Below are 55,343 nucleotides of genomic sequence, written 5' to 3'. Positions count from 1 at the left end.
GCGTGATCGTCTGCCTTTCGCCGGTGCGCCGGTTCTTCACCTCGACCTTGCCTTCCGCAAGGCCCTTCGGCCCGACGATGACCTGCCAGGGCAAGCCGATCAGATCCATCTTGGCGAACTTGCCGCCCGGACGCTCGTCGGTATCGTCGAGCAGCACGTCCACGCCCTTGGCGCCAAGCTGGAGGTAGAGATCGCCGCAGGCAGCGTCCACAGCGCTGTCGCCGGGCTTGAGATTGATCAGGCCGACCTTGAAGGGAGCGATGGCCTCCGGCCAGATGATACCGGCTTCGTCATGGTTCGCTTCGATGGCGGCCGCGGCGACGCGCGTCGGCCCGATGCCGTAGGACCCACCATGCACGGGAACCAAGGAGCCGTCCGGCCCGGCCACCACCGCCTTCATCGGATTCGAATATTTGGTGCCGAAGTAGAAGATATGGCCCACCTCGATGCCGCGGGCCGAGACCCGCTTGTCGACGGGCAGCGCGTCGAAGGCAGCCGCGTCGTGTTTTTCTTCGGTGGCGGCATAGAGGGATGTCCAGCGATCGACGATCTTCTGGAGGCCGGCTCCATCATCGAAATCGGTGCCGGCCGCCGGGGGTTCCATCGAAAGATAGTCGCGATGGCAGAACACCTCGCTTTCGCCTGTCGACGCCAGGATAATGAACTCGTGGCTGAGGTTGCCGCCGATCGGCCCGGTGTCGGCCACCATGGGAATGGCCGTCAGGCCGAGACGCGCGAAGGTGCGCAGATAGGCCACGAACATCTTGTTGTAGGAATGCTGTGCGCCGGCCTGGTCGAGATCGAAGGAATACGCGTCCTTCATCAGGAATTCGCGCCCGCGCATCAGCCCGAAACGCGGACGGATCTCGTCACGGAACTTCCACTGGATGTGGTAGAGGTTTAGCGGAAGATCCTTGTAGCTGCGCACATAGGCGCGGAAGATCTCCGTGATCATCTCCTCATTGGTCGGCCCGTAGAGCATCTCGCGATCCTGGCGATCCTTGATGCGCAGCATCTCCTTGCCGTAGTCGTCATAGCGGCCGCTCTCTCGCCACAGATCGGCGGACTGGATGGTGGGCATCAGCAGTTCGACGGCGCCCGAGCGATTCTGTTCCTCGCGGATGATGGCGTTGATCTTGTTCACCACGCGCAGACCGAGTGGCAGAAGGGCATAGATGCCGGCCGATTCCTGGCGGATCATGCCCGCACGAAGCATCAGACGATGGGAAACGACCTCCGCTTCCTTGGGCGTCTCACGCAGGATGGGCAGGAAATAACGGCTCAGACGCATCGGGCAGACCTTCTCAAGAACATGCGGGCCTCAATTTCGAAAGCCCCAGTAAAACGATGTGGCAAAACGGTGACCCGGCACGCCGTCGCGATTCCGTCGGTCGCGACGCGCATCGGACAAAACGACCTGCCCACAAGCGGGCGGCAAATTGACCTGATCGGGCAGGAAAAAACAAGGGATCAGCTCGAAAAACTGACATTTTCACTGGTTTTGCGGGAGAGATAAGGCGAAAAATCCATCTGCCTAAGATTTGTCCATTCGCGTTTGGACATCCCGCCCAGGGAAGTGACGCGCACAAATTTTAAGCAAAGATATTAATTTTGTGCGGATTGATGCACAAAGACGTGACAAGCAAAAAAACTTCGTCTAGCGTCCAGTCCGTCAACGACAGGGCATCCAAAGCTCGCAAATGAGCAACAGGAAGTCAGGGTCCAAGTCTTGGGAGGAAGCCCGCAGGCGCCGCCAGTTAAACCAACTGAGTCGAGCAGCCGTCCCGCCACTTCAAACAGCACAAAGATGCGTGAAGGAAGTTCCGGGAAGATGGGTTAGGACGAGGTCTAGAATAAAGCGAGGCTCGAAAGGGCCTCGCTTTTTTTCCGTGCGCAGAGCCGGCCTCCTCTGAAAGGCCTTTCGTAGAGTTCGGACACGTTGGCATGTTCCTCGTGGCTGGCATAGGTCGAGCATCGTTGATTGTCTGCCCGTTCGAATTGCATTAGTTTTTGTCTGCTGTGTGACGTGCGGCAAGACTGAGGTCGGCAGGCAGCAGTTATCGGCGCCTTCCCCAGGAAAATGAGCACGTTGAGCCCGTGACCGATGAGTCGTAACCCTATCTCGCAACCCGCGCGCATCGCGCCCCTCGCCGTGCTGCCGGTGTTCTATCGCCTCTCCGGCAAAAAGGTTCTTGTGATCGGCGCGACGCGAAGCGCCACCTGGAAGGCCGAGCTCCTGGCCTCCACGGGAGCCCATGTCACCGTGATCGCTCCCCTCGCGGACCCCGCGCTTGCCGAAATTCGCAGCCGTGACGATATGCGGATCGCGCACCTCGCCCGCGACTGGCAGGAGGGGGATCTTGCGGACGTCGCCATCGTCGTTGCCGACGTCGCCGACGAAGCGGAGGCCGGCAGGCTATCTTCTTACGCTCGCAAGGCCGGCGTGCCGATCAACATCGTGGATCGGCCGGCGTTCTGCGACTTCCAGTTCGGTTCCATCGTCAACCGTTCGCCTCTGGTGGTCGGTATTTCCACGGACGGCGCCGTTCCCGTGTTCGGCCAGGCGATTCGGACGCGGATCGAGATGCTGCTGCCGGCAGGCTTCCAGAAATGGGCCGAGGCCGCACGCAACTGGCGTCCGCTGGTCCAGGCCCGCGATCTCTCCCTGCAAGCCCGTCGCGAGATCTGGGATCGTTTCGTCGGCGCCGCCTTCCGCAAGCCCGACCATGTCCCGGACGAGACGGACCGCGCCGCCTTCCTAGCCTCGATCGACCAGCAGGCCGAGACGCCGCCCCAAGGCAGCGTCACCCTCGTCGGCGCCGGGCCGGGCGATCCGGAACTGCTCACGCTCAAGGCCGTGCGCGCGCTCCAGTCGGCCGACGTCATCCTGCATGACGACCTCGTGTCGCAGGATGTGCTGGACTTCGCGCGGCGTGAGGCCGAGCGCATCATCACCGGCAAGCGCGGCCACCGTCCCTCCTGCAAGCAGGACGACATCAATGCGCTCATGGTCTCCCTCGCCCGCGAGGGCAAGCGTGTGGTGCGCCTGAAGGGCGGCGATCCGCTGATCTTCGGTCGCGCCGGCGAGGAAATCGCCGCCTGTCGTGCCGCCGGCATTCCCGTCGAAGTCATCCCCGGCATCACCGCGGCCTCCGGGGCGGCGGCAAGCCTCGAGGTGTCTCTCACGCATCGCGATCACGCGCGGCGCCTGCAATACATCACGGCACATGCCAGGAACGGCAAGCTGCCCGACGATCTCGACTGGAAGGCTCTCGCTGATCCCGCGGCCACCACCGCCATCTATATGGGAAAGCTCGTGGTCGGCCAGGTTTCCTCCAACCTGCTCGCTGCAGGCATGGCGCCGGACACGCCCGCCATCATCGTGGAATATGCCACGCATGCGCGCGAGAGGCGTTTTCACACGACCATAGCCGAAATGGGATCGGTCTTTGCAGCGCAGGAACTGGACGGCCCGTGCATCATCCTGCTCGGCTGGGCTATGTCGGAAGCGGCTCCCTGAGCCCTTCCGGAACACGTCGCGACGGGACGCCCCGCTCCGCGGAGAACCTTCATATTCCCTTGTGATTCCCATGCACCTTTAGGTGGCAGGTTCCTGCACCGGCAAGAACCGGACTGGAGCTTCCCAATGAAGAAAATTCTTATCGCGGCCCTGTTTGGGACCATGGGCCTGGCCGCGATGCCCGCAGCTTCCTCCGCGATGACGGCCGCTCGCGGCGCAAGCGCCGATGCAGGGCTGGTGCAGGACATCGCCTATGGTTGTCCCCGTGGGTACGCGCCCAACAAATGGGGCCGCTGCGTTGCCGTATATCGTCCCGACTACCGCTATGGCGGCGCCATCCCCGCCAACCGCAGCGGCTATGGCCGCGTGTGCCCCCGTGGCACCTATCTCGGTCCGCGCGGCGGCTATTGCCATCCCCGCTACTGAACGTTCGGGTTCTACCTGAACGAATTGAGCAGCCCGGCAGGTTCAATGCCTGCCGGGTCTTTTCCTGACATTCGAAAAAACCGGCGCATTTCGCTTCCAGACAGAATCACCCTGAATCGCAAAATGCTCCTGATTTCTGCATGTCGATCCGGATGATCGGTTCGACCTGACCGCATTTACTCCGGACAACCCGACCGAAGACAGACTGTCGGATTCGCCGGATGGCCGCGGTTTCTCGATTGCCCTACCTTCGCTGCGATCATTCCCATGCCAAGCGGCGCAGTCCGCAGGACGGCACACCGCACCAACCGGGCAGAGGTTGAGGCATCTGCCGGGACGGCCTTCGCGAGCCAAACATGTCGAACGAAACGCGCCTGGATTTCACCGCCCCCAACCGTGGACGCCTCATATCAAGGGAGGATGCCGAACGACAGTTCAGCTTCGCTATCGGCGTCGTGGGAATCCTTGCAGGGATTGCACTGGCGTCGGCGCTGATGGGATACTCCGGGCAACGGCCAGACTCCCCTATTAAAATCGCACATGCCGCCGTGGCCCCGGGGCGATGAGCCTTGGAGCTGCAAGCGATCGACGAGAATCTCACGGAGGAGACGGATGACCCTATCCACCAAGAGTGAAAACTCGCTCCTGAAGCAGGACGAACGGGAAGTCATTGCCCGCACGCATTTTCCGGCCCTGATCGACCTCGACGACAAGGGGTTGAGCGAAACTCTGCGGCGTGTCCGTGACTGGCAGGACAAGGAAAGGTCTCTGGCCCGTCAGATGCGTCGCAGCATCCGTGGGAAGGCCGAGACAAGGGGCGGTAGCTTTCCGGGCAATGTGAATCAACCGTCCAGACGAAAGCAGGTCTTCGCCGGCGCGGCCAAACGGCTGAACAGGGAAGTTGCCCGTCGCCAGGCCTTCGTCGCCCATGAGGCCCTGAAGGACGCGGCCCGGCGAGCGCTTGCCCTCAAACCGCAGGAAAGCAGTCCCCCTCCGACCGGCCAGTCACGCGTGGGCGGGATGACGCCGATCGAGAATCGAAGGCGGCGGTGGCGCGTCAGCGGAGCTCGGATCGGCAGCGTATCTCAGGCTGGCAAGCAGGCCCAGGCCGCGAGGGACTCTCCGGCCGGATAAAGCCAGACGTCACCTGTACGAATGATGAGGGGAGGCCCGGTGAGCTTGGGGGGCACTCCACGTGTTGACATGGAACCGGACCTCCGTGCGCGCTGGCTACAGCCAGGAGCGCATATGAGAATATGCCGGTCAGCGTTTCCGCTCTATTTCTGGTTGATGTCTATCTTGACACACAACCAGCAGATGGCGCCTCACCTATAGGGGCCATGGGCAAGCGGCGCCGGTTCGGCCGCTTGCCATCTGCGGCCTTACTTGTAGGAGCAAACCCGCTTGTTGAGCACGCTGCTGTAATGGCACCGAGTTCCACGGTGCCTGGGCCTGGTCGCATCCGCGACGATGGCGCCCGCTGCGGCACCGACCACGCCACCGACCACTGCTCCTCCCGCGGAGTGGCTCGCGATACCGCCGATGAGAGCACCGCCGGCGCCGCCTATGACTGCGCCCTTGGCCATGCGAGTGTCTCGTGCGTTCGCGCAAGCAGCGAGCAGAAGTGCCACGCTGCAAATTACGAGGATATTTTTGAGCATCGAAACAATTCCCCGCGGATAGCGAGACCATCAAGCTAGCCGACGGCGAACTATACATGTTCCCAAGACCTGGGATATTGTCTTTCCATCAAATTCCACCGTCGCTCCAGGAAAAGTTACCGCCGGGCGCGAAGCCAGCCACCCTCGCCACGACGATCTCCTCCCAGACGGATCGACCCGACATCGATCCGCGAACATGGATCGGGACTTTTCCGTCGCCGAGGGTCCCGCACGGAGCATGCCGCGTCTTTTATGTTCTGCGAAACTGAAATCAGTGCTTGCGCGCAAGAGCGAATTTTCCTATTGGGACAACGCTCAATGAGCGTCGGAGCGTAGCGCAGCCCGGTTAGCGCACTAGTCTGGGGGACTAGGGGTCGGAGGTTCAAATCCTCTCGCTCCGACCATTTTCAAAATCAAAATCTCAGAGTGTTCCCCCAAGCCTTGCCGATAGAGACTTGGAGTGAGTAGGCGCCTGAAATGGCGCCGTCGGGAATGGAATACCCCCGACATCGGTTCTCCTGGCGCCCCATCTCACCGGCCGCCGAATCGCCCTCGAATACGCTCAGAAATGAAAAGCCAGGCTGGTGAAGAGCCCCTGCTGGGTGGTGTCGTAGACGAAGCCACCATCCTTGTAGTCGGTATAGATCACTCGATAACCGATCGCGGTCGATACGTTCTTCGTCCACATATAACCCAGCGATACGAAGCCCTGCGAGGTCAGCTTCGACCCGACACCGAAGCCGCCGATATCGGCCAGCGCGTTCACGAACCAGCGATCATTGATGTCGTAGTGCATCGAGAGACCGATTGTGGGATCCGCCCAGTTCTTGGAGCCCTGCCGTTGGGCGCTGACCGGGATGAGCGCCGGATTTATCTCGACCTTCGCGTCGAGGTAATTGTAGCGCACTCCCACGGTGGGGCCGAGTTGCAGATTGGGAATACCAAGGGGTAACGCGTAGCCGACTGCGCCCTGGACTATGGCCTGCTTCTGCTCGAACTTGACCGAGCCACCAAATGGACCGACATCGACGCGATCGGAAAGCTTGGCGAATATGACGTCGGTGAGCACCATCCATTTGCCGTTGGAGGCGTAGAACGACCCCATCACGGCGCCATCCAGGTTCTTCAGGATGTCGGAGAAACTGACGTTGACATTGACCGGCCGCAGCCCGCGCACGCCCACCTTCCCATTCAGAGCCGTCGCCCAGCCATAGAGAGTTGCCTGGAACTTCCACTCGTTGGTGATGACCAGAGGGGGCGGCACGATGGGTTGAACGAGGTCGGCCGCGGCAACAGGCGTGACCGATATCCCGCTGTTCAGAAGGGCTACGGCTAAGAACCAGAACAAGCGCACACGAATTCTCCCCTTTTATGCAAGGCCACCAGGAAGGCCGACGGTTCGAGAGTGGCGGCCAGCCTGGGCATGGCTAGCCGCCGCCCTGCTCTTCCCTGCTAATTCCCGGGGCCCTTTGCTGCGGCTTCGGCCTCCGCCATGCGCTTTGCCATCTCGGCTTTGACGGCGTCGAGGTTGAAGCTCGCCCCCCTCTGCATCGGCGGGTACTCGATGAAGGTCTGAAGCTCCTTGCCGACGACCTGTTGGACGAAGACGAAGCGCCAGAACTGGTACTTGAACCAATCGAAATATTGCTGCGCGCCGTCCTTGGTTCCGTTGTTCGGCCAGCCTGTCCGCTCGAACGGGTCAAGCCGCAGGTTGGTTATGATGGGTATGTCCGGGTGGGTCTTCTCGCCTACCCAGCCTGCGGGCTGGTCGATGAACCGGAACTTGTAGTCATCGATGCGTACGGCGCCGACGGTACTCTCGCCGAGGTAGAAAATCTCGTGGCGCACCGATGGCCCCTTCCCGGTGATGGCATCCAACTGATTGTAGCCGTCCAGGTGGTTCTTGTACGTGCGGTCACCAATCGTCTTCCCCTTCAGCAACTCGTCCGTGACATTGGGATTGCCGGCAGCCGCCACAAAGGTCGGCAGCCAGTCGAGGCCCGAGAAAATCCCGTTCTGGATTGAGCCCGCCGGCACATGGCCCGGCCAGCGCAGGAGGGCCGGAACGCGGAAGCCACCTTCCAGAACCGTGCCCTTTGATTGGGCGAACGGCGTCTGGCCGCCGTCGGGCCAGGTAAACACTTCGGTGCCGTTGTCGGTGGTGAAGAGGACGATAGTGTTATCGTCGACACCCATATCGGTGAGCTTTTTCATGACCAGGCCGACGTCGTCGTCGAGCTGGGCCATGCCCGCTTCTTCCTCCGACCAGCCATTTTGGGAATTCCGCATCGCCTCATACTTCGGCGACAGATGCGTCACGATATGCATGCGGGTCGGATTGAGCCAAACAAAGAACGGCTTGCCGTCCTTGTGCGCCTTGTCCATGAAACTGATGGCAAAGTCGCGGATCTCATCATCGACCGTTTCCATCCGCTTGGGATAGAGCGTGCCGGCATCCTCGATCTTCTGCTTGCCCACCTTGCCCCAGCGCGGCATCTCTGTGGAATCATCGACATCCGCAGCCCAGCTGTGAACCATATTTCGCGGGCCGACCTTGTCCAGCAGATCCTGCGGGTAGTTGGGGTGCGCGGGATCCTCCATCGCGTCCAGGTGATAGAGATAGCCAAAGAACTCATCGAAGCCGTGGACCGTCGGCAGGAATTCGTTCTTGTCGCCTAGATGGTTCTTACCGAACTGGCCGGTTGCATAGCCCATCGACTTGAGGATGGTCGCAGTTGTTACCGCTTCCGCGGGCAGGCCGATAGCGGCCCCTGCCTGGCCGACTGTCGTCATGCCGGTTCGGATGGGCAGTTCGCCGGTGATGAAATTGGCCCGGCCCGCCGTGCAACTCGCCTCGGCGTAGTAGTCGGTGAACAGCATGCCTTCTTGAGCAATCCTGTCCAGGTTGGGGGTTCTGCCGGCCATCATACCGCGGCTATAGGCACCGATATTCCACATGCCGATATCGTCACCCATTATGACGACGATATTGGGTTGTGAAGGGGTCTGCGATTGAGCGGGAACCAGGGCCGTGGAGGCGAGGATGAAGCTTCCAGCTAACGCACTACCAACTCGACATATTGTTGAGCGAATGGTCATGGCAAGCTCCGTGTTGTAGTTACGAGCTTCGCACTAGCATTGCGCGTATACTCTCATAAAACGCGACCTGCAAGATAACCACTAGAATTATAAGGTATTGCTTACGTCGAGTAAAAATACTAAGAATATACATCATCTCTTATATTGCAATTTAAATTGCTCCTTACAATTCTTAACTAACCTCTTTATCGGCACCGATTCCAGCATATATATTTTTTCTCTAGAATTTCTTGTCGATTGCACCATTGCAACGACGCTCTAATCTATCTGTCAGGCTCTTCTTTCCACCGCCTGTCGATATAGATGTGACGACAAGAGCAATAGTTCCTACGGGAGGGGTCATTGTTTACTGGCCGGATCGACCTCTTCCTCCGGCCTTTCCAGCCTGTATCGCCGTGGCTGTGTTTCGATCGAGGTCAGTGCCGCTATCCATGGGGAGGCGCCGTTGCTTCGACCGAAGGAATCGATCGTCGGATGTCGGCCGCATCGTGAGGACGGGGAGATGGCGGGCGAAGGGGGGATTTCGGGAAAGCCCGGCAGTTCGCACCCCGGGCCAAGTCGATGATCGAGTCGAAGTGCCGAAAATCACCGCCTATCCATTGCAAACGCCTGGTCGGGATCTCGATATCCCTTCAGAAATCGTGATCCTCGAACTCCTGCTCGTTGGACAGGAGTTCGACCAGCGCGGCGATCTTGCCTGTTGGAAAGACCCCGCCGCTGCGGATCAGCACCTCGTCACTATTGATCCAGGCCCAGGCTTCCGCGAGATCGCTGGATGTTGCATCCATATGCAGGATATCCGCGATCAGCGTTTCGTCGGCAGGCCCGATTATGGCGACGATGTCCTTCCGGGAGAGATTCATGTTCGCCTCCCATAAGCAGAATGCGCTCAGACGGCGTCATTTCTCCAGATCAAAGTATTGGTACAAAAGGATTTTCCCGTTTCCGGGTGACTCAACCTGAAGGAGGCCACGCTAGGCAAAAGCCGCCAGATGCGATCGTGGGCTTCGATAGCAAGGGGGAGTGAAGACTGGCTCGCAGCATCGCCTTACATTAACCGTGGTGTTTTGCGACGCCGTTTCATCGACTGCTAACGGCGCGAACATCTGCTTGGTGGAGCTGCCCATGTTGCGGCTGCCTACCCCCAGCTTCGTCCGCCAACCGCATCGGCGGCGGACTTTTCAGCACCAGACGATATCGCAACCGATCTTCGGATCGAGACTGTGCTGCTGCCTGAGCCTGCCAGGCGACGACGCCTGCTTGCGGGCCTTCGGTACGCGCCAATCCATGACCGTATCGATAACCAATATCGTTATCACAAGGGCAACCAGAAAGCCCGTGATCATCTCACTCATATCCATGACGAACCTCCAATCGCCGGCTTCTCTTCTACGGCCGGCTCATGAGGGACTTCCCTCGCGACATGAACGCTCCGAGTTTGCTCTTGTTCCCAAGGTCCATCAAGAACAAAACTAACTCGGATACAGAAAAAGATTCGAGAATTCGGGCTGCATTGCAAAAGAAAAGCCGGTGCGTTGCCGCACCGGCTTTTCTCAAATCGGGTCTTAAGCGAACGATCCTGTCGCCCTGGCTTAAGCAGCAGCCTTGAGCTGGTCAGCAGCCAACTTTCCGGAACGCCGGTCCTGAACCAGCTCATAGCTGATCTTCTGGCCTTCGCGCAGTTCGTACAGGCCGGCCCGCTCAACCGCGCTGATGTGAACGAACACGTCCTTCGAGCCATCATCGGGCTGAATGAAACCGTAACCCTTCTGGGTGTTGAACCACTTAACGGTACCAGTGCTCATCGTGAGCTATTCCTTCAACGTAGTGAAAGCCTAAGTCCGCATGGCGCGCGGACTTCTGCGATTGTCGAATTCAGGGGAGAGCTCGTTAGCAGGCGCGTGGCAGAAGCCGCAGCGCCGGGCCAAGTCGTTCGGCCGAAAATCGATGCGGCGGAGGGTGCCCGAAGCAATCCTGCAGGTCAAGTCAACGTATCAAGAAATTAGCCGACGATTGGAAAATAATCCGGTTTCCTGAAACAAAGAGAACAATATATCGATTTCCTGTTCCAATTCTTTGCAGACGAACAGAGCCGGCAAGAGCCAATACGACATATAGCCTATTGGCAAGTGCCACCGACGTTAGCTTCGACATGTCTCGCAGGTGCGAAATCTCCCTTCAACTGCCCAATTGGAAAACCTTAGAGAAGCGCAGGCGGAGCCTGCATTCTCGCACATTTTCCCTCCCCCTCTCCTTCGAGCACCGGTGATCTATCCCATTTGGTAACTGACATGACCAATAAAGGATGTTGCGGCCCCATGCTGCGGTGCGGCATGATTAACTCTGAGGCAGCCAGGAAACCGTTTCGATGAGCAAGACACTCAGATGGCCCGATCGCACGCTGACGAGGCGGCTCTCTTGGTTTGCAGTGGCGGGCCTGACCGGATTTACCGTCGATGCGGGCATCCTCACGGTCCTCACCCATCAGGGGCTGGATGCCCGTGTGGCGCGCCTCGCCTCGTTCGGCTGCGCTCTCGTGGCGACCTGGCTCCTGAATCGTTCCCTCGCCTTCGGCGACCGCGCCGATGCACCCAGCCTGGCCGAATTCGTGCAGTATGCCTCCGCCAGTGCATTGGCAGGGCTCATCAATCTCGCTCTTTTCACAACGCTCGTCACGCTTGGCGGCCCGATGGCGGACATGCCGGTGCTCGCGGTGGCACTCGCTACAGGCGTTTCGATGAGCGTGAATTTCTGGAGCTATCTGACGATCGTCTTCCCCGCCAGGGGGATCTGACGCACGCGAGCCGGCGCAAGCGCCGGCTCAGCAAATCCGGCTATTCGTCAGTTGCCGAAGCCCGGTATGCCGGCGGTCATACCGCGGGCCAGCTGGGTGATGAAGTTGAGGTCGCCGCCGGCCGTCGGCGTCGTGCGCGTGATTGAATCGAAGACCACGCCGTCCTTCAGGCTGTAATTGGCTACGCGGCTCACCTTGCCATTGGCGAAATAGACGGCGAGCACGTTGCGGTCGACGATATGCGGCGCCATGAACGCAACCGGACGTGCCGTGGTCTGGGACACGTAATAGAAGGCCTGCCCGTCGAGCGTCGAAGTAGTGGAAGGCGTCCCCAGCGCATCAATGACCTGGGCCTGGGAGGTGCCCGGCTTGATCGCGGACAGCGTGCTCTCGGTCACCACGATACCATGAACATTGGTTTCCCCCATGGTCGCGCAGCTCTGCAGCAGACCGGCAACGGAGATCACCACCGCTGCTGCCAGCGCACGGGACCGAAAACGGGGGGGCAACACAACTATACTCACTTTGGCCTCCATCGGGGTGCACGGGCTCGTTCGCCTTGTCGTCGCGCGGGTTCTGGCGTAACCCGCTCTGATGTGAAATTCAACCTTGGCGCTCGGGGAACATCCACTTATATGGTGTGAAATTCGCCCGGACGATCGGAACGGACGGCATTTCAACGCCGATCGCCTATCAATCCGTAAATTCCGGTTCTCCCGGAAACCGCTGCCGCAAAAGGGGATCATGTTCGGCCTGTTTCGCAACAAGGAGCGCGATTCACGGATATCGCGTCTTTACGACCAGATTCTGGCACAGAGCCGCGATCCCGTGCTCTTCTTGGAAGGCCGCGTGCCCGACACGGTGGAAGGCCGAACCGACATGATGCTGCTCCACCTCTTTCTCCTGCTGCATCGCCTCAATGGCGAGAAGGGAGAGGCGCATGAACTCGCGCGCGGCGTTTGCGACCGTTTCTTCGCGGAGCTCGACAGGGCCATGCGGGAGATGGGCGTGGGCGATCTCACCGTGCCGAAGAAGATGCGCAAGGTCGCCGATATTTATACCGGATGCTCGGTCTCCTACGGGAAGGCGCTGGCCAGCCCCGACGAGACCGAACTTGCTGATGCACTGCTTCGCAACGTCTATGGCCGGGCCGAAGAACGGCGGCGGGAGGCCGCGGCCCTCGCCGGCTATGTCCGGCGGGCGAACGCCGCGCTGGCGGGCGTGCCGGCGGAGACGCTCGTACGCGGCACCATTCCGTTTCCTTCCCCTCCTCTCAGCCTGGATGCCACTGCATGACCAATGACGCGCTCACCTTCTCGCGGCCGGTGCATGTCCATGAGGTTCCCGCCACGGGCCGCCACTTCAACATCGCCACCTCCGAATCGGAACGGGAAGCCGTGGCGAGACAGCTCGGCCTGCCGGGTATCGCCGAGCTGTCGGCCCGGCTTGTGGTAAGCCCCTTTCGGAAGGACGGCCTCGCCGTCGCCGGCACCGTCCATGCGCGGCTGACGCAGACCTGCGTCGTTTCAGCCGAGGACTTCGAGAATACGGTCGAAGCGCCCGTCGAGATCCGCTTCTCCCCCGATGGACAGGACCCGAACGCCGATTTCGACCTCGCCGAGCTCAACGATCCCGATGCGGAAGATCCGCCGGACCTGCTGACGGGAGGCGAGATCGATCTCGGTGCCATCATTGCCGAATTCCTGGCGCTGGCCCTCGACCCCTACCCCCGCAAGCCTGGCATTTCCTTCGAGGGACCGGCGGAGGATGCGGACCTTTCGCCTTTCGCGGCCCTCAACGCACTGAAGAACAAGGACCAATAGTCCCGCCCGTCTTGGATCGAACACGATTGTGTGAGATTGCGGCGTGCCGCGGGCCGGTTAATTGACCGGTCATACACCTGAGCCTATGCAGCATGATGCAGCTTGGCCCCTTTGGAGAAACCAATGTTCCTGAAGCGTTTTCTGGCTGGATTGACGCTGGGCGCCTGCGTGCTCGCGGTTGCACAGTCCGCCGTCGCCGATGAGCAACTCGGCCGTCCCGCCATCGAGGCGATCGTCAAGGACTATCTGATGAAGCATCCCGAGGTCATCACCGATGCCCTCAACGCGATGCAGGCCAAGCAGGAGGCGGATGCCGCGGAGCGGCAGAAGCAGAGCGTCTCCGAGAATTTGGATGCCATCATCAACGCGCCGCAGAATGCCGTGCTGGGCAACCCGCAGGGCGACGTGACCCTGGTCGAGTTCTTCGACTACAATTGCGGCTACTGCAAGCGCGGCCTGGCCGACATGGTCAAGCTTCTGCAGACCGACAAGAACCTGAAGGTGGTGTTGCGCGACTATCCGATCCTCGCTCCCGGCTCGATCGAGGCCGCTAACGTCGCGCTGGCCGTCAAGAACCAGCTCAAGGGCGACAAGTTCCTGCCCTTCCACCAGGAACTGCTGGCCACTCGCGGTGCCGTCGACAAGGACCGCGCCCTGCAGGTGGCCCAGGACGTCGGCGTCGACATGAAGAAGCTCCAGTCCGACCTCGCCGATACTTCGCTGCGCAAGGATCTGGCGGCCAACCTGCAGCTCGGCGACAAGCTCGGCATCAATGGAACCCCCTCCTACGTGATCGGCAGCGAGATCGTTCCCGGCGCAATCGGCTACGATGCTTTGAAGGCCAAAATCGATTCGATGCGCAAATGCGGGCAGACAGTCTGTGGCTGAATGCCAGGATCGGCGGTGGATGAAGAACCGCCGGCTTTGCCTTCCGAGTAGTACCGCCCTATAAGAGGGCGCAGAAGGCCCGATGCATCATGCTTCGGGCTTTGCGTTTATGGTCCGAATTGAAAGCATGGCGCTCGTCTACATTCTGAATGGCCCCAACCTGAACATGCTGGGAGTCCGCGAAACATCGGTCTACGGCACGCTTGACCTGGCAGGCATTGAGAGGCTTGCGCGAGCGCGCGCCGATCTACTCGGGATGAAGGTGGAATTCCGTCAGACGAACCATGAGGGCGTTCTGCTCGATTGGGTGCACGAGGCCTACCACAAGGGGGCAGCGGGCCTGGTGATCAATCCGGGCGCACTGACCCATACGTCGATTGCCCTGCATGACGCCATCAAGGCCGTTAGCCTGCCGGTAATCGAATTGCATTTATCCAACGTGTTCGCGCGTGAAAGCTTCCGGCACCATTCCTGGGTTTCGCCGGCTGCCAAGGGCGTGATCTGCGGATTTGGCCCGAAGGGCTACGAACTTGCCCTCGAAGCACTGGCTTCGAGCGTATCAGCTTAATGTGAATGACGGGGCTGCGGGCCCCGCGGAAACGCAAGGCATGACGATGTCGCGAACCAAATCGGGAATCGATCCCGAGATTATCCGGGAACTGGCCAACCTCCTCACGGAGACGGATCTCACCGAAATCGAGGTGCAGCAGGCGGATCTGCGCATCCGCGTGGCCCGGCAGATCAATGTCACGGCGACTGTTCCCGTCACCGCCCCCGCGGTTAGCGTCGCCGTGCCTGCGGCAGCTCCTGTCGCGGCCGCTGCGCCGGCCGCCGCCGATCCTGCCAACCACCCCGGCGTCCTGAAATCGCCGATGGTCGGAACCGCTTATCTCGGTTCCGGCCCCGGTGCCAAGCCCTTCGTCGAGGTCGGCAGCAAGGTGAACCAGGGTGATCGCGTCCTGATCGTCGAGGCCATGAAGACCTTCAACGATATCGCTGCGCCGAAGTCCGGCACCGTGACGGCGCTGTTCATCGAAGACAAGCAGCCGGTCGAATATGGCCAGCCGCTGATGATCATCGAGTAAGATGGATGTTTGACAAGATCCTGATCGCGAATCGCGGCGAGATCGCCCTGCGCGTTCTGCGGGCCTGCAAGGAACTGGGCATCAAGACGGTGGCCGTGCATTCCACGGCCGACGCCGATGCGATGCACGTCAAGCTCGCCGACGAGAGCGTCTGCATCGGCCCGCCGCCGGCGCGCGAGAGCTACCTGAATATTCCCGCCCTGATCGCCGCCTGCGAGATCACCGGCGCCGAGGCCGTGCATCCGGGTTACGGATTCCTGTCCGAGAATGCCCGCTTCGCCGATATCCTGGAGCAGCACGGCATCGCCTTCATCGGCCCCAAGGCCGATCATATCCGTATGATGGGCGACAAGATCGAGGCCAAGCGCACGGCCAAGCGCCTCGGCATCCCCTGCGTGCCGGGCTCCGACGGCGGCGTTACCAACGACGCCGACGCCATTCGCATCGCAGCGGAGATCGGCTATCCGGTGCTGGTCAAGGCCGCCGCCGGCGGTGGCGGGCGCGGCATGAAGGTGGCGCTGACGGCCGAGGACCTGCCGGACGCCCTGGCGACGGCCCGCGCCGAAGCTCTCGCCGCTTTCGGCGATGATGCCGTCTACCTCGAGAAGTATCTGCAGAAGCCCCGCCATATCGAATTGCAGGTGCTCGGCGACGGCCAGGGCCATGCCATTCATCTGGGCGAGCGCGACTGCTCGCTGCAGCGCCGCCACCAGAAGGTTTGGGAGGAAGGCCCCTCGCCTGCGCTCAACTCCGAGCAGCGCACCAGGATCGGCACCATCGTGGCCAACGCGATGATAGAACTCGGCTATGTCGGCGCCGGCACGATCGAGTTCCTTTATGAGAATGGCGAGTTCTACTTCATCGAGATGAACACGCGCATCCAGGTGGAGCATCCGGTCACGGAGATGATCACCGGCATTGATCTCGTGAATGAGCAGATCAAGATCGCCGCCGGCTCCCCTCTCTCGATCAAGCAGTCCGACGTGCAGATCGAGGGCCATGCCATCGAATGCCGCATCAACGCCGAGAATGCCGCGACGTTCCGTCCTTCGCCCGGCACGATCAGCTACTTCCATCCTCCGGGCGGGCTCGGCGTGCGCGTCGATTCGGCCGTCTATCAGGGCTATCGCATTCCGCCCTACTACGATTCGCTGATCGGCAAGCTGATCGTGCACGGCCGTACCCGCACCGAATGCCTGATGCGCCTGCGCCGTGCGATCGACGAGTTCGTCGTCGACGGTGTCGAGACCACCTTGCCCCTGTTCCGCACCCTGGTGCGCAATCCGGACATGCAGAACGGCCTCTACGACATTCACTGGCTTGAGAAATTCCTCGAAGCCGGGGGCATGCGCGACAGCGAGTGAGGCGGGCCAATTGTCGAGCGCCGACCAAGATCTGGAGATTACGCCGCAGGTTCTTCTCAAAGCCTATGCCTGCGGCATCTTCCCGATGGCCGAGAGCGCTGACGATCCGGGTCTGTACTGGGTCGAGCCCGAATATCGCGGCATCATCCCGCTCAATGGCTTGATCGTTTCACATCGATTGGCCCGCACGATCCGGTCGGACCACTACGAGATAGCGATCGATCGTGATTTCGAAGCCGTGATCGAAGGCTGCGCCGCACCGGCCGCCGGCCGCCGTTCGACCTGGATCAACAAGCGCATCCGCAAGCTCTATGGCGAGCTTTTCGCTCTCGGCCACTGCCACACAGTGGAGGCCTATCGCGAAGGCAGGCTTGTCGGCGGGCTTTACGGCGTGGATCTCGCCGGCGCCTTTTTCGGCGAGAGCATGTTTCACCGCGAGAGAGATGCCTCGAAAGTGGCGCTCGCCCATCTGGTAGCCCGACTGCGGCATGGCGGTTACCGCCTGCTAGACACCCAGTTCGTCACCGAGCATCTTGCCAGCCTCGGCGCACTCGAATTGCCGAGGACACAATATCACCTGCTGCTCAACAATGCGCTGCAGGTCGACGGCGACTTCCTGGCCTGGCCCAGGAACGAGACGAAGAGCGGCGCCGAGATCCTGGCCGAACTGGCCGGATGAGGGGCAGACTGTCTTCGCGTTCGGGGGAGAGCGACACAGGTCGTCCCGCCCCTCGCCTCCTTCGTTGCCTTTCACTGGTCCTGGGCGAGCTTGAAGAGTTCGCTGGCTCTCCTGACGACCTGGATGCGCGTCTTGACCTTCAGCTTGCGCATGATGTTCCTCACATGCACCTTCACGGTCGCCTCAGCCATGACGAGTTTGGCGGCGACTTCCCTGTTGGTATGCCCTTCGCCGAGCGCGTAGACGATATCCATTTCCCTGCTCGTCAAATCAGCGACCTCGCGAGCCACCCCCTGGGGACCGGGGCTTCCGATGGAAAACAGCGACCCGCCGGAAGCGACCACCTTGATCGCCGATGCCACCACGTCGAAGTCATTGTGCATGCTGACATAGCCGTCCAGCATGGCTTGGGTCGCGTCCAGCACTATTCGAGGGCTGACGAAATCCGAAATCAGCAATATTCTGGCCTCGGAATCACGACTCCGTATCGACGCCACACCCGCGCGAAGGAACCCGTAGACCGCTCCTCCGCCCCTGCAGATCGAGATAATGGTGTCGCCACGTCCGCTCACGCTGTCCCGCGTCCAATCCTCGACGCTTTCGTAGCCCCTCACTCTCAGGCCCGGATATGCGTGCATCAGGCAACGAACAAAGCAGTCCCGCCCGAAGGTGTCGCCGGCAATGATCGAAAGGCTGGCCTTTTCAAAGGCCGCCGGCTCTTCTGCCGGGACCTGCTGATCAATACTTATCTTCATCTCGTTCTATCTTGGTCGTGCTTACGACGGCGAGCGCATCATGCCAGACGATGGCACTCACAGCATTTGTATGCATAAATTGGTGTAACGCGGTTCTATCACTGGAACTGATGCGCTCTCATCAGAATATCGGAGACGTTCTTGTCCGATATGCTCACATCATTGAACAAGACATCGCCATCGCTCTTCAGAGTTATATTTACGACACCCTCTGCTGGCACGGTAATGGTAATGTCACCTGTTTCTTCATCGAAAATCAGGCATCTAGTCTCCCGAATATCATCGGGAGTTATTGTTTTTACTCGCCCCATAAATAGCCCCATAGAGTGTTAGATTGGAACTTCACCTCGTACGCGCGCGGTCGCCCCGATATCCCCGCAACAGATAAGCCTCGCTGTATGTCAGGAGCGACGCAGACCGCCACGCCATTTGAAACCGCCGATGGCGGAAGTGGACGCCGAGGCCGAATTTCCGGAGAATCTCCCGAGGCGATCGACAGCCTTTAGAGGAGAAGCCTCCCTGTACTGCTCGCAGCGGCCACGGAGAAGCCGTCCGACTAGTACGGATAAGATGACACTCAAGACGAGATAACCAACCACTGCCACGCCCATATGCATGACATCCTCCCAGCAAAACAAACCACCCAAGTCACACATACAGAACAAAACGCGACATGTTATTTAGTATATACTTATATTACGTTACGTAATATATACATTAGTATTATATATTTGCCATACCGTGGGGGTATGCGCTGAAGATCGTCACCGAAAGCCGAAATATTTCATTTCCTGGTTCGCTGACGTCGCGTTATTCCAGATATTGCACCAAGTGACGGACTGCACGCCGCGCCACGCATTGGATCATTATTTATATTGTTACAATCCGTGATGACTTTTGGTTACATATGACGTTGAGTTATATCAGTTATTTATGAATGTATCTCATAAAATGATCGTTAAGTTTCAAGAAACGATCATTTTATGATTGGGATACAAGCTTTATCCAGCATCTGATCGGATTAAACGTGGGGCACCGTACCTCAGATGCTACTTTCGATATATCCAGATATCGACATAGGAAGCAGAATACAACAATACAGGTACCAGGTATGTGGTCCACGCCAGGCAATTTTGCCTTTGCTGGCATCCGGCAAGCAAGTCCTTGATCCCAATAGACAAGATCCTCCCTTGCATCCACTCCGAATTGCAAAGGGGGTTCGCGGCCAATGATACCAACGGCCCGCACCGACGTGCGAGGAAGCGACATCCACCCGGACATGTCCACCACGGGCTTTTGCAATCCGGCAGATGCACCGCACTCCCGCATATTTCACAAAATGATCTTCTTTTCAAAAACCGATCTCTAACACGGCACCAGCTCTTCTTCGCGCTTTCCGATGAAGATCCCTTGCTTTACCCATGGGAGCGAGTGATGAGCCTGTCGCCCCGGAAAGAGGACGGAATGAGATCATAAATTGTTTTGGTCCCGGCATTGTACAGTGTGCAGCCCGCTTCTCATGGTTGCTCGCTGTCCGCGTCCGCGGCCATCGCCGCCGGCCCGGCAAGCGACCATATCAGGTCCCCGCGATCTTTCCTTATGCCTGCGAGATCTGGAATCGGTCGCAAGCTGACATCTGATCTTGGAGACCAAGGTCGTCAGCGGTCGGGCTTTTCCCGGACAGGAGCGGGCACTCGTCATTGCAAGAGCCGCCGCTCGCACCCCGCCTCGACGTGCCCCTCACAAGTCTCCCGGTCCCCGCTTCGCTTGCCCTGGCCAGCATCGGCAGTGCTGTGCGTCATTGCGGCGTGGGACAAGACAACGATTGTGGAAGGATTTGTTATGATCCGTCTCATTCTTCTCCTGCTCGGCGCCCGTCCGCTGCGAACATATTGGTGGGCCTTCGCGACGCTCTCCCTCCTGTGTCTTGCGCTCGGGGCCATTTTCATGGCCGATATTTTCGACACCGCGATCGTTGTCACGACAGACGTCATCGGCATCCTCTTCGTGATTGAGGGCGTCGTCCGGTTGCTGGCCCTGGCGGCGATCGGTTTCCCCAACGCGACCATTCCCGTACTCAAGGCGCTGGGCTTCTTTGCGCTCGGCTTCATGGCCATCGACATTCCGTGGGACGACAATATCGTCGCCACCATCGTGTTGGGCTCGGCGCTGGTCCTCGACGGGCTTTTTCGCTGGGCAGGCGCGGCCGTCATCCGCTCGGTACGCTGGCGCCACGCTGTCCTGGTCGGCCTCATCGAGATCGTCATCGGTGGGCTCGTCTGGGCACCGTGGCCGATACCGCACCGCCAGAGCGTACCGTTCTGCCTGGGGGCTGCGCTTATAGCGGCCGCCTGGAACCTGGCCCGCCTCAGCCTGCAGCTCAGGCGTCTCAAGCCCGGCGCATCTGTGACCGATCTGCCCCTGTTCGCAGGGCCGAACTGGCACGCGCGCGACCTGATACACCCGTCCCAGGAGGAAACCGCCTCGTGGGACAACGACAAGGGCCTGACCGTCCATGTCTGGACGCCCGTCGGCTCCGCCGTGAATCCACAGCGCCGCTTCCTGATCGATCGCTACATCGCCGCCATCGACCAGGGCGGGGTCATCTCCACCGGGCATGCCGCGATGTCGCTGCCGCCCGACGTCTATGTCAGCCTGTGCCCGGCTGACGACATGGATCATTCTCCCGAGGAGTTCGGCCATCTCCTGCGCGCCGGGCCGGAAAACAACGTGCCAGGGAGTTTTCGCCCTTCCTTTGAGCAGGAGTGTGCGGATTGGAGAAAGCCCGACCGGGAAGTCATTTTCCAGCGCTACAACAGCGCGGCGGTCCGCGCCTTCCTGACGAGCTACAAGGCCGAACCGGTCTACAACCTCACCAGCCGCAACTGCTCCTCGACGGTCGCCCTGTCTCTCGATGCGGCGGTGGAAGGCGCTCTCGGCCAGGAACGGCCCCTGCGGCATATCTTCCTGCTGCTGACGGATCCGGCCATGTGGCTGCTCGCGCTCTGGCGCGCCCGAGCCGAGGCGATGACCTGGACTCCCGGCCTTATCCTCGACTACGCGCAGACCCTGCAGCACGTCCTCGAGGGACGGCGCGAGAGGTGGTTCGACCGCCTGCGCGAAACGAGGAAACGCTACCTGCAGCAGCGCCGGGCCCTCATTGCCGAGGAACAGCCGACGCGTTCCAACTTTTCGGCCATCGCCTCGCTTGTGGCAACCGGCCTGATCTTCGGCCTCAGCTATGGCCTGAGCGCCCCGCTCCTCGCCTTGTGCCTCACGCAGCTGGGGTTCGGCGAGAGCTTCGTCGGCGCCAACGCGGCCATGCATGCCGTAGGCGTGCTGCTGGCCGCGCCGATCCTGCCCCGGCTCGCCTGGCGCACGGGGCCGAAACTTCCGATCACCGCAGCCCTGCTGGCCGCAGCCGCGATACTTGCCCTGTTCCCCATCGCGCCCGCCATCTGGCTATGGTTCCCCCTGCGACTCGCCCTGGGCGTCGCGTCGGAGACCATGTTCGTGATGTCGGAGACCTGGCTCAGCCAGCTCAGCGACGAGACAAATCGTACCCGTACGATGGCGACGTACACGGCGGCGCTGTCCCTCGGCTTCGCCCTGGGACCGATGATCCTGACGGTGGTGGGAACCCAGGATCTGACGCCTTTCCTCATCGCGGGTGGAATTGCCCTGGTCGCCCTCCTGGCCGTCGCCATGCCCTGGGTGCGGGCGCCGGTCTTCGAACGGCCGAACCATACGAATCCGCTTCGCTACCTCGTGCTGGCGCCGGTAGCGCTGGCCGCCACGCTGGTAAATGCAGCGCTCGAGACAGCAGGAATGTCCTTCCTCCCGCTCTATGCCATGCAGGTGGGGTGGGACGAGCAGTCGGCGACGCTGCTGCTTTCCGTCCTGCTGCTCGGGGCAATCGTGATGCAGATCCCGATCGGATGGCTCGGCGATCGCATGGATCGCCGCAAGCTCGTCATCGCACTCGGAATCGCCTCGGCCGCCGGCGCGCTGGCGTGGCCTTACGCAATCGCCGTCCCGCCGCTCGCCTACGCCCTGCTCTTTCTCTGGGGCGGGCTCTTCGTGGGTATCTACACGGTGATGATGTCGCTGGTCGGCAGTCGCTTCCAGGGCGGAGACCTGGTCTCGATCTATGCCGTGATGTCGGTCGCATGGGGCGTGGGCGCGTTCCTCGGCCCCAGCACGGCAGGCGTCGCCATGAATCTCCAGCAGCACGGCCTGCCCTATTTCGCCGCCGCGGCATGCGCCGCATTCACCCTTGTCGCGATCCTGCGCAAGAATGGAACCTAGCGAGCCTCGCCTTCAAACCGAACCGCGAAGAAACATGGAATGATTGGATATCGCCGGCTTGCGCCGGAAGATCGTCTCGTGTCGGGCGCATTTTGCCCCAAGCCAGCATAAGACCCGGTCGTCACCCACCACGGCGGGTGGCAAGGCCCGTATGGAATGACGACCGCCGCGACTCGATCTAAGGTGCAGCACGTGGACGATGTCGCGATGAGCGACCACGGCATCCCCCCGGTCCTGTCGGCGGGGTGATGGAAGGCACGCCGGGCGGCGCGTCCAGCACAGCCGTGGTCCCACCAGAAGAAAGTTCAGGTTCAATGGAAGGCTCTACTGGCATCGACCAAAGTCACGAGATCTTCGTCCATATCCGTATCATCATCGGCATGATATTGGGTCTCAGCGTTGCGCGTCTCGTAACCGGCGTGACCCGGTTCATCCAGCATCCGGGCAAGGAAAAAATCGATCTCATCCATTTTGGCTGGGTGATTTTCATATTTCTCTCGATAATCCACTTCTGGTGGTTTGAATTCGCACTGACGCGGATAACGCGATGGACCTTCGAGGAATACCTCCTCCTGATTTCCTATGCCGTCGTCTTCGTCATGCTCGCGTCGATCGCCTTCCCCGACAACATCGGCGATCATAGAAGGCTGGAGCAATATTTCAGGGATCGAAATACCCTGTTCTACAGCCTCCTGCTGATCATGTTTCTCGTGGACATTCTGGATACCTTGATCAAGGGAACGGATTATTATGAGAAGTTCTACGGATGGTACTACCCGGTGCGGCAAGGCCTGCTGATCGCTGGAACGATCGGAGCGCTGATCGTAAAATCCGAGCGATATCAGGTCCTGTTCGTCGCCTTCGCCCTCGTGTTTCAGGTCGTCTGGATCGCGAGCCTGTTCGATGTCCTCGGCGGCAACTAGAACTCTTCATGCTTCGATCGCAGCGCGGCGTCATTCCGGGCACAGCAGAGTGAAAACCAGGAATTCCCTGTTCTTGCGCGGGCGAGCCGAACCAGGGAGGGCGAAGGACCGGGGAATCCAGGAGATCCTACGGGGTTTCTTTTGCCCCTGGATCCCCCTTCACCGGCCTTCGGCCCGCCGGGGATGTGGAGGGCCAAATGCCAGGAACGCGCTCCCGATGGACCTCCCGGCATCGCTCACCGCACGGCCTGCCTTGGCCGGAACGGCTTGGTTCTTCGGCAATCGCTTGCAATAGTAGCGGGGTGCAAGAAGTGGTCATGGACTGCCAGCCCGTGAAAGAGACTGCCCCCGTATCGGTGCTGATGCCCGTCCATAATGGTGTCCGCCATCTCGATGCCGCTATCGAAAGCATGTTGCGGCAGGATTGGCCGCACTTCGAATTCATCATCGTCGATGACGGCTCTACCGACGGCTCAGGTGAAAAGCTCGGCGCCTGGGCTCGCAAAGACAAACGGATCCGGGTGCTGCACACGCCTCATCAGGGCATCGCCATTGCCCTCAACCGGGGACTGGAAACAGCAGCCCACGCCATCGTCATTCGCATGGATGCGGACGACATCGCCTGTCCGGAGCGTATCAGTCGGCAAGTGGGCTTTCTGGACACGCATCCCGAGATCGTGGCCGTGGGCTGCAACATTCAGTCCATAGACGCGGAGGGACGGCCGGTCGGCCCGTTCCGCTACCCCGAGACGCCTCGCGAGGCCCGAGCCTCGCTGATCGCGGGCAACACTCCCCTATGCCATCCGGCGGTGGCGTTTCGAAGAGCCGAGGTTCTGGCCGCAGGTGGCTATCGGCCGAAGTTCAACCACGCCGAGGATTTCGACCTTTGGACGCGCCTGATCGAACGCCATGAGATCGCGAACCTTCCGGATGTACTGCTGCTGTATCGGATGCACGCCGGCAATGTCTCAAAGAAAAAGCGCTGGGAGCAGGCCCTGGCGGCCCATTCGGCGCGTTTCTCGGGCCGCATGCGCCGCCAGGGATTTCACGATCCCCTCGACGATGCGCAGGAACTCACTGTCGAGCATCTGCTAAAACTGCCCCTGTCGGCCGAAGAACGGGAAGCCGTACTCCTCGACCTGGCGCAGGCCGCCCTTACGAGCTTTCGGCACAACCCATTGCCCCGTTACGTGGAGAGTGCGGTTGCATGCTTCATGCCCGTCAGCCATATCCCGGGCGAGCACGCGCGAAAGATAGCACGCGATCTCGCAAGAGCCCACGAGACGCTGGCCAAGGCACCAGCGCAGCACGCATGGCCATTGGCGCAGCGGCTCCGCCCGCTTTGACATCGCGATCCGTACCTTCCCCTGACCAGGCGGCGTCGGGAAGCGCTCGCACCGCAGGCGGCGGGCCCGGCCGACGGTACCTATCCCGCCGTCTCCTCCGTGCCCGCTGCCGCCTGTGCGGCGATGCTGCGTAGCGCCTGCTCGAAGACTTCGGCGGGCTGTCCGCCGGAGATCAGCCATCTCTCGTTGATGACGACCGCGGGAACCGAGTTGATGCCGCGCGACTGCCAAAGCCTCTCCGCATCCCGAACGTCCTGCGCGTAGCGGCCGGTTTCGAGGACCTCGCGCGCCGCCTCGCCATCGAGCCCCGTGGAAACCGCCGCAGCCACCAGCACCTCCTGGTCCCCCACGTCGGCACCATCGGTGAAATAGGCCTTGAACAGCGCAAGCTTCAGCGCCTCCTGGAGACCACTGGCTTTCGCCCAATGCAGCAGGCGATGGGCATCGAAAGTGTTGTAGATCCGGCTTTCGTCCGACGTCCTGAAGGTAAATCCGACGCCCTCCCCGCGCGAGCGGATCATTGCTCGATTGGCAGCGGATTGTTCGGCCGTAATGCCATATTTCTGCGTGATGTGCTCGACTATGTTCTGGCCGCCCGCCGGCATCGCAGGGTTCAACTCGAAGGGTTGGAACGTGATGTCCGCTTCCACCGCATCCGAGGTACGGCTCAGCGCCTCCTCCAGCCCCTTGAGGCCGATGATGCACCACGGGCACGCAACGTCGGAGACGAAATCGATCTTGATATGTTGAACCATGCTGCTCTCCAGAACCGTCATGCGTTTGGTCAATGAAACCCGGGATATCGGCATCCCGGTCCAGGAGCGCAACCCTCACAAGGCCAATTCGCCCGACAGGCCGGGCCGGTCACCGACTACGAAGCGCTCACGAACCCTTTGCCGTGCCGCCCTGCAAGAGAGCGGCGGCAATGGCCGCTCCCTCCTCCCTGGTGGCGCCGGCCGGCATCTCCCGTCCCGCGCGACCATACCAGTAGCGCGCATTCCATTGGTCTCCCTCGATGCGATGCAGCCACGCATGCACCCAAGCGCTCTGGCGATCGCCCCCGGCCTGGGCGATCTCATGGGCAGGATCCCACTCGCCATGCAAGCCGTGCCAGACAGCCCTCAGGAGCGGCGGCAACGAAACGGGCGGCTCTTCCTGTTGCAGACTGGCGAGAAATTCCGAAACGTCGGCCGTCATCGCAACCTCATTCATCGTTCACAGAAATGACGAGCACCTCCAGCGGCGCCATTTCCTCAGCCCTTCTTGCGCGCTTGCCCGTAGCCGTGGCTGTCGCTGTCGACGCTCATGGCGAGCACGCGGCTGATGGCGGTAAGGTCGCGCCCCGACTGCTGCGACCACTGGTTGAAGGCGGCCTGGATCGCCGCCAGATCCTTTTTCCCGCCGGGCGGTCCCGTCAGCACCTCTTCGCGGATCAGGGCGGCCACCATGTCGGGAGTCGCGACGAAGGCCGGCTTGCCGATGCCGCGCAGGAAACGGCCGGCGGCATCCCCGCCCAGATGGCTGGCACGCTTCTTGAGGGTGTCGAGCAGGCCCACATAGTCGCTGTCGGGCCAATCGGCGAAGAAACGGGCAGCACTGCCGTGTTCCGCCTTGAGATCGACCAGGAATCGGGCGTTGAGCTGAACCGAGCGGATCTTGGCGCCGTTGCGGACGATGCCGCGATCCTGCATCAGCGCATCGAAGTGATCGTCGGTCATGAAGGCGCAGGCGTGAGGCTCGAAGCCGTCGAATCCCTTTTCGAAGGCCGGCCATTTGTCGTCGATCACCTTGGATGAGAAGCCGGCATAGAAAATCCGGCGCGTCATCTCGGCCAGGATGCGATCATCAGGAGTGAGCGCGATCTCGGCCGGCGGGAGGGAGGCCGTCGTCGCGAGCATCCGGTCCAGCGCAGCCGGACCGCCCTTGCGGCCAGCGGCCAGTTCGAAAATATCGGCGAAGGGCCTCATTGGGGCGCGATCCCTGCTTGGCGTAGCGTCGCGCCACCATACCACGCAGCCCGGTCTGGTCCAGCAACCCGGCCTTGGAGACCGCCCTGCATGGCGTCTGTCGAAGATCCGGCAGCGGAAATCCGCATGCTCGCTTGCACGCGAGCCCTCAATTGATGGCGCGTTTTAACCTCGAGGCACACGCCAGCGGGGCAGCACGATCGAGCTGCGCCAGCGCATCGGTGATCTCCTCGAAGCTCACGGGCAGCCTGTTCGCTGTTCCGCCATGGACGCCTGGCGTCGGCAACGCTCCGGAAGCGCAGGTCTGCGAGGCCCAGGACGAAAGGATGGCCCGCTGCTCGGCCAGCGTCAGGGCAGCATCGGAAAGAACATTGGCCGGCCGCTTGTAGAAGCGATGCGGGCACATCAGCCGGTCAAGCTCGATATCGTGTGTCAAGAGATGCGCGGGCGGATGGCAAGCTGTCTGCCGCTGCGTCATCGGTCGCCTCCTTGTTTGCTCCTTTCACCCATTGGGCCGGTTCTCCACCCCGCCAGCCTTCCCGGCATTTTGCGCCGGATTTCCCGCAGTTCAAGAGGGAAGGCATAGCACTTTGCATTATGCGAGGGCAGCCTCGCATAATGCAGGGATGGACCACCGGGCATTCCCGGCGACAAGCGTCGGCAGGATGACGGCGCCGCTCGGTTCGACGCCGCCTCGGGGATCAGAACGGCGCGCCCGGCAGTTCCTGTGTGCTCTCCTTGGCTACCGCCTGCAGCTCGGCGGGGTCATACCCCAGGGCACGCAGCACAGTGGGAGCGACCTGCGTCGTCTGGACGAGCGCCGTAATGGTCCTCGGCTTGATCGACGGGCCACTGAGCAGCAGCGCGACGTTGCGGTCATTGGCATTGGCGCCGCCATGTTCGGCGATCTTGGTCCCCGAGGTGTAGACGACGCCGGGATTGACGGTGACGATGAAGTCCGGCGTGCGGCTATCCTTGGCGGGATCCTGATAGGCCAGCGCCAGTTGGTTCGGCGTCTGCAACTGGCCGATGCCGAGGGTCTTGATCGATTTCTCCAGATAGGCGGCCGCCGCGGCAAGGTTCGTTTCGCGGTCCCGCGGCTTCAGCCAGATCAACGAAGCGTCATCGGCGATATGGAAGGCATAGCCCGGCGTCTTGGAGTACGGATCGTCATCAAGCGCCTGGAAGGTCTCGGGATCGATCGGCGATTGACCGTGCTTGGAAGCCACGACGACGAGCGTGTCGCTTTCGAGCTTGTTCTCGCGCAAGGCCGTGAGCAATTCCCCGAGCGCGCCGTCGACATAATCGAGCTGCTTGGCAAGCCCATTATTGGGCGTGGCGGCCGCGTCCGCATAGCCGCCCTTCAGGCCGTCTTCGTCACCCGGACCCGACTTGGGCAGTTTCTGGCCCACGCTGACGGCCTGGAAGTTCATGCCGAACAGCGCCGGAACGGGTTCCTTGACGGTGCCCGTGCTGTCGAGGCCGCGCATCTCGTTGATCAGCACCTTGACGCGGGCTTCGTCGAAATCCCGCTCCGCCTTGAAGGAGCCGGTCGTCTTCACCTTGCTGCCCGGAATGCGCGAATCCTGCTCCAGGGCGTAGAAGTCATCGAGGCCCTTGCCGGAGGGACCGCCCAGCCACTCATAGGCCGGGTGCTTGTCCGACCAGGCAGTGCGGCCGCCATGCTGCTTCACCACCTCGAAGATATTGTTCACGCGCACGAAATCGTGGGGATAGACGACCGTGCATTTTCCACCGACCAGGGCCATGGGCAATTTGGCCGGATCGATCTGCGTCAGCGGCTTGCCGGGCGTGCCGCCAGCATCGAGACGATCGGAATCGATGTCGACATTCTCCGCGAAGGACACTTCGGTGCCGGGGTCTCCCTTGCAGTTGGAGCCCGGGGCGAAAAGACTGCGGTCGTAGCTGTCGTCGTAGAAGACGCCCGTGACGGCCGGCGAGCCGCCCGTGACTTGCGCCACCAGGCCCGGGAAGGAGTCGGACGGCGCCGTCGTCAGTGCATTGGGATAGAACAGCCCGTGCCGGGCAAGACCGGCAAGCGCACCGCCGGAATGGGAAGCGACGTAGTTCGCCACATCGATTGCATGCAGACCGTCGATGCTGATGAGCAGGACGTGTTTGTAGTGGGTTCCGGCCGCTTCGGCCTGCCGGGCAACGATGGCCGGCGTTATGGCCAGCGAGCCAAGCAGGATCGATCCGAGAAGACGCCTCATCGACTTATCCTTCATTCTTGAGGGAGTGAGTACGAATTCCGGCTATCATTCCAAAATGAAGTTTAAATGAAATTTAAATATAAATTACCTGTATCAGACACAAATTCATAACATGATATGCAATTATATAGATTAATTCCATAAAATAGAAAACAACTGTCCAAATACACAGAATACAAGAAATTCCGCGCATCAATTTATAACTGCATCTGGATACAGATAACGATCAGATCTCTTATCCTGCGCCCGTCAACTCCGGCGACGCAGCCGTGCCTCCCTGACTACAGCTTCAACTAGAATGACGAGGCAACCCGCCAGGAGCGCGCCGCCGCAGAGCAACGGAGCAACCCGAAGCACCACGGCGAGAGCAGCGACTGCGAAAACCAGAACAAGGGTGGCGATGGTCAAGCGCGCATCGGCGACGAACATGCCGACGAGTTCGCGGATGACGTCGAGGAAGACGGTCACGGCCGCACCTCCAGCGCGGGCCGCCGCAGCAGGGACGCCGTGACAAGCCCGGCGCACAGGAAAATCAATGCCAGTCCGAGCAGGGCGGCGTCCTCTCCCGGCCATGGAACGCCAAGCCCCTCGCCAGTCCAGAACACACCGAAGGCGGAGAGCATCACCCCGACGCCGAACTTCAGCGCATTCTCCGGCACGCGCGCGAGCGGCTTGCGCAGCAGCAGGCCGATGGCGAGAACCAGCAGGCATGCCGCGGCAGCACCGGCGGACGCCGGCAACAGCAGGCCACGCCCCGCGCCCACCGCGATCACGATGAAGACCACCTCCAGGCCTTCGAGAAGGACGGCCTTGAATGCGGTCAGGCCCGCGATCCAATCGAGGGAGCCGCGCCCAGGATTTGCGGCCAATTGCACCGACTCGGCAGCATAGATGGCATCCTCGTCATGGAGCGGGATAATGCCTGCACTTCGGAGAATCGCCTTGCGCAGCCAGCCCATGCCGAACAACAGCAGGAGCACGCCGATGACGAGTTGGAGCGCGCCGAGGGGCACCTGTCCGAGCAGCGGCCCCAGCAGGATCACCATCAGGCCGAGAACGGCGAGCGCCGCAACCGTGCCGATGCCGGCCGGACGCCAGCCGCGCAGGGTGCCCACCGCAAGCACGATGGTGAATGCCTCCACGACCTCGACCACGGAGGCCAGGAAGGCCGCGCCTACAGCCGGCGCCGCAACATGCCACGAAACGAAATCCACGATTGCCATCACCGGACATTGGCCATGAACGCTATGTAGCATACACTACATATTGGCAGGATGATGGTAGCATTCACAACATTAGCGGAGAGTTAGGGTCCGGATGAGCGTGCCCCCGAGCTTCGAAGAAAGAGTGGCCGCCCGCCTGCAAGGCATGGGTCCCGCCGAACAGAGGGTTGTTCGTTACTTCCAGGACAATCGCGAGGAGGTGCTGATCGCGTCGGCAGCGGCGCTGGCGGAAAAGGCCGATACCAGCGACGCGACCGTCGTGAGGGCGACGAAGGCCCTCGGCTATGCCGGGCTGGAGGAACTTCGGCGCATGCTCGCCTCCGAATTGCGCACTTCCCTGTCGCTGGCAGACCGCCTCTCCCGGACCCTCGGCGCCGTCGGCGGCAACCTCCCCGCCGCCTTCGACAGCACGCTGGATATCCAGATCCAATCGCTTCTGGACCTGCGCCAGGCGATCACGCCCGAATTGTTCCGCGATGCCGTCGAAGGAATGATTGCCGCCAGACGGGTACTCGTATTCGGCATCGGTCCCTCAAGCGCGCTGGCCGAGTATCTCGTCTTCCAGCTGGCACGCTTCGGTCTGGAGGCAGCCAGCCTGTCCAATACCGGGCTCCTCTTTGCCGACGACCTGCGCAAGCTGCGGCCGGGTGATTTCGTGGTGATGCTGGCCTATGGCCGTGTCTATGCCGAATTGTCGGCGCTTCTCGACGAGATCCGCCGGATCGGGCTCCACTCGATGCTGCTCACGGATTCGCTGGCCGGCACGCTCAGGCACAAGGTGGGAATCGTCCTGCCCGTTGCCCGGGGGCGCGCCGACATGCTCAGCCTCCACACTGCCACGCTCGGGCTGATCGAGACGCTGCTGGTCGGCGTCGCCAGCCAGCGCCCGGAGGAGACCCTGGCGAGCCTACGCACCCTGAACGAGGCACGCGAGAGGCTGGCGGGCCAGCCGATGGACCTGCCGGCCTCCTTCGAAGGCAACGCCGGTTCTGCCGGCAGCGGACCGGAAGGACCGTGAGCGCCATGCCGAAGATGAGTCAAAGGGAGCGTGCGTCACGGTTCGGCCACGTCACCGACTGGGTGTTCGACCTCGACAATACCCTCTACCCCCACCACGTCGATCTCTACTCGCAGATCGGCAGAAGAATGACCGACTATGTCGGATCCCTGCTCGGGCTTGCGCCCGAGGAGGCCAAGGTGCTGCAGCGTCAATATTATCTGGACCATGGCCTGACCTTGCTGGGCCTGATGGCGCATCACGGCATCGATCCCCTCGACTATCTCGACAAGGTCCACGCCATAGACTACTCGGCCCTGCGGCCCCAGCCTGGGCTTGCCGCGGCGATCGACGCCCTGCCCGGCCGCAAGTTCATCTTCACCAATGCGAGCCGGGGTCATGCCGATGCGGTTGCCCAGGCGCTCGGTCTGGACGGGAGATTCGACGGCATCTTCGACCTCGTCGCGGGCGGCTTCGCGCCCAAGCCGACGGCGGAGAGCTACCGCAAATTCCTGGAGCACACCGGCATCGACGCCGGCAGGGCGGCAATGTTCGAGGACCTGCCCCGCAATCTCGAGGTGCCCCGAAGCCTCGGAATGCTGACCGTCCTCATCGTCCCTTCTAAACGAGACGAGATTCCAGCCTGGTGGGACAGCCAGGGCAGCCAGGCCGGACAAGCCGATTTCGTGACGGACGATCTCCCGGGCTTTCTCGCGGGAATTGCCGGAGAGGGCGATTCATAGAACCGCCGCCGGAACCAAAGCTCCAGCGGCGGTTTGGAAGTCGCAAGGCGGGAAGTTTCGGCAGGTTCCACGCCCCTGCCCTTTGCCGCCTTCCTAGCCCTTGATGAAGGCCAGGAGGTCGGCATTGATGGTCGGCGCCTCGGTCGTCGGCATGCCATGCGGGAAGCCCTTGTAGGTCTTCAGCGTGCCGTTCTTCAGAAGCTTGGCCGAGAGCGGGCCGGAGTCGGCATACGGCACGATCTGGTCGTCGTCGCCATGCATCACCAGGACCGGCACGTTGATCTTCTTGAGATCCTCGGTGAAGTCCGTCTGGGAGAAGGCGACGATGCCGTCGTAATGCGCCTTGGCGCCACCCATCATGCCCTGCCGCCACCAGTTCCAGATCACGGCCTCGGAGCGCTTGGCGCCGGGCCGGTTGAAGCCATAGAACGGGCCCGCGGGAAGATCGTAGTAGAACTGCGAACGATTGGCCGCAACCTGCGCCTGCAGTCCGTCGAAGACCTCCTTGGGCAGGCCGCCCGGATTGGCATCGGTCTTCACCATCAGCGGCGGTACGGCGGCGATGATGGCGGCCTTGGCCACCCGGCTGTCGCCGTGGCGGGCGATGTAGTGGACGACTTCACCACCGCCGGTGGAATGGCCCACATGGACGGCATCCTTGAGGTCGAGATGAGCGGTCAACGCCGCGAGGTCATCGGCGTAATGGTCCATGTCGTGACCGCCGCCGGTCTGGGTCGAGCGGCCATGACCACGGCGGTCATGGGCAATGACGCGAAATCCCTTGTCGAGGAAGAACAGCATCTGCGCATCCCAGTCGTCCGCCGAGAGCGGCCAGCCATGGCTGAACACGATCGGCTGACCGGAACCCCAGTCCTTGTAGAATATCTCGGTGCCGTCCTTCGTGGTGATCGTGGGCATGTCCCTGGTCCTTTTCGCTGATGTGAAGCTGAACGCATCTGACGGTGGAAAAGGTAGACTGCCCGCCTCGCTCTGCCGATGGGCGAAACTGACATTCTTCGAGGCGATACTGACAATGGGGACCGGTGCGCCGCGGAGGCCCGACGCCGGGAGAGCGTAGCGGCCTAGCGCGACTTGCCCTCGGCCGCCCACTTCGCGGGACGCTTCTCCAGGAATGCGCGGATGCCCTCGTCGGCATCTTCTTCCATCATGTTGCGGGCCATGACGTCGCCCGCATAGGCATAGGCGTCGGCAAGGTCCATTTCGCGCTGACGGTAGAACATCCTCTTGCCGTACCGGACGGCGACCGGACTTTTTGCGAGGATCTCCTCTACTTTCGCGGCCACGGCAGCATCGAGTTCCTCGTCCGGCACGGCCTGGTTGACGAGCCCCCAGTCCGCCGCCGTCGCGGCGTCGATGAAGCGACCCGTCACCAGCATGTCGAAGGCCCGCTTGGTGGAGACGTTGCGCGAAAGCGCCACGGACGGCGTCGAACAGAACAGGCCGACATTGATGCCCGAGACTGCGAAGCGGGCCGCATGGGAGGCAATCGCCAGGTCGCAGCTCGCCACCAGCTGGCAACCGGCGGCCGTGGCGATACCGTGCACGCGCGCGATGACGGGCACGGGCAACGCCTGGAGCCCCTGCATCACGCGGCTGCATTGGGCGAACAGCGCCTGGTAGTAATCGAGCCGACGAGTGCCGTTCATCTCACGCAGGTCGTGCCCCGCACAGAATGCCTTGCCGGCAGCGGCGAGCACGACGCAACGCACCTTTTCATCGACGGCGAGGGCGTCGAGTTCATGCTGCAGCGCTTCGAGCACAGCCTGCGAAAGGGCATTGTACTGGTGAGGCCGGTTGAGCCGGAGCGTGACGACGCCGTCCCGATCTTCGCGCAGCAACGGCGTATCCACGGACGAGAAACTCACATTCATGTCCGGCTCCTCCCAAGGGGTCGCGGGCGGCCGCCTTCCGGGCGGTCTCGATCAGGCCGGCATTAAAGCAGTTCCTGCGGGTAAGTGCACGGACAGGATTGAGCCAACCGCGCTCCTGGCGCTTATTATCCTTCCCGCTGCTCCCCACCAATGGACAAGACACACGGCATGACCCTCGAGACCCCCGAACAGATGCTCACTTCGGACCAGGCCCCCGACATCCGCGTCATCGCCATGCCGGCCGACACCAATCCGGCCGGAGACATCTTCGGCGGCTGGCTGATGGCGAACATGGACCTCGCTGCCGGCAATGCCGCGGCAAGGCGCGCCAGGGGGCGTTGCGCCACGGTTGCGGTCGACCGCATGAGTTTCCACCGCCCCGTGCTGGTGGGGGACGAAGTGAGCTTCTTCGCCGATATCCTGAAGATCGGGCGGACCTCGATGGTCGTCCATGTCAAGGCCTATCGCCGTGCGCGTGAATCGGACGAGACCGGGCTGGTGACGGAAGCGACATTCACTTTCGTGGCGATCGACGAGGACAGACGGCCGCGGCCGATTCCGGATTGATGTCAGAGGCATCGCAGGTCTGGCGATGTTTTTCGTCCGAAGATCCGCTTCCTCCATGTTACGCTGCCCGATGGCGAAGGCGTGCCACCCGGAATGCTCCGGCATGAGCTGGCATCGCGGCATCTGAAACCGCTTCGAACAGTGGGTGGAATTAATGAATGCCGGACTGAGAGGATTTGCCCGTTTCGAACATGAAATTGGGCGTCTCAACGATATTCTATGCGCCATAAACCTGCTCAGCTGGGATGCGTGGACAAAGATGCCCGCGGCCGGCGCCGTCACCCGCGGCCAGCAGATCGCCACGCTTTCCGGCCTTGCGCGGGAGATGGCGACGGGCGAGGCCATGCGGGACGCCATAGAGGCCGGGCTGGAAGAAGCGGAAGCACGGGGTACCGAGGAGCAGCGCCGCGCCCTTCTCCTGACGAAGACCACCATAGAAACGCTACGCCGAATCCCCGAGGCGCTGATCGTCGAGGCAGCGGCCCTGAAGCCTCGCGCTCACGAGAGCTGGATCGAGGCGCGTGCCAGGAACGACTTCTCCTCCTTCGCACCGTTGCTGGAGGAGACGGTCCGCATCCAGCGAGCCATGGCCCACGCCATCGGCTTCGAGCGCCATCCCTATGACGCGCTTATCGGCCAGTACGAACCCGGCATGACGCTTCAGATCCTGGACGGGCTCTATGCGCGGCTCAAGGACGCCCTTCTGCCCCTGCTCGACACCGTCTTCAGCCGCCTAGACCAGGCGCGGCTCGATATCCTGGAACGCTCCTATCCCATCGAAGCACAAAAGGCCTATGCCACCGATATCGCTGCCTCGATGGGCTTCGATTTCACCCGCGGGCGGCTCGACGATACCGTGCATCCCTTCGAGGTCTCCCTGACGCGCCAGGACGTGCGCATCACGGGACGCTTCCATGAGAACTGGCTGCCCAGCGGCCTGTTCGCCGTCTGGCACGAAGCGGGGCACGGTATCTATGAGCAGGGCGTGCTGGAGAAATTCACGCGATCCGCCTTCACCACCGACATCGTCAACCTCTATGCGATGGGTGGCACCAGCTTCGGCATGCACGAGTCCCAGTCCCGCCTTTGGGAGAACCGGGTCGGGCGGTCGCAGCGCTTCTGGCTGGTGCACTTTCCCGCCCTCCGGGACGCGTTTCCCGAACAGCTGGCCGATGTCGATGCCATGGAATTCTGGCGAGCCGTGAACGCGGTGCGGCCGAGTCTCATCCGCGTCGAGGCGGACGAACTCACCTACGACCTCCACATCATCCTGCGTACGGAAATCGAGTCCGCCCTGATCGCTGGCGACGTGGAGGTGGGCGACCTACCGTCATTGTGGAACCGAAAGATCCGGGACTTTCTCGGCCTGACCGTGCCCGACGACGCAAGAGGCCTGCTTCAGGACGTCCACTGGTCTGCGGGGATGATCGGATCCTTCCCCACCTATACGCTCGGCAACGTCATGAGCGCCCAGCTCTTCGAGGCCGCCGGCAAGCTTCCTGCCGTCGCGAAGGGCCTCGACAGCGGCAACTACACGCCTCTCCGGCTCTGGCTCGGCGAGCACGTGCATCGGCATGGCCGCAGCCGCACGCCCGACGAAATCCTGCGCGAGGCCACCGGCTCGGGCCTCGATCCCACCGCCTATATCGACGCCCTGGCTGAAAAAGTACGTCTGCTGGCCTAGTCCCCATGGGTGCCCCGCACATGTTGCTCGGGTTGCTTCGCTCGCAGTGACGGAGTGCGGAGCCGATAGACCCCAGAGCAAAACGCCGTCTGGGCGAATTGCTCGTTCGACCTAACGTGCTGAAATCACAATAATTTTGTGATCCGCAACGATTCCGTCCGAAAGCACGACGCACCAATGCCGGAGCGTTTTGTATTTCGACGGAATCGGAAAACGCAAAGACGCGTCGAAAAACAAAGAGCTGAAGAAAAGCGGCGTTTCTACCTAAACGCGCTTTGCTTAGGATCGAAGCTCTCGAATTTCGAACGAACGCTCCCCCGAATCGAACAAGGACATCCCGCCATGAGCGAAACCGTCATCGACAATCCGGCCCAGAACCGTTTCGAAATGGCCGTGGATGGTGAACTGGCGGTGGTTTATTACCGCCGCGAGGGTAACAGCCTGGTTCTGGTCCACACCGAGGTTCCTCAGGCGCTCTCCGGCAGAGGCATCGGCTCCAGGCTGGCGCAAGGGGTCTTCGACCTGATCCGCGCCGGTAATCAAAAGGCCATCGTGAAGTGCCCGTTCCTGGTCAAATGGGCGAGCCGGCATCCCGAAGTCGACGATCTGGTCGTGGGCTGAAGGGCCAGGAGCCCGGTTGTCCCTGCCATAAGCGCGGCCTGTTCATTGTCCGGAAACACTCGCGCGCAAAAACCTGCGTGACAAGTAAACGGGAGAGAGAATAAATAAGATTGATTGCCGGCGCATCAGGTATAAGCAGCGTGAATTTCAGGGCCTTCGATCTCAACCTGCTTCGTGTGCTCGACGGCATGCTGGCCGAGCGCAATACGACACGGGTGGCACAGAGCGCCGGGCTGAGCCAGCCGGCGGTCAGCGCTGCGTTGCGCCGGCTACGCGAAGCCCTCGGCGATCCTCTCTTCGTTCGCGAAGGCCACCTGTTGGTGCCGACGGCCTTTGCGCGCTCTCTCGAGGCGCCGGTGCGGGCCGCGCTGGCAAACCTCGAACATGCCCTCTGCGGCGGCACTCCGTTCGATCCGCTCACCTGCACGCGCTCCTTCACCATCGCAGGTTCCGATTTCCTGAACGAGATGCTGATGCCCAAGCTCGCCGATACGGTGCAGCGCGTGGCTCCCAACATGCGCCTCAAGCTGCTGCCCGCGGACCCCGACAGTCTCCTCGGCATGATCTCGGCCGGCCGCCTCGACCTCGCCCTTTCGGTCCCCCAGCCTCAACCGGACTGGATCGAGAAATCACTGGCCTTCCAGATGTCGTCCGTCGCCGTGGCGCGCGACAATCATCCGGCCATCAGGGAGGCCGGCCTGGAGTGGGGCGATGTCCTGCCTCTCGACCTGTTCTGTACGCTCGGCCACGCGATCTTCTCCGTGACCGACGACTATGAACGCCAGGAGGATCCCATCCTCGGAAGCTTCGGGCGCCAGCGGCATGTGGCCGTCTCGGTTCCCGGTTTCCACGGCGTCGGCCGCGTGGTGGCGCAATCGGACCTGCTCGGCGTATTGCCGGTACGCTTCGCCCTGTCCGTTGCCGGACAGCTCGGCCTGCAGGTCTATCGCCTTCCCTTCGATATGCCGCTGAAGCAGGCTTTCCTCTATTGGCACAAGCGCGAGAGCGCCAATCACCAGCATGTCTGGCTACGCAACACCGTCCTTCACCTGCTGGCTCCTCTCGACGAGGTAAGGAATCCGCTCAGGGCGAACGAATTCCTCGCCAAGCCCGCGGCCTGAGGCAACATCAATGCGCGATCTGCGCCAGGGCCTTCTCACGCACGAGATCGGCTTCCACCATCATGCGGGCGAGGTCGCTCACCGTGGTCCTCGGCGTCCAGTCCAGGAGGCGACCCGCCTTGGCGGGGCTGCCGAGCAGCATGTCGACCTCCGACGGGCGGCGCAAAGAAGGATCGATCTGGATCACGGCACGCCCCGTCTCGCGGCAACGGCCCATCTCGTCGTCACCGCTTCCGACCCAATCGAGATCGATACCGGCAGCCGCGAAGGCCTGGGTCGCGAAATCACGCACGGTGGTGGTCACCCCGGTGGCGAGAACGAAAGTGTCCGGCTGCCCGGCCTGCAGCATTCGCCACATGCCATCGACGAACTCGCCCGCGAAACCCCAGTCGCGCCTAGCGTCGAGATTGCCGAGCGTCAGGCTTGGCTGCAACCCGAGGCGGATGCGGGCCGCGGCGATGCTGATCTTGCGCGTCACGAACTCAGGGCCGCGCAACGGCGACTCGTGGTTGAAGAGGATGCCTGAACTCGCGAAGATCCCATAGGATTCCCGGTAGTTCACCGCCGACCAGTGCCCGAACAGCTTGGCCACCGCATAGGGGCTCCTGGGATAGAACGGCGTCTCCTCCGTCTGCGGCGTGGCCTGCACCTTGCCGTACATCTCGGCGGAAGAGGCCTGGTAGACGCGGATCTGCGGATTGATGATGCGCACGGCTTCCAGAAGTTGCAGCGCGCCTACCGCCGAGATCTGGGCGGTCAGCGTGGGCTCCTTGAAGGACACGGCCACGAAGCTCTGGCCGGCCAGGTTGTAGATCTCATCCGGCTCGGCGGTGTTGATTGCCCGTATGTTCGAACCGAGATCGGTGAGATCGTGTTCGAGGAGCGAAAAATTCTCGTGATCCGCAACTTTGAGCTGTGAAAGACGCCAGAAATTCTGAGAGCTTGTCCTGCGATGGCCGCCGTAAACCCGGTAGCCCTTATTCAGCAGGTGCGCCGTAAGGTAGGCTCCGTCCTGTCCCGTTATCCCCGTCACGAAGGCCCGCCTCATTCAACGTCCTTTCCTTCACGCTTTGATTGGATTGGCTGTGCGCCTGCCACTTTTCCGTGACGAATTCCCTGAATTCCCGGCGGAAGCGGGCAATCGAGAACTGTTCGGCGTGCCGGCGGATCGTAATCGGGTCGAAGGTGACGCCGGAGGTCTCGAACTTGCGTATGCAGTCGCATATGGCCTGCGTGCTCTGCTCCCAGAAGTGGAAGCCGGTCACGCCATCGACAACGGTCTCGGATGCTCCCCCTCGCCCGAAGGCGAGCGCCGGGGTGCCGCACGCCTGCGCTTCCAGCGGCGTGATGCCGAAATCCTCTTCGGCCGCGAAGATGAAGGCCTTGGCTTCCTGCATGTGCTTGAGCAGGACGTCGTCCGGCTGATAGCCGAGCACGGAGACGTTCGGCCCCGCCTTGCGCAGCGCGTCCTTGTATTGGGGTCCGTCGCCGATCACCACGAGCTTCTTGTCCGGCATCTGCCGGAAGGCTTCCACGATCAGCGGAATCTTCTTGTAGGGAACCATTCGGGACGACGTGAAATAGTAGTCCCCCTTGGTTGCGCCGATCTGGAAATAATCGGTATCGACGCCCGGATAGATGACTTCTGACTTGCGCCGATAAACCTTCCAGATCCGGCGCCCGATATATTTCGAACAAGCGATGAAATGGTCGACGCCGTTCGCCGTGCGCGTATCCCAGATCCTCGCACGATGCAGGAGGGCCCGTGCGATCACGCCGCGAGGCCGGCCATCGAAGCGCTGCTCCCTGAGATATTGGTGCTGGAGATCCCAGGCGTAGCGCATCGGCGTGTAGCAGTAGCAGATGTGGAGCTGGTCGGGGCCGGTGATGACCCCCTTTGCAACGGCATGGCTGTTGGAGATCACGAGGTCGTAGCCGGACATGTCGAACTGCTCGACCGCGATCGTCATCAGCGGGAAGAAATACCGGTAGACTTTCGCGAACGCCCGAAACCTCTGGAGGAAGCTCGTCTTGAAAGACTTTCCCATGAAGTGTCTTCTGAAACGCCCCTGGCTGAAATCCACGAGGCAGAACAGGTCCGCCTGTGGGAACTCCCTCAGCATCTCCGACAGCACTTTTTCGGAGCCCGCATAAGTCACCAACCACTCATGGACAATAGCTATCCGCATCGGGACTCCAATGGAGCTGGAACCAATTTGCAAAGCAAGTCAAAACGATACGCTATATGTTTCTACTGTTGCACTTCGTAGGCTTTTTTGGAAGTTCCTTGGTTTAATGAATTCGCCTTACGCCCTAATACTTTTGCATAACAGTTTTCGTGACATTAAAAATATTATTACTTTGACAAATAAAGATTAAGAAAAATTAAGAATCCGTTCCAGCGATCAGGAAATCGGCGGGCTGCGGAACATATAAGCGTTCCGGAAGCGCAATTTCACGGAAGTCGCATCTTCGCTGGACGTTACGGAATAGTCTGCAAAAGTTGCATTATATATGTGACGCTCGGGATTTAATGCATCTGTCGAAGCATATCCGCGAGTGCATTGCGCATGGCGGTGCTCGGAATACCGAAAAGCCCTCCATAGGGCAGATCGAGATCGGCTATCACGAACATCGCGCTGGCGACCGCTGTAATACCGATCCCAATCACGATCACGGCAAGAAGTTTGCGCGGCGCCTGCAGGCCGAAGCTGAGGAAGACGAGCATGAGCCAGAAGGTCAGGATCTGCGAGAAGAGCGGCGACACCGAACCGTGGGCGTCCTCGATCACCATCCATCGCCGGTTCTGCGCGCCCTCATAGGCCTGGCGGCAACTGGCGGCCAGGTTCTGGTGCAGAGTATCGGCGGGAGCGAAATTCGCGATCTCCAGCCCCACCCGATTCAGAAGTGAGGATAGGGCCGGATTCTCGCCGACCATCGCCATATGCCTGGCATCGGGGTAATCTATGCCCTCGGGCGGCGGCTCGTCCGGCCAGGTGCTGGCTATCACGCCGGCGGTATAGGAATGCAGCAGGCCGCGGGCCTGGCCCGCCTCCGGCCCGTAGTTGCGCAGGCACTGGTCGAGATAGGCAAGTTGCGCGGCGTCCAGTCCGCGATCGTGATAGGCGTTGTCGAAGGACGTCTTCACCGAAGAAAGCTGAAGGCTCATCACCAACGCGAGGAAGGTTACGAGCAACCCCGTGATAAGGCGCAGCGATTCGAGACTCTCGTTCGACAGATGTGATTCCGACAAGCGCCTGCGCAAGGCGAAACCAACGGCCGCACTCAGTGAAAGAAGCGCAAAAACCAGTAATCCTGACAGAGGCTCTTGGATGATGCGCTCCCCCGGCGGCTCAACGTCTTATCGACGAAATCATATCATCTGGCCTCATCAGGACAATTCCGAAAGACGGCGGCCCCCGCTCAAATCATTTCCAGCGATCTCTTGCGGCGCGGCGGCGGAAAGGCGGCATCCAGCTTGGCCCGATCCTCGTCCGTGAGCGTGATGCGCAGGGAACCCAGATTTTCGGCTACGCGCTCGGGACGACTGGTCTTCGGAATGGCGATCATGCCTGGCCCCTGCAGCACCCAGGCCAGGGCGATCTGCGCCGGCGTGGCGCCGTGCGCGCGGGCGATCCCCGCCAAGGCCTTGTCTGCGGCAAGGCTACCCTGCTCGATCGGCGAATAAGCCATGATCGGCATGGATCGCTCCCGGCTCAAGCCTACGAGATCAAATTCGATGCCGCGGCGCGTCAGGTTGTAGAGGACCTGGTTGGCGGCGCACGCCTTGCTGACGGCTTCAAGTTCACGGATATCATCGACGTCGAAGTTCGAGACACCCCAGCGCAGGATCTTGCCCGCCTGGCGCAGGTCTTCGAAAGCACGCACGGTTTCGGCCAGGGGAACCGAGCCACGCCAATGCAGCAGGTAGAGATCGAGCCGGTCGGTCCCGAGGCGCCTCAGGCTCTCTTCGCAAGCCCTCACCGCCTGGCGGTGCCCGGCGTTCGAAGGAAGCACCTTGCTGACGAGATAGGTCTCCTCGCGGCGCCCAGCGATCGCTTTCGCTACCACCTGCTCGGCGCCGCCGCCGCCATACATTTCGGCCGTGTCGATGAGGCCGATGCCGAGATCAAGCCCCGCCCGCAACGCCTTCACCTCGGAGTCGAAATCGGCCCGGCTCTCTCCCATGCCCCAGGTGCCGAGCCCGAATACCGGCATGGAGGAACCATCCGGAAGCCCGGTCGTCGGGATAATCGTCATTTTCTGCCTCCGCCTGAGTCCCGTTGAACCAATCGCCTTCCCACGCGTTGTGCGTAACGGCAGTTTGTTTCCTGCCCATCCTCGACCCCGGAGAGAACAACGTCTTGGAGACGATCAATGTCAGCACTCATTCATGCCCTCTACGATCGCCCCGACATCGCCATGAAAGCCAGGGCTGACCTGGAAGCAATCGGCATCGCGCGAAACGAGATCTCCATTGTGGAAGGCGGTGGCGGCACAGCGCAAGAGGCCAGCCACATCCTCGATCAGCATGGCCTGTCGAGCGAGACGGCGGCCACCTACGTCCATGCTTTGGGCCAGGGCGGCGCCTTTCTCTGGCTTCGCGTCGATCCGGCCTTGCGGGACGAGGCCGAGATCGTCGCGGTGCTGGACCGCGACGGCGCCATCCTCACCGATCGGGTCGTGATCAACGATGATGCCCAGGAGTTGAGCGAAGCCGAAGGCTGGGACGATTTCAACTCGCACGGCAACGAGCATTCCCCGGATCCCGATGCCGAAAGCATGTGGACGGGGCGCGACGGCAGCGTCAGATAGCGCTGTGAAGTCAGGCGGGGGCCGCGGTCCCCGCCTGACCTCACCGTTTCCCGACGACCAGGCGCAACGAACCTTCGAAGAAGGGTTGGCGGCGCAGATGGCCGTAGCTGGCATCCCAGCTGCCATCCGCCAGGTCGCGGCTGAGATGGGCCACGAAGCGAACCCCGACGGCGGGCTCCAGGAAGCTCCAGGCCGAGTTGGCAAGCCGGGCGCCGGGATCGAGAAGGCGCTCGGGACGTCCATAATACGCCTCACCAAAGCCGTCGACACAGTTGAGCGGGATAGGTACCGGTATGATGTCGACATTTTCCCCCAGCCCCTTGGCGATGGTTCGCAGGGAGGGGTAGCGCCTGGCTTCGACCGCAATGGCCTCCGGCGCATAGCCATGCAGCCAAAAGCGCTCGAGTTCCCCCGGATCGCAGGTGAGGATCGCGACGGCCCCCCTGGTCACGCGCCGCATTTCCGCCAGACCTGCCTCGAGGCCGCTCCACTGATGCACGGTGAACGTCGCCATGCTGGCCTCGAAAACGCCGTCGGCGAAGGGGAGACACTCAGCCATGGCGTCGACAGCCGCGGGCAGATGGACGGGACGCTGTGCCCGCATGGAGGCAGACGGCTCGACGGCCGTCACCCGCCTGTCGCTTGGCTCGTAGGAGCCCGCTCCGGCTCCGACGTTGAGCACCGTCTCCGCATCGGCCAACGCAGCATAGACCACGCGGGCAATAATCGGATCAGCCTGGCGATACTTTCGGTAACCCACGCCGATGCGACCGTAATCCGCATCGCCTGCACTTCCATCTTCGTGCTTTTTGTGCACAACATTCTCCCATTGCGCGGGATGGGGATCACAGGCGGTCCTTCCGCCATTCCAGCCGAAACAAAGAAAATCTCGCGCTGCCTTCGATCCGATATATCTCGAATAGAACTCTCTCAGGGTGTTTGAAAATCGATATGATCGAACAGCGTTTGTACGAAAATCTCACATGAAGCGACACCTCCCCTCCCTCAATGCCCTGCGTGCCTTCGAGGCGGCCGGCCGGCTCGGGCGCATGACTCTTGCGGCCCAGGAACTGCACGTCACGCATGGCGCGATCAGCCGGCAGGTCCGGCACCTGGAGGAAACACTCGGCGTCGCTCTCTTCGAGGGGCCCAGGAATGCGCTGCGCTTGACAGAAGCCGGTGCAACGCTGCTTTCCGGCCTTGGCCGCGCCTTCGATGAGATCGACCTGTCCGTGCGTGCCGTAGCCGATCCGCAGGACGGATCGCTCGATGTCTCCTGCCCCGGCACCTTCACCATGCGCTGGCTGATACCCCGGCTCTACCGCTTCCAGGCCGCCCATCCCGAAATCGAAGTCAGGCTGACGGCCTCGCACAGGCCGGTTGATTTCGCCCGGGACGGCTTCGACGTCGCCCTTCGCGTGGGCACCCCACCCTGGCCTGACGGTGCGGAGGTCGCGCTGCTCTTCCCAGAACAGACGGGACCGGTGCTGGCCCCGATCCTCGATACGCGCGGGGGACCGGCTTTCGATGGTATTCCGATGCTTCACACGCGCACACGCCCCCGGGCGTGGGAGGATTGGCTCGCTCTCTGCGCAAAACCCGTCACTGGGGGTATGCGGGTCGACTACGAGCATTTCTATTTCATGTTGGAAGCGGCCGGGGCAGGCCTGGGCGTCTGTGTCGCACCCTGGCCCTATGTCAGCGACGACATCCGTCTAGGCCGGTTGGCCGCACCATTGGGTTTTCTCGCAAGCGGGCAGGATTACGTGGCGTTGCGCCGTGCGCGGCGCAATCGAAAATCGTCGCTGTTCTGCGACTGGCTGAAGGAAGAAGCCCGCGATTTCGCCGCAAACTCCAGTGCACCACCACCCAGGGTGGCTTTACAAACGCTGACCTAGCCGCCAGTCTGTTTGTGTCCGAAACCAACGAAAGGAGGTGATCCAGTGTCTGACTACTTCGTGATCCAGGATTTTCGCGCTGGTTCAGAGAGGGCGGTGTTGACCGCCTGAAGGTGCCGGCCTTGACGCAAGGCCTGGATCATCCGCCGGACCATCCGTGAGAGGTTTCGCTCATGGGTCCGGTTGTCGAAAAGCCGGCGCGCGAGGCGACTCGCGCGCCGGTTCCGTTCAGGACACGGCTTGGAGCATGTGGCGCAGCGCCGGCAGGAGCTGGTGTCCCGTCAACGGGGCCATGGTGATCGTGCCCGGCTCGGCTATCGATACCCACCGTACTTCCTCGATCTCCGCCGCCGGTGTGACGTCATCCGTCCCGATTTCCATCCGGAAAATCTCGGCGTCGACCCTGTGGTCGACCTCGTTGGCGGCCACGGCTTCGAACCGGCCGAAGAAGACGAGGTCCTTCGGCGCGACGGCCAGTCCTACCTCTTCGTGCAACTCCCGCACCAGGGCTTCGACGGCGCCTTCACCGTCCTCGATCTTGCCGCCCGGCTGCATGAAAGCGACGCTGCCCCGCTTGCGCACCAGCAGAGTCTCCCCGCCGCGAAGGATCAAGGCCGCCGCGATCCGGATCGTCTTCATCGCGGATCGCCGTCGCTTGCGGCTCGCTCGTTTTCACGAACCTCGAAATCGCCGGGCTGGGGCGGCGCCAGGGGGACAAAGTCCCGCCGTTCGGGCTTGATGTCGAGAAGAGGCGTGCCATCGAGGCAGTCGAGCCCTTGCACCAGCAGGACAGGCCCTTCCCGGCCAACCTGCCGTACGATCGAGGTGCCGATGGGATTGGGCCTTACGGGCGAGCGCAGGGCAAAGGTGCCTCGCACGGAGCCGTCGTCGGCAGGGCTCTGGAGCACGAGGTCACGGCGCGACATGTCGAGCCAGTAGAGAACCTCCAATTGCTGGTAGCGTTCGATTCCCGCCAGCGCGGCAACCCACGGCTCGAAAATCTCGAGGCGGCAGATCGGACCATCCTGCCGGCCTTGGCGCGGACAGAGCCGGCGATGCGTCCAGGGCGTCGAGATGCGTCCGATGAACTGCAGTCCCGCATCCTGCGCCGCCGGCGGCTCGACCGCGAGTTCGCCGCTGCGAATTTCATTCTCTCTGACCATGCCCAAGCTAAGCGCGATCGCGGTCGCCTCGTCAACCGGTCCGCCGCGCCTCTTCAGCGAGAAAGAACCAGGCAGCGGACGCGCTGTCCCTCTTTGGTGGCAGTCACGAGCCGGGAAACGAAACATATCGCAGGCTGCGATGTCCTTTCCGTTTTCATGCTTTACAGCCTTCCGTTTAGTCATTTTCGAGGCACCATGCCCCTTCTGCCATTCGGACGACGTGGAATTCACCAAAATGCTTAGCGCTATGACTTTGCGCTGATGCCGCTTTACCCAACCGAGGAAGATGCACACTGTCAGGTCGCAAAAACTGGCGAATTTGCCGGTATGGTTTTTTAAAGATCATTGACTAGAGTGTAGGAGAGGATTTTACCTTCCAGGGAAATATCACAGCGAGAAGGCGACGATGAAAGATCGGCACGATCCGGTGATTGCAGCAGCCCTCGAATATGAATTTGCGACGCACGAAGCGATCCTGAACCTGAACGATCTCAGATCGACCGAACAGGTAAGGGCTTGTCTGCGCTGGGCGGATGCTCTCTTGCATCTGGAGTCCCTCCCCGACACCGATCATCAGCGCGCGGGAGACTTCCTCGCCATGCGCGGCCGCATCCCTTTTTCCGCCCGCCGCATGATCACCGATGCCATGATGCGCCTCGACGCGGCAGCCCTCCAGGCCGAATGCAGGCTTGCCAGAACCCAGACCAAGCACTGAAACCGGTTCCTCCCCCGCAGCCTCGACGGCCGCGGGCGCCCCTCCAGGACCAAGGGCATTGAGCCGCGAGGCCCCTCTCCCCCGCAACCGCCACATTACATCGCAAGACACCTATCGGAACATTCTCTTCCGGCGGCACGTTGAGCCTCCAGATCTCAACCGCAGGGAGCATGCCGATGCCCACAGCTTCAGGACACACCACCGCCATCCTCGCGTCACGCGTGCAGGGAAGCAGCGTCTACGATACCGGTCATGAGAAGATCGGCAATGTGGAGGACCTTGTCCTCGACAAGACCTCAAATCAGATCATGTTTGCCGTGCTCGGCTTCGGCGGCTTGTTCGGCGTGGGAGAAAAGTACTTTCCGGTGCCGTGGTCCAAGCTCGATTACGATCCCGAGGCGGGAGGCTACGTCATCTCGGTATCCAAGGACGTCCTGGAAGCGGCCCCTTCCTACTCGCTCAGCGACCTGACCAGAAACGACGGGCAGGTATCGAAAACCACCAACGAGTACTACCTGCGCGCGGTGTGAGGGTAGGATGGTTCATCGGGGAGGCTTATCTCGAGCCTTCCCGGCCCGGAGAACCGCCCGGCCTCCCTCAGCGGCTCGCATTGAACGAGGGCGGATCGCTGGCAGGGAAGGATTCGTCGCTCGCCTCGTCCACTTCGTCCCAGGTCTGGGGGCTCTGCCAGAGCGCCTGGCGGCGAACTGCCCGCTCGGTCCACAGATAGAGCAGGACCTCGTCGGCGAGTGCAGCGTTCAAGGCGGTCCGCTGATCCAGGGCAAGCCGCAATTGCCGGTTTTGCTCCAGGATCCTGCCGACGAAGACCAGGCCCGCGATGGATGCGAGAATACGAAGTGCCGACATGGCGAGATCCCTCGATGGTTTGTCCGGTCTGGGATGAACGAGCAGCCACTCCCAAAGTTCCGGAAACGGTCACCTAGCGCACGCCGTCGCCATTACTTCCGGTGCATCGCAGGGAACGGAATGCGAGGCGCGCATGCGCACCCCTTAATGGCGATATGCCAACCAACAGGGAGTGCCCCGATGAACAACGCGATGAAGACGTCTATCCATCCCTCGCTACCGCCAAGACCGCCAGGCTCCGTCGACCGGCAGGTCGCATCCTATGACTGGCCCGGCATTACCGGTGAACTCGGCCACCATGGCTGCGCCGTGCTCGAAAGGCTGCTGACGAGCGAGGAGTGTGCGGGCCTCGCCGATCTTTATGCGCAGGAGAAGCATTTCCGCAGCCACGTCCACATGGCGCGTCACGGCTTCGGCAAGGGAGAATATCGATACTTCGCCTATCCGCTGCCCGGCTTGATCCAGGACTTGCGCACGGCTCTCTATCCGCCCTTGGCGCAGATCGCCAATGAGTGGAACGGTCTCCTGGGGGAAGCCGCATGCTATCCGCTGAACCATGCCGATTTTCTGTCGGGTTGCCGCCAGGCGGGACAGACGCGTCCGACGCCATTGCTGCTGCAATATGGTCCCGGCGACTTCAATTGCCTCCACCAGGATCTCTACGGCGACCTCTTCTTCCCCATTCAGGTGGCGATACTGCTGTCGGAGCCGGATCGGGACTTCACGGGTGGAGAATTCGTGCTGACCGAGCAGCGCCCGCGCATGCAAAGCCGCGCCGAGGTGGTGCCTCTCAGGCAGGGTGATGCCGTAGCCTTCGCCGTGCACAATCGACCGATGCAAGGCAGCAAGGGGGCTTATCGGGTCAATATGCGCCATGGCGTCAGCCGCCTGCGCTCTGGCCGGCGCCATACGCTGGGCATCATCTTTCACGATGCGGCGTGACGACGGGTGTTGCTTGGCCGGCATGACGAAACACAAAAGGCGCGCCGACCGGCGCGCCCTTCCTCAATATCTATCGCCCCGGTCGCTATTGCGAAGGCGACGGGGTTCCGCCCGAAGCCGATGCAGACAGGGACCCCTGGGGTACGACGGTGACGCTGTCCGACGTATTGCCGGCACGCTCCACCTTGACGACATCGCCCGGCAACACCGTATCCGCCTCGGTGGCAGAAATGGTTTCAGGCTTGCCGCCGACATTGCGAACGATCGTGTAGAGGATCTTGCTGCTGGCGGAGCCGATCTGGGCGGCCACCGCCTGCGGCGCCTGGACCTCGGAATTGTAGATCAATCCCTGAGTCGTCGTGGTCTTTTCCACATTCGCCGCAAGCTTCCCCCGGACTTCGGAGATCTCGTTCAGCGTATCGTTCCGCGCCTTGTTGCGTACGTCCGCGAGATCGCGATCTGCCTTCGACATATCCTGCTGGGCGCGAAGCATCTGGAGTTCGACATCCAGCCGATTGCTCTCGAAGGCCGAAACGTTCTGGTCGAGCTGCAGCTGGCGGGAGGCGATGGCAAGGCCCTTCTGAACAAGGCCGTTGACGTTGTCGAGCTCCTGCTTGGCGAGGTCGAGCTGGCGCTGCAGCGAAACGGTCTTCTCCTTGAGCGACTGGACCTCGGCACCCAGGAGGGTCTTCGTCTGGCCGATGGCCGCTTCCTGGGAACTGACGGCCTGGTGCCGGGCGTCGAAGAGCAGCTGCTCCTCACGCATGAGCTGCTGAACCTGCGGCGAGGAGGCCTGGCTTGTCAGTTCCGGCGGGAAGGTGATCGTCGGCGAGCTCTGCAGCTCGGCATCGAGCCGGGCCTCGCGAGCGATGAGACCGAGACGCTCCACCGCAAGGGTGCGCAGGTCGCCACGGTTGACGAGGCTGTCGCGCTGGAAGCCGAGCAGGCCGAAATCCGTAACGCGCAGCACACCGCCCGCCGTGCTGACCGCCTGGAGAACCGTGAGACCGGGTTTGTAGGGATACTGGCCGGGGGTCGTCACCATGCCGAGGATGAAGAAGGGACGGTAGGTCGAAACTTCCACAGAGGCATCGGGCCGGTTGGACAAGCCGATGGTTTCCTGCAGCTTCTGCCCGATCAGGGCCGAGAGGTCGGCCGTGCTCTTGCCGCTGGCTGGAACTTCGCCGATGAGCGGCAGGGAAACGTTGCCAGACGCACCAACCACGAATTCGCCGGTCAGCGCGGCCCATTCATGGGCATCGCTGGCGGAGGCCCGCCAGTCGTAGACGCGAATCTTGAGCTTGTCCTCCGGCCCCAGGAGATAGGGATCAGCCTGCGCCCGCGCAGCCATTCCGACGAAGGCGGTCGAGGCCATGAGCAGGGCCACGGCCAGCTTGCGAAGAAAACCGGCCTTTGCCTTGCCGCGATGAGAGTTCTGGTGAAGGTGATCAGAATTCATGAAGCCACATACCAATCTTCAATCGGCGCGCTGGGTGCGAATGCCCGACCTGCGCAGGTTTGACGAGATGAAACAACAGGCCGGAACTGCATTATAGCCTGCCTTGCTTCTCACTGATACGGCGGTCCACATAGGCTTTCATCTTCTCCAAGAAAACGGCCTTTCCGAAAGTCTGTGCGTGAGCCGATATGGCCACCGGATCGATATCCATCTTTTCCAGCCGCTCGACCGCCTCGATGATCGCCTCGACGCTCTGCGTCTCGAAGAAGACGCCCGTCCTGTCCGCGATCACCGTTTCGGTCGCCCCACCCCGCCCGAAGGCGATCACGGGACGCCCGCTGGCCATCGCCTCGACAGGGACGATGCCGAAGTCCTCTTCCCCGGGGAAGATCAGCGCTTTGCCACGCGCGTAATGATGACGCAGGGCAGAGAACGGCTGCGGCCCCAATACTGTAACGGTTGGCCCCGCCATGGCCTTGATCTTCGGCAGCATCTCACCGCCGCCGATGATGACCAGTTTCCTGCCTGTGCGGTTAAAAGCTTCCACCGCAAGGTCCGGCCGCTTGTAGCTGACCAGTTCGCCCACCATCAGATAATAGTCCCCGAGTTCCGAGGCGTCCACTGCCTGAAAATCGGTTGTATCGACTGGTGGAAATATGACATCCGAATCGCGTCGATAATAAGACTGTATGCGGCGCGACACGGTTTTCGAGTTCGCGACGAAATGATCTACGCGCGTTGCCGAGACCGCATCCCAATTGCGGATGTAATGTGCGATGGGCGGCATCACCAGCCGCTTCAACAGGCCGCTGCGCTCGCGATAGTCGTGGAACATGTTCCAGACGTAGCGCATGGGAGAATGGCAATAGCAGATATGGGTGGCCTCGGCCGGCGGAACGATGCCCTTGGTCGGGCCTGACTCGCTGCTGATGACCAGGTCGTATCCCCGCAGGTCAAGGTTCTCCAGCGCCAGGGGCATGAGCGGCAGGTAGTTCTTGTAGAGCTTGTGCGCTGCCGGCAGGCTGTTGATGAACGAGGTCGTGACCTTGTGCCTGCGAATTGTCGGAGAAACGGCATCCGGGCGATAAACGTGAGTAAATATATCGGCCTGCGGGTATAATTCGCAGAGCGCCTCGATGACCTTCTCGCCGCCGCGCATCCCGACGAACCAATAATGTACGATAGCAATTCGCATTGCACCATTTCCCGCGCGTCCAAGTAGAACGCCAAACTCTTCAAGCACAAACGACAGCTACGCCACCAGCGTTTTCACGCCGGGGCGTACGACCTATGGCTTAATCCACGAACCCGTGAGGTCCGAAACGAGGCCGCGTGTCCCCATACACGGGCGCTGCAAAAATGACACCCTATCTCTTGTGAGGAGCGCCGCCTGTGCGATTTCGCACAAAGGGCGATCCAGGGGACAAACAGCCCATTTTCACCCAGAATTCAGCAAATTTTCAGCAAATTCCAACGGCGACACACCTTCCCGGCTGATTTGCCCCCACCATTCGAACAGCCCTTGGCTGCGTCCGAAGGCGGCTGTGGCATCCCAAAGGTCGACCCGTACATTCATGTGTCGCAGTTGCGGTTCTGCCACACCTCCCAGGAGGGAGATTCATCTACTCCCTGCCCGCTGAAGCGATGCAAAACCTACTCCTCAGGACTGCATGAATTTCGATGCGGGGGTAGGATCTTCGCAGGCGACATACCTCCTCCTTACTATGATTTACCACCTGATTTAGCCCTTAGGAGGCATGACACCCTCCAACCGCGACGCAACGGTACCACGGCACTACGCCCAATTCCGTCGGGGCTAATCCTTGCTTTCCGGTCAAAAATTCAGCAATTCAGAGATCATTAATTTAACGCGAACTCAGTGGCGGGTGAGCTTCTGTTTACCGTCGTCAGCAGAATTATTTAACGCTTTGCAACAAACAAAACGTTGTTCCCAGATGCCGCAACGCAACATGCTGAGCGGCGGATGTTCGAGTGTTCGGTAACATAACGTAACATGCCACTCTGACCGAGGCGACAGATGGAGAACTTGGCTAGCTCTGAAAGTCTAAGCCGGATTGCCGGTAACGAGGACGCCTCCCTGTTCCAATCAAGGAAGCGGACCTCCGGCGTTGTTCTGGATCTCGCAAGAGCAAGCAAGCGCGGGTTCGACGTCGCGGTGGCGACTTCAGCGCTTGTATTTTTGCTCCCTATGTTCCTTTTGCTTGTTGCCGTGCTGCTGGTTGCTCAGGGACGCCCGATCTTCATCCGACACAATCGCATAGGACGCGGAGGCGCGAGCTTTCCCTGCCTCAAGTTCCGCTCGATGGTGACCAATTCGGATGTGGTTCTGCGCGAATATCTGGCAGCCAATCCAAGCGCTCGCGAAGAGTGGAAGGAAAACCACAAGCTCAAGAACGATCCGCGCATCACGGCGCTGGGTCATTTCCTGCGGAAGTCCAGCGTCGACGAGCTTCCCCAGCTCCTTAACGTGATCCGCGGTGACATGAGCCTCGTCGGCCCCCGGCCGATCGTACGGGACGAGGTCGCTCGCTACGGAGCGCATATCGAGGACTATCTGCGTGTCCGCCCCGGCCTTACCGGTCTGTGGCAGGTCAGCGGGCGCTCCGACACATCCTATCAGCACCGCGTGGGCCTCGATGTTCGCTATGTGCGGGAATGGAGCCTGTGGAAGGACATCGTCATCATCTTCAAGACGATTCCCGCCCTACTCCAGTCGAAGGGCTCCTACTGAGCCGATCCGGGCTGCCTCGCCCCGGTTCTCGTGAACAATCAACAGCGCCGCCCCGAATACTCACCTTCGGGGCGGTGTTTTATTTGATACGGCGGGGCCGGTTCCGGAAGCGGCAATACTTGTTCGCTGCGGACCCGTTTGATAGCCTGTGCCGAAATTGGGAAGCTTGCGATGATCGCCGATGCAACGCACCCGCCTGGTGCGACCGGTTCGGCTCTTGCGGAGCGGGCCTCGAAGCCCGACATGACCGGCCTTCCGCCCTTCGCCGTCAACGGGCGCTTCCTCACGCAGCCCGTCACCGGCGTGCAGCGCTACGCTCGCGAGATCACGGACCGGCTGGATCGCATCCTCCAGGAGAACAACCGGCGGGCGAAACTGTACCTTCCGGCCGGCGAGACGCCGATCCCGCCCTACCGGGGGCTGGAACCGGTGAGATCGCATCGCCTGGGCGGCCATGTCTGGGAGCAGGCGGTCCTGCCCCTGCAGGATCCCACCATCCTCCTCAATCTATGCAATCTGGGGCCGGCCCTGCGCCGCAACCAGATCGTCTGCATCCACGACGCCAATGTCTACAACATGCCCGAAAGCTACAGCCGGGCGTTTCGCAGCCTTTATCGCTTCCTTCTTCCCGTGCTGGCGCGACAAGCCGCCGCCATAACGACGGTGTCGCATTTCTCCGCCCGGGAGCTGGCGCGCTTCCTGCCCTTGAAGGCTGAAGGGATCACTGTTCTGCCGAACGGGCACGAACATGTGTTCCAGTGGGACGCCGGCCGCTCCGCTCTGTTGCAGAAGCACACTTTTGCGCGCCCCTACGTCTTCATCCTTGGTAGCCGGGCTCGCCACAAGAACACCGGAATGATCTTCGGCCTGGCGAAGGCTCTCGACGAACTGGGCATCGATATCGTCGTGACCGGCGGCCAGGCGGGCATCTTCGCGGACGACAGCCAGTCCGCCGCCCCTGCCCCCAATCTGCGGTTCATGGGCTTTGTCAGTGACGACGACCTCGCGGCCCTGCTCGGTGGTGCCTTGTGCCTGGCTTTTCCGTCCTTCACCGAGGGATTCGGCCTGCCCATCGTTGAGGCCATGGCACTGGGATGCCCCGTGATCTCGTCCGATCGGGCAAGCATGCCTGAAATCTGCGGCGATGCGGCACTGATGTCGCCACCCGACCAGCCGGAAGCCTGGCTAGCTCAGATCAAGCGGCTCAACGATTCGCCGTCATTGCGCGACGAACTGCGCGAGCGTGGCCGTGAGAGGGTCAAGTCCTTTTCCTGGGATACATCCGCGCGAGGCTATCTCGACCTCATGAAAGGAAGCCGGCTCTGAACGGGAACACGCCTGCCATCCTTGCGACGAGCCTCGCGCTGTCCGCGGCGGTGGGTGGCGGCTGCCGCCCCTCGGCCACCATCCAGCGGGCAGGACCGTGGGAATTCGGCATGGGGGCAGCACTCGGATGACCATAGAGCCAATCGGTGCGGTAGCGCTGCTGCTGGGCATCCTGATCCTTCTCAGGGGACCGGTGCTCGGCTTCTATATCCTCATCCCTTCCGGGTTGCTGGGTTCCTGCGCGGTCCTCTTCCTCACGGCATTGGGCGGCGCCCCGGTCCAGCCGGCGCATCTCATGCTGGGCTTCGTCATCCTGGCGATGTTCGCCCAACCCGGGACCACGGGCCAGATGTGGTCCGCCCTCGCCTTCCCGCGGGAGGGCTTCTGGCTGCTGATGACAGCTCTATGGGGGACCATCGGCGCCATCCTGTTCCCGCGCATCTTCGCCGGGGCGGTCTATGTGTCGGCCATCTCCCAGGCAGGATTCGACGGTGCCGCCGCACTGATGGTGCCGCTCGGCCCCACGACGGGCAACCTCACCCAGTCCGTATACTTTCTCGCCGATGTTGTGACATTCCTGGTCTGCTACGTATTCGCCAAGAGCCGCGACAATTTCAACGTGCTGGCCCAAGCCTATTTCATCTATTGCGTCCTCAACATTTTCTTCGCGCTGGTGGATCTCGCGACCTTCTGGACGAATACCGGCTTCCTCCTGGACTTCATGCGCAACACCACATACGCGATCCATGACGATACGGTCATCGCCGGCTTGAAGCGCATCGTCGGCTCCTTCACCGAGGCCTCCTCCTTCGGTGGCGTAACCCTCGGCACATTCGGCTTCACCTTCAGGCTCTGGCTGGGCGGCGTGCGGCCGGCGCTCACCTTCACGATTGCCATGATCAGCCTGATCCTGCTGGTCCTCTGTACAGCCACGACCGCCTATGTCGCGCTTCCCCTGGTCCTGGGGATTCTCTACATGACCTCGCTGTGGCGCATGATCCGCGGCCCGGTGCCCAAGACCGTCATGGCCTTCCTCATCTTTGCCCCGCTGCTGTTCCTGGTCATCGTCGCCGCCGCCATGCTGATTCCGGCGATCGGCGACCAGATCTGGGCGATCGCGGACCAGATGCTCTTCAACAAGGCGACCAGCCAGTCCGCCGAAGAGCGTGGCAGCTGGAACAAGGCCTCCATCGAGACGTTCTTTGCGACCTACGGCCTCGGCGGAGGCATCGGCGCCGTGCGTTCGTCGAGCTTCCTGCTCGCGGTTTTCGGCAATCTCGGCGTGATCGGCTGCATCACCTATGGACTCTTCCTGCTGCTCATCCTGTTCAGGCGCAGCAGCAAGCCATTGGACTGGTACGTGCATGAGGTGCGCGCGGCGGCCCGCACGACCTGTGTCGCGAACCTCATCAGCAGTGCGATCTCCTCGTCCCTGATCGATCTGGGATTGTCCTTCTTCATGCTCGCGGGCCTGGTCTGCGCCGCCAGCGAAACCAGCCATGTCGAGGCGGGGAAACGGCAGGAAGAGGAGGAAATACCCAACATTCTGCAGCCTCGGCTGCAGTCCTGATGTCGGATGTCCGGCACGGATCGAAGATCGAACACGCTTCTCATTGCAGCTTTCGGTCCGGAACCTTATAAGCAATTCGGCCAATGGTACTCATACTAAACGCTAGATTCCTCGGC

56 protein-coding genes and 1 tRNA gene (1 of these 57 only partly in view) are annotated in these 55,343 nt (G+C 61.6%); 29 read left to right on the top strand and 28 right to left on the bottom strand.

Annotated features, from left to right (window positions below; all coding sequences use genetic code 11):
- Positions 1–1,291, bottom strand: partial view of a proline--tRNA ligase gene (gene proS, locus AC6H34_RS22420; RefSeq protein ID WP_448147169.1) — the 5' portion only. The gene continues 29 nt to the left of window position 1, outside the view; 1,291 of the gene's 1,320 nt are visible here — the first part of the coding sequence; it begins with the start codon at positions 1,289–1,291; the stop codon falls past the left edge of the window.
- Positions 1,292–2,104: 813 nt separating this feature from the next.
- On the opposite strand from proS, the gene cysG reads away from it, so the two are divergent.
- From cysG to AC6H34_RS22405, 3 genes are all read left to right on the top strand, one after another.
- Positions 2,105–3,520 (top strand): siroheme synthase CysG, encoded by a 1,416-nt coding sequence (gene cysG / locus AC6H34_RS22415; RefSeq protein WP_497540266.1) that lies wholly within the window; start codon positions 2,105–2,107, stop codon positions 3,518–3,520.
- Positions 3,521–3,646: 126 nt separating this feature from the next.
- The gene (locus tag AC6H34_RS22410; protein WP_448147167.1) at positions 3,647–3,946 is read left to right on the top strand and encodes a hypothetical protein; all 300 of its coding nucleotides are present in this window, start codon (positions 3,647–3,649) and stop codon (positions 3,944–3,946) included.
- Positions 3,947–4,558: 612 nt separating this feature from the next.
- On the top strand, positions 4,559–5,080 hold the full coding sequence (locus AC6H34_RS22405) for a hypothetical protein (protein ID WP_448147166.1): 522 nt from the start codon (positions 4,559–4,561) through the stop codon (positions 5,078–5,080).
- Positions 5,081–5,328: 248 nt separating this feature from the next.
- On the opposite strand, the gene AC6H34_RS22400 is transcribed toward AC6H34_RS22405, so the two are convergent.
- Positions 5,329–5,607 (bottom strand): YMGG-like glycine zipper-containing protein, encoded by a 279-nt coding sequence (locus AC6H34_RS22400; protein ID WP_497540265.1) that lies wholly within the window; start codon positions 5,605–5,607, stop codon positions 5,329–5,331.
- Between the two features lie 326 nt (positions 5,608–5,933).
- Between AC6H34_RS22400 and AC6H34_RS22395 the strand changes: the two genes are divergently transcribed.
- A tRNA-Pro gene (locus tag AC6H34_RS22395) sits at positions 5,934–6,011 on the top strand.
- A gap of 158 nt (positions 6,012–6,169) precedes the next feature.
- Here AC6H34_RS22395 and AC6H34_RS22390 read toward each other — a convergent pair.
- From AC6H34_RS22390 to AC6H34_RS22370, 5 genes are all read right to left on the bottom strand, one after another.
- Positions 6,170–6,961: a hypothetical protein gene (locus AC6H34_RS22390; protein WP_497540264.1), complete on the bottom strand. Its 792-nt coding sequence runs from the start codon at positions 6,959–6,961 to the stop codon at positions 6,170–6,172.
- Positions 6,962–7,059: 98 nt separating this feature from the next.
- Positions 7,060–8,706 carry an arylsulfatase gene (locus AC6H34_RS22385; RefSeq protein WP_497540263.1) on the bottom strand — a complete coding sequence of 549 codons (1,647 nt, stop codon included), beginning with the start codon at positions 8,704–8,706 and terminating at the stop codon, positions 7,060–7,062.
- A gap of 632 nt (positions 8,707–9,338) precedes the next feature.
- A complete protein-coding gene (locus AC6H34_RS22380; protein WP_497540262.1) occupies positions 9,339–9,569 on the bottom strand; it encodes a hypothetical protein in 231 nt (76 codons plus the stop codon).
- 318 nt (positions 9,570–9,887) lie between these two features.
- Entirely contained in the window at positions 9,888–10,067 is a 180-nt protein-coding gene (locus AC6H34_RS22375) for a hypothetical protein (RefSeq protein ID WP_448147162.1), read from the bottom strand.
- Between the two features lie 231 nt (positions 10,068–10,298).
- Complete coding sequence (locus AC6H34_RS22370; RefSeq protein WP_448147161.1) at positions 10,299–10,511, bottom strand: cold-shock protein; 213 nt, start codon at positions 10,509–10,511, stop codon at positions 10,299–10,301.
- Between the two features lie 563 nt (positions 10,512–11,074).
- Between AC6H34_RS22370 and AC6H34_RS22365 the strand changes: the two genes are divergently transcribed.
- On the top strand, positions 11,075–11,500 hold the full coding sequence (locus AC6H34_RS22365) for a GtrA family protein (RefSeq protein WP_497540261.1): 426 nt from the start codon (positions 11,075–11,077) through the stop codon (positions 11,498–11,500).
- A 47-nt stretch (positions 11,501–11,547) separates the two neighbouring features.
- On the opposite strand, the gene AC6H34_RS22360 is transcribed toward AC6H34_RS22365, so the two are convergent.
- Positions 11,548–12,024, bottom strand: a complete 477-nt coding sequence (locus tag AC6H34_RS22360) for an outer membrane protein assembly factor BamE (protein ID WP_448147159.1) — start codon at positions 12,022–12,024, stop codon at positions 11,548–11,550.
- A 220-nt stretch (positions 12,025–12,244) separates the two neighbouring features.
- Here AC6H34_RS22360 and AC6H34_RS22355 point away from each other — a divergent pair, with 220 nt between their 5' ends.
- From AC6H34_RS22355 to aat, 7 genes are all read left to right on the top strand, one after another.
- Positions 12,245–12,796, top strand: a complete 552-nt coding sequence (locus AC6H34_RS22355) for a ubiquinol-cytochrome C chaperone family protein (RefSeq protein ID WP_497540260.1) — start codon at positions 12,245–12,247, stop codon at positions 12,794–12,796.
- The gene (locus AC6H34_RS22350; protein WP_448147157.1) at positions 12,793–13,323 is read left to right on the top strand and encodes a YceD family protein; all 531 of its coding nucleotides are present in this window, start codon (positions 12,793–12,795) and stop codon (positions 13,321–13,323) included. The genes AC6H34_RS22355 and AC6H34_RS22350 overlap by 4 nt, the downstream gene beginning before the upstream one ends.
- Positions 13,324–13,446: 123 nt before the next feature.
- Complete coding sequence (locus AC6H34_RS22345; RefSeq protein WP_497540259.1) at positions 13,447–14,211, top strand: DsbA family protein; 765 nt, start codon at positions 13,447–13,449, stop codon at positions 14,209–14,211.
- A gap of 127 nt (positions 14,212–14,338) precedes the next feature.
- On the top strand, positions 14,339–14,779 hold the full coding sequence (aroQ, locus tag AC6H34_RS22340; protein ID WP_448147155.1) for a type II 3-dehydroquinate dehydratase: 441 nt from the start codon (positions 14,339–14,341) through the stop codon (positions 14,777–14,779).
- Positions 14,780–14,825: 46 nt separating this feature from the next.
- Positions 14,826–15,296, top strand: coding sequence for an acetyl-CoA carboxylase biotin carboxyl carrier protein (gene accB / locus AC6H34_RS22335; RefSeq protein ID WP_448151268.1), 471 nt, complete (start codon positions 14,826–14,828; stop codon positions 15,294–15,296).
- Positions 15,297–15,301: 5 nt separating this feature from the next.
- A complete protein-coding gene (gene accC, locus AC6H34_RS22330) occupies positions 15,302–16,660 on the top strand; it encodes an acetyl-CoA carboxylase biotin carboxylase subunit (RefSeq protein ID WP_448147154.1) in 1,359 nt (452 codons plus the stop codon).
- A 10-nt stretch (positions 16,661–16,670) separates the two neighbouring features.
- Positions 16,671–17,339, top strand: a complete 669-nt coding sequence (gene aat, locus AC6H34_RS22325) for a leucyl/phenylalanyl-tRNA--protein transferase (protein WP_448147153.1) — start codon at positions 16,671–16,673, stop codon at positions 17,337–17,339.
- Positions 17,340–17,410: 71 nt separating this feature from the next.
- Here aat and AC6H34_RS22320 read toward each other — a convergent pair whose 3' ends face one another.
- Positions 17,411–18,094 carry a response regulator transcription factor gene (locus AC6H34_RS22320; RefSeq protein ID WP_497540258.1) on the bottom strand — a complete coding sequence of 228 codons (684 nt, stop codon included), beginning with the start codon at positions 18,092–18,094 and terminating at the stop codon, positions 17,411–17,413.
- 1,842 nt (positions 18,095–19,936) lie between these two features.
- Between AC6H34_RS22320 and AC6H34_RS22315 the strand changes: the two genes are divergently transcribed.
- From AC6H34_RS22315 to AC6H34_RS22305, 3 genes are all read left to right on the top strand, one after another.
- Positions 19,937–22,402, top strand: a complete 2,466-nt coding sequence (locus AC6H34_RS22315; protein ID WP_497540257.1) for an MFS transporter — start codon at positions 19,937–19,939, stop codon at positions 22,400–22,402.
- A 248-nt stretch (positions 22,403–22,650) separates the two neighbouring features.
- Positions 22,651–23,325, top strand: coding sequence for a hypothetical protein (locus tag AC6H34_RS22310; RefSeq protein WP_448147150.1), 675 nt, complete (start codon positions 22,651–22,653; stop codon positions 23,323–23,325).
- 317 nt (positions 23,326–23,642) lie between these two features.
- On the top strand, positions 23,643–24,671 hold the full coding sequence (locus AC6H34_RS22305; RefSeq protein WP_497540256.1) for a glycosyltransferase: 1,029 nt from the start codon (positions 23,643–23,645) through the stop codon (positions 24,669–24,671).
- A gap of 80 nt (positions 24,672–24,751) precedes the next feature.
- On the opposite strand, the gene AC6H34_RS22300 is transcribed toward AC6H34_RS22305, so the two are convergent.
- From AC6H34_RS22300 to AC6H34_RS22270, 7 genes are all read right to left on the bottom strand, one after another.
- Positions 24,752–25,426, bottom strand: coding sequence for a DsbA family oxidoreductase (locus tag AC6H34_RS22300; RefSeq protein ID WP_497540255.1), 675 nt, complete (start codon positions 25,424–25,426; stop codon positions 24,752–24,754).
- A 127-nt stretch (positions 25,427–25,553) separates the two neighbouring features.
- Positions 25,554–25,868 carry a hypothetical protein gene (locus AC6H34_RS22295; RefSeq protein ID WP_497540254.1) on the bottom strand — a complete coding sequence of 105 codons (315 nt, stop codon included), beginning with the start codon at positions 25,866–25,868 and terminating at the stop codon, positions 25,554–25,556.
- Positions 25,869–25,924: 56 nt separating this feature from the next.
- Positions 25,925–26,638: a DNA-3-methyladenine glycosylase I gene (locus tag AC6H34_RS22290; protein ID WP_497540253.1), complete on the bottom strand. Its 714-nt coding sequence runs from the start codon at positions 26,636–26,638 to the stop codon at positions 25,925–25,927.
- A 148-nt stretch (positions 26,639–26,786) separates the two neighbouring features.
- On the bottom strand, positions 26,787–27,116 hold the full coding sequence (locus AC6H34_RS22285) for a hypothetical protein (RefSeq protein WP_448147145.1): 330 nt from the start codon (positions 27,114–27,116) through the stop codon (positions 26,787–26,789).
- A gap of 223 nt (positions 27,117–27,339) precedes the next feature.
- Complete coding sequence (locus AC6H34_RS22280) at positions 27,340–28,872, bottom strand: alkaline phosphatase family protein (RefSeq protein ID WP_497540252.1); 1,533 nt, start codon at positions 28,870–28,872, stop codon at positions 27,340–27,342.
- Positions 28,873–29,121: 249 nt separating this feature from the next.
- Positions 29,122–29,340, bottom strand: coding sequence for a hypothetical protein (locus tag AC6H34_RS22275; protein WP_448147143.1), 219 nt, complete (start codon positions 29,338–29,340; stop codon positions 29,122–29,124).
- Entirely contained in the window at positions 29,337–30,086 is a 750-nt protein-coding gene (locus AC6H34_RS22270; protein WP_497540251.1) for a COG4280 domain-containing protein, read from the bottom strand. Before AC6H34_RS22270 ends, AC6H34_RS22275 begins: the two co-directional genes overlap by 4 nt.
- Positions 30,087–30,189: 103 nt before the next feature.
- Between AC6H34_RS22270 and AC6H34_RS22265 the strand changes: the two genes are divergently transcribed.
- Positions 30,190–31,113, top strand: a complete 924-nt coding sequence (locus AC6H34_RS22265; RefSeq protein ID WP_497540250.1) for a MurR/RpiR family transcriptional regulator — start codon at positions 30,190–30,192, stop codon at positions 31,111–31,113.
- A 5-nt stretch (positions 31,114–31,118) separates the two neighbouring features.
- Positions 31,119–31,835 carry a pyrimidine 5'-nucleotidase gene (locus AC6H34_RS22260; RefSeq protein WP_497540249.1) on the top strand — a complete coding sequence of 239 codons (717 nt, stop codon included), beginning with the start codon at positions 31,119–31,121 and terminating at the stop codon, positions 31,833–31,835.
- Between the two features lie 93 nt (positions 31,836–31,928).
- Here the strand turns inward: AC6H34_RS22260 and AC6H34_RS22255 are convergent, their stop codons facing one another.
- Together AC6H34_RS22255 and AC6H34_RS22250 are read right to left on the bottom strand one after the other, a co-directional pair.
- Positions 31,929–32,753, bottom strand: a complete 825-nt coding sequence (locus AC6H34_RS22255) for an alpha/beta fold hydrolase (protein ID WP_448147140.1) — start codon at positions 32,751–32,753, stop codon at positions 31,929–31,931.
- A gap of 164 nt (positions 32,754–32,917) precedes the next feature.
- On the bottom strand, positions 32,918–33,727 hold the full coding sequence (locus AC6H34_RS22250; protein ID WP_448147139.1) for an enoyl-CoA hydratase: 810 nt from the start codon (positions 33,725–33,727) through the stop codon (positions 32,918–32,920).
- Positions 33,728–33,895: 168 nt separating this feature from the next.
- Between AC6H34_RS22250 and AC6H34_RS22245 the strand changes: the two genes are divergently transcribed.
- The 4 genes from AC6H34_RS22245 to AC6H34_RS22230 all read left to right on the top strand — a co-directional run bounded on the left by AC6H34_RS22245 (position 33,896) and on the right by AC6H34_RS22230 (position 37,720).
- Positions 33,896–34,294 (top strand): acyl-CoA thioesterase, encoded by a 399-nt coding sequence (locus AC6H34_RS22245; RefSeq protein ID WP_448147138.1) that lies wholly within the window; start codon positions 33,896–33,898, stop codon positions 34,292–34,294.
- A 154-nt stretch (positions 34,295–34,448) separates the two neighbouring features.
- Positions 34,449–35,978 carry a carboxypeptidase M32 gene (locus AC6H34_RS22240; RefSeq protein ID WP_497540248.1) on the top strand — a complete coding sequence of 510 codons (1,530 nt, stop codon included), beginning with the start codon at positions 34,449–34,451 and terminating at the stop codon, positions 35,976–35,978.
- 342 nt (positions 35,979–36,320) lie between these two features.
- Positions 36,321–36,599, top strand: coding sequence for a GNAT family N-acetyltransferase (locus tag AC6H34_RS22235; protein WP_448147136.1), 279 nt, complete (start codon positions 36,321–36,323; stop codon positions 36,597–36,599).
- Positions 36,600–36,739: 140 nt separating this feature from the next.
- On the top strand, positions 36,740–37,720 hold the full coding sequence (locus AC6H34_RS22230) for a LysR family transcriptional regulator (RefSeq protein WP_448147135.1): 981 nt from the start codon (positions 36,740–36,742) through the stop codon (positions 37,718–37,720).
- A gap of 7 nt (positions 37,721–37,727) precedes the next feature.
- On the opposite strand, the gene gmd is transcribed toward AC6H34_RS22230, so the two are convergent.
- The 4 genes from gmd to AC6H34_RS22210 all read right to left on the bottom strand — a co-directional run bounded on the left by gmd (position 37,728) and on the right by AC6H34_RS22210 (position 41,980).
- Positions 37,728–38,768 carry a GDP-mannose 4,6-dehydratase gene (gene gmd, locus AC6H34_RS22225; protein ID WP_497540247.1) on the bottom strand — a complete coding sequence of 347 codons (1,041 nt, stop codon included), beginning with the start codon at positions 38,766–38,768 and terminating at the stop codon, positions 37,728–37,730.
- Positions 38,698–39,909, bottom strand: a complete 1,212-nt coding sequence (locus AC6H34_RS22220) for a glycosyltransferase family 4 protein (protein ID WP_448147133.1) — start codon at positions 39,907–39,909, stop codon at positions 38,698–38,700. Before AC6H34_RS22220 ends, gmd begins: the two co-directional genes overlap by 71 nt.
- Positions 39,910–40,250: 341 nt before the next feature.
- On the bottom strand, positions 40,251–41,009 hold the full coding sequence (locus tag AC6H34_RS22215; RefSeq protein WP_497541259.1) for a bestrophin-like domain: 759 nt from the start codon (positions 41,007–41,009) through the stop codon (positions 40,251–40,253).
- Positions 41,010–41,143: 134 nt separating this feature from the next.
- Positions 41,144–41,980 (bottom strand): aldo/keto reductase, encoded by an 837-nt coding sequence (locus AC6H34_RS22210; protein ID WP_497540246.1) that lies wholly within the window; start codon positions 41,978–41,980, stop codon positions 41,144–41,146.
- 117 nt (positions 41,981–42,097) lie between these two features.
- Between AC6H34_RS22210 and AC6H34_RS22205 the strand changes: the two genes are divergently transcribed.
- Complete coding sequence (locus AC6H34_RS22205) at positions 42,098–42,535, top strand: hypothetical protein (RefSeq protein ID WP_497540245.1); 438 nt, start codon at positions 42,098–42,100, stop codon at positions 42,533–42,535.
- Between the two features lie 40 nt (positions 42,536–42,575).
- On the opposite strand, the gene AC6H34_RS22200 is transcribed toward AC6H34_RS22205, so the two are convergent.
- Positions 42,576–43,352, bottom strand: coding sequence for a class I SAM-dependent methyltransferase (locus AC6H34_RS22200; RefSeq protein WP_497540244.1), 777 nt, complete (start codon positions 43,350–43,352; stop codon positions 42,576–42,578).
- 166 nt (positions 43,353–43,518) lie between these two features.
- Between AC6H34_RS22200 and AC6H34_RS22195 the strand changes: the two genes are divergently transcribed.
- Entirely contained in the window at positions 43,519–44,433 is a 915-nt protein-coding gene (locus AC6H34_RS22195) for a LysR family transcriptional regulator (protein ID WP_497540243.1), read from the top strand.
- Positions 44,434–44,661: 228 nt separating this feature from the next.
- Here AC6H34_RS22195 and AC6H34_RS22190 read toward each other — a convergent pair whose 3' ends face one another.
- Positions 44,662–45,072, bottom strand: a complete 411-nt coding sequence (locus AC6H34_RS22190; protein ID WP_497540242.1) for an NUDIX hydrolase — start codon at positions 45,070–45,072, stop codon at positions 44,662–44,664.
- The gene (gene tsaA, locus AC6H34_RS22185) at positions 45,069–45,596 is read right to left on the bottom strand and encodes a tRNA (N6-threonylcarbamoyladenosine(37)-N6)-methyltransferase TrmO (protein WP_448147126.1); all 528 of its coding nucleotides are present in this window, start codon (positions 45,594–45,596) and stop codon (positions 45,069–45,071) included. The genes AC6H34_RS22190 and tsaA overlap by 4 nt, the downstream gene beginning before the upstream one ends.
- A 406-nt stretch (positions 45,597–46,002) precedes the next feature.
- Between tsaA and AC6H34_RS22180 the strand changes: the two genes are divergently transcribed.
- Positions 46,003–46,311: a hypothetical protein gene (locus AC6H34_RS22180; RefSeq protein WP_448147125.1), complete on the top strand. Its 309-nt coding sequence runs from the start codon at positions 46,003–46,005 to the stop codon at positions 46,309–46,311.
- Positions 46,312–46,487: 176 nt separating this feature from the next.
- The gene (locus tag AC6H34_RS22175; protein ID WP_448147124.1) at positions 46,488–46,841 is read left to right on the top strand and encodes a PRC-barrel domain-containing protein; all 354 of its coding nucleotides are present in this window, start codon (positions 46,488–46,490) and stop codon (positions 46,839–46,841) included.
- Positions 46,842–46,908: 67 nt separating this feature from the next.
- Here AC6H34_RS22175 and AC6H34_RS22170 read toward each other — a convergent pair whose 3' ends face one another.
- Positions 46,909–47,178 (bottom strand): hypothetical protein, encoded by a 270-nt coding sequence (locus tag AC6H34_RS22170; RefSeq protein ID WP_448147123.1) that lies wholly within the window; start codon positions 47,176–47,178, stop codon positions 46,909–46,911.
- Positions 47,179–47,370: 192 nt separating this feature from the next.
- Here AC6H34_RS22170 and AC6H34_RS22165 point away from each other — a divergent pair, with 192 nt between their 5' ends.
- On the top strand, positions 47,371–48,120 hold the full coding sequence (locus tag AC6H34_RS22165; protein WP_497541258.1) for a 2OG-Fe(II) oxygenase: 750 nt from the start codon (positions 47,371–47,373) through the stop codon (positions 48,118–48,120).
- A gap of 85 nt (positions 48,121–48,205) precedes the next feature.
- On the opposite strand, the gene AC6H34_RS22160 is transcribed toward AC6H34_RS22165, so the two are convergent.
- Both AC6H34_RS22160 and AC6H34_RS22155 read right to left on the bottom strand, forming a co-directional pair.
- Entirely contained in the window at positions 48,206–49,579 is a 1,374-nt protein-coding gene (locus AC6H34_RS22160; protein WP_497540241.1) for a polysaccharide biosynthesis/export family protein, read from the bottom strand.
- A 91-nt stretch (positions 49,580–49,670) separates the two neighbouring features.
- Entirely contained in the window at positions 49,671–50,774 is a 1,104-nt protein-coding gene (locus AC6H34_RS22155) for a glycosyltransferase (protein ID WP_448147120.1), read from the bottom strand.
- A gap of 843 nt (positions 50,775–51,617) precedes the next feature.
- On the opposite strand from AC6H34_RS22155, the gene AC6H34_RS22150 reads away from it, so the two are divergent.
- From AC6H34_RS22150 to AC6H34_RS22140, 3 genes are all read left to right on the top strand, one after another.
- Positions 51,618–52,331 carry a sugar transferase gene (locus tag AC6H34_RS22150; RefSeq protein ID WP_448147119.1) on the top strand — a complete coding sequence of 238 codons (714 nt, stop codon included), beginning with the start codon at positions 51,618–51,620 and terminating at the stop codon, positions 52,329–52,331.
- A 171-nt stretch (positions 52,332–52,502) separates the two neighbouring features.
- Positions 52,503–53,657 carry a glycosyltransferase family 4 protein gene (locus AC6H34_RS22145; protein WP_497540240.1) on the top strand — a complete coding sequence of 385 codons (1,155 nt, stop codon included), beginning with the start codon at positions 52,503–52,505 and terminating at the stop codon, positions 53,655–53,657.
- A gap of 127 nt (positions 53,658–53,784) precedes the next feature.
- Positions 53,785–55,227 carry a hypothetical protein gene (locus tag AC6H34_RS22140; protein ID WP_497540239.1) on the top strand — a complete coding sequence of 481 codons (1,443 nt, stop codon included), beginning with the start codon at positions 53,785–53,787 and terminating at the stop codon, positions 55,225–55,227.
- Positions 55,228–55,343 lie beyond the last annotated feature (116 nt).

The organism is Labrys sp. ALF-8 (genome assembly GCF_059699065.1).
Note: the sequence above shows the minus strand (reverse complement) of the source record. Positions and strands in the feature narration are given on the sequence as shown.

What these genes read in the sequence shown, in the direction of transcription:
- cysG (WP_497540266.1), top strand. Translation starts at nt 2,105, where the DNA reads ATGAGTCGTAACCCTATCTCGCAACCCGCGCGCATCGCGCCCCTCGCC.
- AC6H34_RS22410 (WP_448147167.1), top strand. Translation starts at nt 3,647, where the DNA reads ATGAAGAAAATTCTTATCGCGGCCCTGTTTGGGACCATGGGCCTGGCC.
- AC6H34_RS22405 (WP_448147166.1), top strand. Translation starts at nt 4,559, where the DNA reads ATGACCCTATCCACCAAGAGTGAAAACTCGCTCCTGAAGCAGGACGAA.
- AC6H34_RS22400 (WP_497540265.1), bottom strand. Translation starts at nt 5,607, where the DNA reads ATGCTCAAAAATATCCTCGTAATTTGCAGCGTGGCACTTCTGCTCGCT.
- AC6H34_RS22385 (WP_497540263.1), bottom strand. Translation starts at nt 8,706, where the DNA reads ATGACCATTCGCTCAACAATATGTCGAGTTGGTAGTGCGTTAGCTGGA.
- AC6H34_RS22380 (WP_497540262.1), bottom strand. Translation starts at nt 9,569, where the DNA reads ATGAATCTCTCCCGGAAGGACATCGTCGCCATAATCGGGCCTGCCGAC.
- AC6H34_RS22375 (WP_448147162.1), bottom strand. Translation starts at nt 10,067, where the DNA reads ATGGATATGAGTGAGATGATCACGGGCTTTCTGGTTGCCCTTGTGATA.
- AC6H34_RS22370 (WP_448147161.1), bottom strand. Translation starts at nt 10,511, where the DNA reads ATGAGCACTGGTACCGTTAAGTGGTTCAACACCCAGAAGGGTTACGGT.
- AC6H34_RS22365 (WP_497540261.1), top strand. Translation starts at nt 11,075, where the DNA reads ATGAGCAAGACACTCAGATGGCCCGATCGCACGCTGACGAGGCGGCTC.
- AC6H34_RS22355 (WP_497540260.1), top strand. Translation starts at nt 12,245, where the DNA reads ATGTTCGGCCTGTTTCGCAACAAGGAGCGCGATTCACGGATATCGCGT.
- AC6H34_RS22350 (WP_448147157.1), top strand. Translation starts at nt 12,793, where the DNA reads ATGACCAATGACGCGCTCACCTTCTCGCGGCCGGTGCATGTCCATGAG.
- AC6H34_RS22345 (WP_497540259.1), top strand. Translation starts at nt 13,447, where the DNA reads ATGTTCCTGAAGCGTTTTCTGGCTGGATTGACGCTGGGCGCCTGCGTG.
- aroQ (WP_448147155.1), top strand. Translation starts at nt 14,339, where the DNA reads ATGGCGCTCGTCTACATTCTGAATGGCCCCAACCTGAACATGCTGGGA.
- accB (WP_448151268.1), top strand. Translation starts at nt 14,826, where the DNA reads ATGTCGCGAACCAAATCGGGAATCGATCCCGAGATTATCCGGGAACTG.
- accC (WP_448147154.1), top strand. Translation starts at nt 15,302, where the DNA reads ATGTTTGACAAGATCCTGATCGCGAATCGCGGCGAGATCGCCCTGCGC.
- AC6H34_RS22320 (WP_497540258.1), bottom strand. Translation starts at nt 18,094, where the DNA reads ATGAAGATAAGTATTGATCAGCAGGTCCCGGCAGAAGAGCCGGCGGCC.
- AC6H34_RS22315 (WP_497540257.1), top strand. Translation starts at nt 19,937, where the DNA reads ATGATCCGTCTCATTCTTCTCCTGCTCGGCGCCCGTCCGCTGCGAACA.
- AC6H34_RS22310 (WP_448147150.1), top strand. Translation starts at nt 22,651, where the DNA reads ATGGAAGGCACGCCGGGCGGCGCGTCCAGCACAGCCGTGGTCCCACCA.
- AC6H34_RS22305 (WP_497540256.1), top strand. Translation starts at nt 23,643, where the DNA reads ATGGACTGCCAGCCCGTGAAAGAGACTGCCCCCGTATCGGTGCTGATG.
- AC6H34_RS22300 (WP_497540255.1), bottom strand. Translation starts at nt 25,426, where the DNA reads ATGGTTCAACATATCAAGATCGATTTCGTCTCCGACGTTGCGTGCCCG.
- AC6H34_RS22295 (WP_497540254.1), bottom strand. Translation starts at nt 25,868, where the DNA reads ATGACGGCCGACGTTTCGGAATTTCTCGCCAGTCTGCAACAGGAAGAG.
- AC6H34_RS22290 (WP_497540253.1), bottom strand. Translation starts at nt 26,638, where the DNA reads ATGAGGCCCTTCGCCGATATTTTCGAACTGGCCGCTGGCCGCAAGGGC.
- AC6H34_RS22285 (WP_448147145.1), bottom strand. Translation starts at nt 27,116, where the DNA reads ATGACGCAGCGGCAGACAGCTTGCCATCCGCCCGCGCATCTCTTGACA.
- AC6H34_RS22280 (WP_497540252.1), bottom strand. Translation starts at nt 28,872, where the DNA reads ATGAGGCGTCTTCTCGGATCGATCCTGCTTGGCTCGCTGGCCATAACG.
- AC6H34_RS22265 (WP_497540250.1), top strand. Translation starts at nt 30,190, where the DNA reads ATGAGCGTGCCCCCGAGCTTCGAAGAAAGAGTGGCCGCCCGCCTGCAA.
- AC6H34_RS22260 (WP_497540249.1), top strand. Translation starts at nt 31,119, where the DNA reads ATGCCGAAGATGAGTCAAAGGGAGCGTGCGTCACGGTTCGGCCACGTC.
- AC6H34_RS22255 (WP_448147140.1), bottom strand. Translation starts at nt 32,753, where the DNA reads ATGCCCACGATCACCACGAAGGACGGCACCGAGATATTCTACAAGGAC.
- AC6H34_RS22250 (WP_448147139.1), bottom strand. Translation starts at nt 33,727, where the DNA reads ATGAATGTGAGTTTCTCGTCCGTGGATACGCCGTTGCTGCGCGAAGAT.
- AC6H34_RS22245 (WP_448147138.1), top strand. Translation starts at nt 33,896, where the DNA reads ATGACCCTCGAGACCCCCGAACAGATGCTCACTTCGGACCAGGCCCCC.
- AC6H34_RS22240 (WP_497540248.1), top strand. Translation starts at nt 34,449, where the DNA reads ATGAATGCCGGACTGAGAGGATTTGCCCGTTTCGAACATGAAATTGGG.
- AC6H34_RS22235 (WP_448147136.1), top strand. Translation starts at nt 36,321, where the DNA reads ATGAGCGAAACCGTCATCGACAATCCGGCCCAGAACCGTTTCGAAATG.
- gmd (WP_497540247.1), bottom strand. Translation starts at nt 38,768, where the DNA reads ATGAGGCGGGCCTTCGTGACGGGGATAACGGGACAGGACGGAGCCTAC.
- AC6H34_RS22220 (WP_448147133.1), bottom strand. Translation starts at nt 39,909, where the DNA reads ATGCGGATAGCTATTGTCCATGAGTGGTTGGTGACTTATGCGGGCTCC.
- AC6H34_RS22210 (WP_497540246.1), bottom strand. Translation starts at nt 41,980, where the DNA reads ATGACGATTATCCCGACGACCGGGCTTCCGGATGGTTCCTCCATGCCG.
- AC6H34_RS22205 (WP_497540245.1), top strand. Translation starts at nt 42,098, where the DNA reads ATGTCAGCACTCATTCATGCCCTCTACGATCGCCCCGACATCGCCATG.
- AC6H34_RS22195 (WP_497540243.1), top strand. Translation starts at nt 43,519, where the DNA reads ATGAAGCGACACCTCCCCTCCCTCAATGCCCTGCGTGCCTTCGAGGCG.
- AC6H34_RS22190 (WP_497540242.1), bottom strand. Translation starts at nt 45,072, where the DNA reads ATGAAGACGATCCGGATCGCGGCGGCCTTGATCCTTCGCGGCGGGGAG.
- tsaA (WP_448147126.1), bottom strand. Translation starts at nt 45,596, where the DNA reads ATGGTCAGAGAGAATGAAATTCGCAGCGGCGAACTCGCGGTCGAGCCG.
- AC6H34_RS22180 (WP_448147125.1), top strand. Translation starts at nt 46,003, where the DNA reads ATGAAAGATCGGCACGATCCGGTGATTGCAGCAGCCCTCGAATATGAA.
- AC6H34_RS22175 (WP_448147124.1), top strand. Translation starts at nt 46,488, where the DNA reads ATGCCCACAGCTTCAGGACACACCACCGCCATCCTCGCGTCACGCGTG.
- AC6H34_RS22170 (WP_448147123.1), bottom strand. Translation starts at nt 47,178, where the DNA reads ATGTCGGCACTTCGTATTCTCGCATCCATCGCGGGCCTGGTCTTCGTC.
- AC6H34_RS22165 (WP_497541258.1), top strand. Translation starts at nt 47,371, where the DNA reads ATGAAGACGTCTATCCATCCCTCGCTACCGCCAAGACCGCCAGGCTCC.
- AC6H34_RS22160 (WP_497540241.1), bottom strand. Translation starts at nt 49,579, where the DNA reads ATGAATTCTGATCACCTTCACCAGAACTCTCATCGCGGCAAGGCAAAG.
- AC6H34_RS22155 (WP_448147120.1), bottom strand. Translation starts at nt 50,774, where the DNA reads ATGCGAATTGCTATCGTACATTATTGGTTCGTCGGGATGCGCGGCGGC.
- AC6H34_RS22150 (WP_448147119.1), top strand. Translation starts at nt 51,618, where the DNA reads ATGGAGAACTTGGCTAGCTCTGAAAGTCTAAGCCGGATTGCCGGTAAC.
- AC6H34_RS22145 (WP_497540240.1), top strand. Translation starts at nt 52,503, where the DNA reads ATGATCGCCGATGCAACGCACCCGCCTGGTGCGACCGGTTCGGCTCTT.
- AC6H34_RS22140 (WP_497540239.1), top strand. Translation starts at nt 53,785, where the DNA reads ATGACCATAGAGCCAATCGGTGCGGTAGCGCTGCTGCTGGGCATCCTG.